50 protein-coding genes and 1 tRNA gene (1 of these 51 running past the window's edge) are annotated in these 57671 nt (G+C 40.8%); 24 read left to right on the forward strand and 27 right to left on the reverse strand.

The window, feature by feature from the left end; translation table 11 throughout:
* Nucleotides 1-3: 3 nt before the first annotated feature.
* From ACOFKR_RS01245 to rsfS, 4 genes are all read right to left on the reverse strand, one after another.
* A complete protein-coding gene (locus ACOFKR_RS01245; RefSeq protein ID WP_419802213.1) occupies nt 4-1068 on the reverse strand; it encodes a PA0069 family radical SAM protein in 1065 nt (354 codons plus the stop codon).
* 290 nt (nt 1069-1358) lie between these two features.
* A complete protein-coding gene (locus ACOFKR_RS01250; protein WP_419802214.1) occupies nt 1359-2003 on the reverse strand; it encodes a LutC/YkgG family protein in 645 nt (214 codons plus the stop codon).
* A 57-nt stretch (nt 2004-2060) separates the two neighbouring features.
* Complete coding sequence (gene ftsH / locus ACOFKR_RS01255) at nt 2061-4175, reverse strand: ATP-dependent zinc metalloprotease FtsH (RefSeq protein ID WP_419802215.1); 2115 nt, start codon at nt 4173-4175, stop codon at nt 2061-2063.
* A gap of 45 nt (nt 4176-4220) precedes the next feature.
* On the reverse strand, nt 4221-4595 hold the full coding sequence (rsfS, locus tag ACOFKR_RS01260) for a ribosome silencing factor (RefSeq protein ID WP_419802216.1): 375 nt from the start codon (nt 4593-4595) through the stop codon (nt 4221-4223).
* A gap of 47 nt (nt 4596-4642) precedes the next feature.
* Here rsfS and ACOFKR_RS01265 point away from each other — a divergent pair, with 47 nt between their 5' ends.
* From ACOFKR_RS01265 to pfkA, 3 genes are read left to right on the forward strand one after another with little or no spacing between them, the layout of a single operon-like run.
* Complete coding sequence (locus ACOFKR_RS01265; RefSeq protein WP_419802217.1) at nt 4643-5419, forward strand: biotin--[acetyl-CoA-carboxylase] ligase; 777 nt, start codon at nt 4643-4645, stop codon at nt 5417-5419.
* Complete coding sequence (locus ACOFKR_RS01270) at nt 5416-5862, forward strand: protein-disulfide reductase DsbD domain-containing protein (protein ID WP_419802218.1); 447 nt, start codon at nt 5416-5418, stop codon at nt 5860-5862. Before ACOFKR_RS01265 ends, ACOFKR_RS01270 begins: the two co-directional genes overlap by 4 nt.
* A 24-nt stretch (nt 5863-5886) precedes the next feature.
* Nucleotides 5887-6870 (forward strand): 6-phosphofructokinase, encoded by a 984-nt coding sequence (pfkA, locus tag ACOFKR_RS01275; RefSeq protein ID WP_419802219.1) that lies wholly within the window; start codon nt 5887-5889, stop codon nt 6868-6870.
* A gap of 77 nt (nt 6871-6947) precedes the next feature.
* Here pfkA and ACOFKR_RS01280 read toward each other — a convergent pair whose 3' ends face one another.
* Complete coding sequence (locus ACOFKR_RS01280; RefSeq protein ID WP_419802220.1) at nt 6948-7475, reverse strand: 5' nucleotidase, NT5C type; 528 nt, start codon at nt 7473-7475, stop codon at nt 6948-6950.
* A 329-nt stretch (nt 7476-7804) separates the two neighbouring features.
* Between ACOFKR_RS01280 and ACOFKR_RS01285 the strand changes: the two genes are divergently transcribed.
* From ACOFKR_RS01285 to ACOFKR_RS01295, 3 genes are all read left to right on the forward strand, one after another.
* On the forward strand, nt 7805-8320 hold the full coding sequence (locus ACOFKR_RS01285) for a 30S ribosomal protein S16 (protein WP_419802221.1): 516 nt from the start codon (nt 7805-7807) through the stop codon (nt 8318-8320).
* Nucleotides 8321-8399: 79 nt separating this feature from the next.
* Complete coding sequence (rimM, locus tag ACOFKR_RS01290; RefSeq protein ID WP_419802222.1) at nt 8400-8924, forward strand: ribosome maturation factor RimM; 525 nt, start codon at nt 8400-8402, stop codon at nt 8922-8924.
* A gap of 234 nt (nt 8925-9158) precedes the next feature.
* A complete protein-coding gene (locus ACOFKR_RS01295; RefSeq protein ID WP_419802223.1) occupies nt 9159-10169 on the forward strand; it encodes a trypsin-like serine peptidase in 1011 nt (336 codons plus the stop codon).
* A 63-nt stretch (nt 10170-10232) separates the two neighbouring features.
* Here ACOFKR_RS01295 and ACOFKR_RS01300 read toward each other — a convergent pair whose 3' ends face one another.
* The 10 genes from ACOFKR_RS01300 to ruvX form a co-directional block, all read right to left on the reverse strand.
* A complete protein-coding gene (locus ACOFKR_RS01300; protein WP_419802224.1) occupies nt 10233-11771 on the reverse strand; it encodes a YifB family Mg chelatase-like AAA ATPase in 1539 nt (512 codons plus the stop codon).
* Between the two features lie 75 nt (nt 11772-11846).
* Entirely contained in the window at nt 11847-14261 is a 2415-nt protein-coding gene (locus tag ACOFKR_RS01305; protein ID WP_419802225.1) for a TonB-dependent receptor, read from the reverse strand.
* A gap of 132 nt (nt 14262-14393) precedes the next feature.
* A complete protein-coding gene (gene ffh / locus ACOFKR_RS01310) occupies nt 14394-15728 on the reverse strand; it encodes a signal recognition particle protein (RefSeq protein WP_419802226.1) in 1335 nt (444 codons plus the stop codon).
* A 111-nt stretch (nt 15729-15839) separates the two neighbouring features.
* Nucleotides 15840-16916 (reverse strand): DUF3078 domain-containing protein, encoded by a 1077-nt coding sequence (locus ACOFKR_RS01315; RefSeq protein ID WP_419802227.1) that lies wholly within the window; start codon nt 16914-16916, stop codon nt 15840-15842.
* 69 nt (nt 16917-16985) lie between these two features.
* The gene (locus tag ACOFKR_RS01320) at nt 16986-17318 is read right to left on the reverse strand and encodes a hypothetical protein (RefSeq protein WP_419802228.1); all 333 of its coding nucleotides are present in this window, start codon (nt 17316-17318) and stop codon (nt 16986-16988) included.
* Entirely contained in the window at nt 17315-18058 is a 744-nt protein-coding gene (locus ACOFKR_RS01325; protein ID WP_419802229.1) for a hypothetical protein, read from the reverse strand. The genes ACOFKR_RS01320 and ACOFKR_RS01325 overlap by 4 nt, the downstream gene beginning before the upstream one ends.
* Nucleotides 18059-18278: 220 nt before the next feature.
* Nucleotides 18279-19154, reverse strand: a complete 876-nt coding sequence (locus ACOFKR_RS01330; RefSeq protein WP_419802230.1) for a glucosaminidase domain-containing protein — start codon at nt 19152-19154, stop codon at nt 18279-18281.
* Between the two features lie 75 nt (nt 19155-19229).
* Nucleotides 19230-19697, reverse strand: a complete 468-nt coding sequence (locus tag ACOFKR_RS01335) for a glucosaminidase domain-containing protein (protein ID WP_419802231.1) — start codon at nt 19695-19697, stop codon at nt 19230-19232.
* The gene (locus tag ACOFKR_RS01340; protein WP_419802232.1) at nt 19694-20341 is read right to left on the reverse strand and encodes an O-methyltransferase; all 648 of its coding nucleotides are present in this window, start codon (nt 20339-20341) and stop codon (nt 19694-19696) included. Before ACOFKR_RS01340 ends, ACOFKR_RS01335 begins: the two co-directional genes overlap by 4 nt.
* Nucleotides 20342-20405: 64 nt before the next feature.
* Nucleotides 20406-20822 carry a Holliday junction resolvase RuvX gene (ruvX, locus tag ACOFKR_RS01345; RefSeq protein WP_419802233.1) on the reverse strand — a complete coding sequence of 139 codons (417 nt, stop codon included), beginning with the start codon at nt 20820-20822 and terminating at the stop codon, nt 20406-20408.
* Nucleotides 20823-20944: 122 nt separating this feature from the next.
* Between ruvX and ACOFKR_RS01350 the strand changes: the two genes are divergently transcribed.
* The 3 genes from ACOFKR_RS01350 to ACOFKR_RS01360 are packed head-to-tail and all read left to right on the forward strand — an operon-like array spanning nt 20945 to nt 23929.
* On the forward strand, nt 20945-22090 hold the full coding sequence (locus ACOFKR_RS01350) for an ATP-binding protein (protein ID WP_419802234.1): 1146 nt from the start codon (nt 20945-20947) through the stop codon (nt 22088-22090).
* 1 nt (nt 22091) lies between these two features.
* Nucleotides 22092-23453, forward strand: a complete 1362-nt coding sequence (locus ACOFKR_RS01355) for a PSP1 domain-containing protein (protein WP_419802235.1) — start codon at nt 22092-22094, stop codon at nt 23451-23453.
* Nucleotides 23450-23929 (forward strand): gliding motility lipoprotein GldH, encoded by a 480-nt coding sequence (locus ACOFKR_RS01360; protein WP_419802236.1) that lies wholly within the window; start codon nt 23450-23452, stop codon nt 23927-23929. The genes ACOFKR_RS01355 and ACOFKR_RS01360 overlap by 4 nt, the downstream gene beginning before the upstream one ends.
* Before the next feature lie 16 nt (nt 23930-23945).
* Here ACOFKR_RS01360 and ACOFKR_RS01365 read toward each other — a convergent pair whose 3' ends face one another.
* Nucleotides 23946-25028, reverse strand: coding sequence for a Fic family protein (locus tag ACOFKR_RS01365; RefSeq protein WP_419802237.1), 1083 nt, complete (start codon nt 25026-25028; stop codon nt 23946-23948).
* Nucleotides 25029-25196: 168 nt separating this feature from the next.
* Here ACOFKR_RS01365 and ACOFKR_RS01370 point away from each other — a divergent pair, with 168 nt between their 5' ends.
* Nucleotides 25197-26573 (forward strand): DNA recombination protein RmuC, encoded by a 1377-nt coding sequence (locus tag ACOFKR_RS01370; protein WP_419802238.1) that lies wholly within the window; start codon nt 25197-25199, stop codon nt 26571-26573.
* Nucleotides 26574-26582: 9 nt separating this feature from the next.
* Here the strand turns inward: ACOFKR_RS01370 and ACOFKR_RS01375 are convergent, their stop codons facing one another.
* The 4 genes from ACOFKR_RS01375 to nadA form a co-directional block, all read right to left on the reverse strand.
* The gene (locus ACOFKR_RS01375; RefSeq protein ID WP_419802239.1) at nt 26583-26912 is read right to left on the reverse strand and encodes a hypothetical protein; all 330 of its coding nucleotides are present in this window, start codon (nt 26910-26912) and stop codon (nt 26583-26585) included.
* Nucleotides 26913-26979: 67 nt separating this feature from the next.
* Complete coding sequence (locus ACOFKR_RS01380; protein ID WP_419802240.1) at nt 26980-27294, reverse strand: hypothetical protein; 315 nt, start codon at nt 27292-27294, stop codon at nt 26980-26982.
* Nucleotides 27295-27328: 34 nt separating this feature from the next.
* Nucleotides 27329-28369 (reverse strand): thiamine-phosphate kinase, encoded by a 1041-nt coding sequence (gene thiL / locus ACOFKR_RS01385; RefSeq protein ID WP_419802241.1) that lies wholly within the window; start codon nt 28367-28369, stop codon nt 27329-27331.
* A gap of 54 nt (nt 28370-28423) precedes the next feature.
* Nucleotides 28424-29416: a quinolinate synthase NadA gene (gene nadA, locus ACOFKR_RS01390; RefSeq protein WP_419802242.1), complete on the reverse strand. Its 993-nt coding sequence runs from the start codon at nt 29414-29416 to the stop codon at nt 28424-28426.
* 406 nt (nt 29417-29822) lie between these two features.
* Between nadA and nadB the strand changes: the two genes are divergently transcribed.
* Entirely contained in the window at nt 29823-31418 is a 1596-nt protein-coding gene (gene nadB, locus ACOFKR_RS01395; RefSeq protein WP_419802243.1) for an L-aspartate oxidase, read from the forward strand.
* 30 nt (nt 31419-31448) lie between these two features.
* Here the strand turns inward: nadB and ACOFKR_RS01400 are convergent.
* A tRNA-Gly gene (locus ACOFKR_RS01400) sits at nt 31449-31521 on the reverse strand.
* 150 nt (nt 31522-31671) lie between these two features.
* Here ACOFKR_RS01400 and ACOFKR_RS01405 point away from each other — a divergent pair.
* Nucleotides 31672-32187 (forward strand): gamma carbonic anhydrase family protein, encoded by a 516-nt coding sequence (locus ACOFKR_RS01405; RefSeq protein WP_419802244.1) that lies wholly within the window; start codon nt 31672-31674, stop codon nt 32185-32187.
* Here the strand turns inward: ACOFKR_RS01405 and ACOFKR_RS01410 are convergent.
* From ACOFKR_RS01410 to dapF, 6 genes are all read right to left on the reverse strand, one after another.
* Nucleotides 32174-33814: an Ig-like domain-containing domain gene (locus ACOFKR_RS01410; RefSeq protein WP_419802245.1), complete on the reverse strand. Its 1641-nt coding sequence runs from the start codon at nt 33812-33814 to the stop codon at nt 32174-32176. The genes ACOFKR_RS01405 and ACOFKR_RS01410 overlap by 14 nt on opposite strands.
* Before the next feature lie 118 nt (nt 33815-33932).
* A complete protein-coding gene (gene mnmG, locus ACOFKR_RS01415; RefSeq protein ID WP_419802246.1) occupies nt 33933-35795 on the reverse strand; it encodes a tRNA uridine-5-carboxymethylaminomethyl(34) synthesis enzyme MnmG in 1863 nt (620 codons plus the stop codon).
* A gap of 38 nt (nt 35796-35833) precedes the next feature.
* Nucleotides 35834-37687, reverse strand: coding sequence for an ABC-F family ATP-binding cassette domain-containing protein (locus tag ACOFKR_RS01420; protein ID WP_419802247.1), 1854 nt, complete (start codon nt 37685-37687; stop codon nt 35834-35836).
* Nucleotides 37684-38340, reverse strand: a complete 657-nt coding sequence (locus tag ACOFKR_RS01425) for an NAD(P)H-binding protein (protein WP_419802248.1) — start codon at nt 38338-38340, stop codon at nt 37684-37686. The genes ACOFKR_RS01420 and ACOFKR_RS01425 overlap by 4 nt, the downstream gene beginning before the upstream one ends.
* A 409-nt stretch (nt 38341-38749) precedes the next feature.
* Entirely contained in the window at nt 38750-41641 is a 2892-nt protein-coding gene (locus ACOFKR_RS01430) for a DEAD/DEAH box helicase (RefSeq protein WP_419802249.1), read from the reverse strand.
* Nucleotides 41642-41812: 171 nt separating this feature from the next.
* The gene (gene dapF, locus ACOFKR_RS01435) at nt 41813-42598 is read right to left on the reverse strand and encodes a diaminopimelate epimerase (protein WP_419802250.1); all 786 of its coding nucleotides are present in this window, start codon (nt 42596-42598) and stop codon (nt 41813-41815) included.
* Between the two features lie 191 nt (nt 42599-42789).
* Between dapF and ACOFKR_RS01440 the strand changes: the two genes are divergently transcribed.
* The 12 genes from ACOFKR_RS01440 to ACOFKR_RS01495 all read left to right on the forward strand — a co-directional run.
* On the forward strand, nt 42790-44346 hold the full coding sequence (locus ACOFKR_RS01440; protein WP_419802251.1) for a Do family serine endopeptidase: 1557 nt from the start codon (nt 42790-42792) through the stop codon (nt 44344-44346).
* A 76-nt stretch (nt 44347-44422) separates the two neighbouring features.
* Nucleotides 44423-45079: a ligase-associated DNA damage response endonuclease PdeM gene (gene pdeM / locus ACOFKR_RS01445; protein ID WP_419802252.1), complete on the forward strand. Its 657-nt coding sequence runs from the start codon at nt 44423-44425 to the stop codon at nt 45077-45079.
* 141 nt (nt 45080-45220) lie between these two features.
* A complete protein-coding gene (locus tag ACOFKR_RS01450; protein WP_419802253.1) occupies nt 45221-46024 on the forward strand; it encodes a succinate dehydrogenase cytochrome b subunit in 804 nt (267 codons plus the stop codon).
* Between the two features lie 41 nt (nt 46025-46065).
* A complete protein-coding gene (locus tag ACOFKR_RS01455; protein ID WP_419802254.1) occupies nt 46066-48003 on the forward strand; it encodes a fumarate reductase/succinate dehydrogenase flavoprotein subunit in 1938 nt (645 codons plus the stop codon).
* Nucleotides 48004-48083: 80 nt separating this feature from the next.
* Entirely contained in the window at nt 48084-48860 is a 777-nt protein-coding gene (locus tag ACOFKR_RS01460) for a succinate dehydrogenase/fumarate reductase iron-sulfur subunit (protein WP_419802255.1), read from the forward strand.
* A 170-nt stretch (nt 48861-49030) separates the two neighbouring features.
* Nucleotides 49031-50710, forward strand: coding sequence for a protein-disulfide reductase DsbD family protein (locus ACOFKR_RS01465; protein ID WP_419802256.1), 1680 nt, complete (start codon nt 49031-49033; stop codon nt 50708-50710).
* Nucleotides 50711-50880: 170 nt separating this feature from the next.
* Nucleotides 50881-51255: a YtxH domain-containing protein gene (locus ACOFKR_RS01470; RefSeq protein ID WP_419802257.1), complete on the forward strand. Its 375-nt coding sequence runs from the start codon at nt 50881-50883 to the stop codon at nt 51253-51255.
* Nucleotides 51256-51736: 481 nt separating this feature from the next.
* Nucleotides 51737-54622 carry a TonB-dependent receptor gene (locus ACOFKR_RS01475; RefSeq protein ID WP_419802258.1) on the forward strand — a complete coding sequence of 962 codons (2886 nt, stop codon included), beginning with the start codon at nt 51737-51739 and terminating at the stop codon, nt 54620-54622.
* 167 nt (nt 54623-54789) lie between these two features.
* Nucleotides 54790-55071, forward strand: a complete 282-nt coding sequence (locus tag ACOFKR_RS01480) for a DUF427 domain-containing protein (RefSeq protein ID WP_419802259.1) — start codon at nt 54790-54792, stop codon at nt 55069-55071.
* Between the two features lie 12 nt (nt 55072-55083).
* Nucleotides 55084-56466 carry a mercuric reductase gene (locus tag ACOFKR_RS01485; RefSeq protein ID WP_419802260.1) on the forward strand — a complete coding sequence of 461 codons (1383 nt, stop codon included), beginning with the start codon at nt 55084-55086 and terminating at the stop codon, nt 56464-56466.
* 9 nt (nt 56467-56475) lie between these two features.
* Nucleotides 56476-57435, forward strand: a complete 960-nt coding sequence (locus tag ACOFKR_RS01490; RefSeq protein WP_419802261.1) for an ABC transporter ATP-binding protein — start codon at nt 56476-56478, stop codon at nt 57433-57435.
* A protein-coding gene (locus tag ACOFKR_RS01495) for an ABC transporter permease/substrate-binding protein (protein ID WP_419802262.1) crosses the window boundary here: on the forward strand, nt 57432-57671 show its beginning. 1329 nt of this gene lie beyond the right edge of the window; only the first 240 of its 1569 coding nucleotides appear in the window; it begins with the start codon at nt 57432-57434; its stop codon lies off the right edge, out of view. Before ACOFKR_RS01490 ends, ACOFKR_RS01495 begins: the two co-directional genes overlap by 4 nt.

Below are 57671 nucleotides of genomic sequence, written 5' to 3' on the forward strand. Positions count from 1 at the left end.
TTTTCAAAATAATTTTGTTTGCCGCCCGTGCTTGTTCACAAAATGGCCGAGGTTATATGCAGGCATTTCCCTGCCTTGCAAATACTTTTTGCGGGCCAGGTTAAAAAATTGTTTGATAAAAGAAGCAACATTGCCATCACCGGTTTTGCGGGTTCCCCAACGCGAATCATTTAGTTTTCCTTCGTGGCAGCTTTCTATCTGATGTAAAACTTTTGCTGCTTCTCCCGGAAAAGCTTTGTAGATCCAATCGGTAAAAAGCAAGGCCAGCGAGCCGTTCAAACGCACAATGGTATAAGCCGCATCGCGCGCTCCGCAACCTGCGGCAGCTTTAATAATATCGGTGATTTCGTGACTATTTAAACCCGGAATGATCGGCGCAACCATCACACGTACAGGAACATTTGCATCTGACAGTTTTTTAATGACGTTTAAACGGCCGGCAGCCGTAACCGTACGCGGCTCTAATTTCTGGCGTAAATCTTCGGACAAAGATGTGATGGAAATATTTACATGGATCAGATCAAGTTTGGCCAGTTCTGCAACCAAATCCAGATCACGCAAAATCAAATTATTTTTTGTAATGATGCTTACCGGATGCTTATATTTCAGGAAAACTTCCAGCAGCGAACGGGTAATTCTCAGCTTTTTTTCAATCGGCTGATAACAATCCGTGTTGCCGGAAAGCACGATGGTTGCCGGTTCATAATTTTTTTTGTTAAGATAGATTTCCAGCAGTTGTGCCGCATTGTGCTTGACAATGATCTTTCGCTCAAAATCCAAACCGGCACTAAAACCATAATATTCGTGCGCATTTCGGGCATAACAATAAATGCAGCCGTGTTCGCAGCCCTGATATGGGTTGATGGAATAATTGAAGGATTGATCCGGACTGTTGGATTCAGTAACGATCTTTTTTGGCGTCTCGTTAAAAAACTGCGTTTTCGAGTTTTCCAGGAAAGGTTCGTCCAAACCTTCTTCAAATTCAGTTACATATTTGTTTTGAAGGAATTTATTGTGCGTATTTAGTTGTGCACCTCTGCCTTTAAAATAATTTTCCTGCTGATCCATTGCGCAAATTTGCTAAAAATAATAGCAATCTGCATTTTTTCAACAAAAAAAAGGTGCTAAAAACAGCATGGATTTTCAACATGATGCTTCTTTTATGCACTAAAAATCAATGAAGAAAACAAACAGGTTTTTTTAAATCAACACCAAAAAAAGATACTAAAAACAGTATGGATTTGCGGAACGATGCTTCTTTTATGCCCTAAAAATCAATAAAAAAACAAACAGGTTTTTTAAATCGACACCAAAAAAAGGTGCTAAAAACAGTATTAATTTGCGGAACGATGCTTCTTTTATGCCTGCAAATCATCCAGCAGAAACACAAAAAGCTCTTTTGGGCCATGAGCCCCTAAAACCAGTGTTTTTTCTATATCCGCGGTTCTGCTTGGGCCGGTTATGGTAGAGATCAGCGAAGGCAAATTGTTTTTGTATTTGTTTTTGAGGAGTTTGAAGCCATCCTTTAAATCCAATACCAATTGCGAAGTATAAGCCAGCACAATATGTTGATGCGGATAAATGCTTAACCTGCGGCCGGCCGCATTGCCGTTGGTTGCTAAGATACTGCCATTTCTGGCGATCAACGCATCGCAAAGGGTTAAGCCTACTTCGGCCTGTTCAAAATCTTTATCAGTTTCAAAATATGGATATTCGTAGGTTTGGAGGATGTTTTGAAGATAGCTTTCCCAGCAATATATTTTATGCCAGTTGCGTTGTTCGGCCAAAGTCAGCAGGTTTTCGATAAACTGAATTTCATCTTCGCAAAAAATAAACTGACCTGCTACAGCTGTAAACTGCTCGGCAAACATCAGTTCCAGTAAATCTTCCTGCGGCGGATAAAGCGGCAAATCTTCCAGTTGCGGATACGGGTTGTCGCGCTTTTCCAGCAAAGCCTTACGGATTTTTTTCAGCAACTGCTCTTTTGGTGTCGTATCTTTCATTTCAACACAAAAGCCACTATGCATGTACATAGTGGCTTAAAAATTATTTAATAACGATTAATCTTTTTTGGCATTGGCTTCTTTTTCTTCAGGATTGCGTTCGAAAGTCCCGGAATGATCGCCAACGCCTTCATGTACTAAGTTTTGCTCTACCGGTGCCAAATTTCCGGATGGGTCATCACCATTTACAAATTCATCATAAGTAGTGCGGTTATCAAACGGACGTTTTCCTAAAATCTCTTCCAAGTCAGATTGAAACAGGATTTCTTTTTCCAGTAATTTGTTGGCCAATTTATCCAAACCTTCGCGTTTATCTGTCAATAACTGCTTGGTACGCTCGTAGATTGACCCGATTAAGTTACGCACTTCGGTATCGATCAATTCGGAGGTTTTATCAGAATAAGGTTTGTTAAACTGATATTCTCCTTGCGTATCGTTAAAAGAAACGTTGCCAACTTTCTCGTTCATCCCATAAATACTCACCATTGCGTAAGCCAGTTTGGTAATACGTTCCAAATCATTTTGTGCACCGGTTGAAATTTTATTAAAAACGATGTCTTCTGCCACGCGGCCGCCCATTGTCATACATAAACCGTCAACCAATTGCTCGGTAGTGTATAAAAACTGTTCTTTAGGCAAATATTGTGCATAACCCAAAGCGGCAACACCACGCGGAACAATCGAAACCTTGACCAACGGATCGGCATGTTCTAAAAACCAACCGGCAATAGCATGGCCAGCTTCGTGGAAAGCAACAATCCGTTTTTCCTCCGGGGAAATGATCTTGTTTTTCTTTTCCAAACCGCCAATTACACGGTCAACTGCGTCCTGAAAATCCTGCATATCAACCGCTTCCTTATTTTTACGGGCGGCAATTAAAGCGGCCTCGTTACAAACATTGGCAATTTCGGCACCGGCAAAACCAGGTGTTTGAGCTGATAGCTTTTTGGCATCAACATCAGCTGCTGTTTTTATCGGCTGTAAATGGACTTTAAAAATCTGCTCACGTCCATTCAAATCCGGTTTATCGATAGAAACCTGCCTGTCAAAACGTCCCGGCCGCATTAATGCAGAATCCAAAACATCCGGACGGTTGGTTGCTGCCAGGATAATAATGCCAGAATCTGTACCGAAACCATCCATTTCCACCAACAACTGGTTTAATGTATTTTCCCGCTCATCATTACCGCCAACAATATTGTTTTTGCCACGGGCACGGCCAATTGCATCAATTTCATCAATAAAAATAATGCAGGGCGCTTTATCTTTTGCCTGTTTAAACAGATCACGTACGCGGGAAGCACCAACACCTACAAACATTTCCACAAAATCAGAACCTGAAAGCGAGAAGAAAGGAACCTGTGCTTCACCGGCTACTGCTTTTGCAAGCAAAGTTTTGCCTGTTCCCGGTGCACCGATCAATAATGCACCCTTTGGGATTTTACCTCCCAGATTAGTGTATTTTTTAGGGTTTTTTAGAAAATCCACGATTTCCATCACCTCTTGTTTGGCTTCTTCCAAACCGGCCACATCATTAAAAGTAACGCTCACCTGTGATTCTTTGTCAAACAAGGTTGCTTTGGATTTCCCGATGTTAAAAATCTGTCCGCCCGGGCCACCGCCTGCACCGCCGCCCATCCGGCGCATAATCAGCATCCACATACCGGCAAATAAGGCTACCATAATAATGGTTTGAACCAGCCAGCTGGAAAAAATACTTTCGTGCTGCTCGTAGGTGGGCTGTACTTTTTCTGCGTCCGGAACATCTTTTTGCGCACCCAGCACAGATTGTTTCAAACTTTCGTAAGAAGCATCAGTAAAGTAGTACTGCGCATTATCATTGGCCATGTTAAACGAGCGTTTTTCGCGCACATTAGCATATTGCGGTTTGCTAAGGCTATCTTTTTTAATATAAACTTCGGCAACCACCAAATCACCATTTTTATAGGCAACAATTTTATCAACATCACCTTTTTTAAGCATGGTACTTTCAAAAGTTTGAAAGTTTACCAGTGTACCGCCACTTCCGCCAAAAAAGTAAGGCACCACCAGCAAACCGATCACGGCGATGGCATAAATCCACATAAAATTAAACTTAGGTGGTTTTGGTGTTGTTTTTTTATTAGGTATCCGACGGATATTTTTCTGATTTTCAGCGTTTTTTTCTTTCATTTCTACAAACACATATTATACACGTACGCAACAGGATCTAACATTTTAAGCACTTTTATAAGATTTAAACTCGGCATCGCCCCACAATTCTTCTATCCCGTAAAACTCGCGTTTATCTGTTTTAAATATGTGTACCACAACGTCAACATAATCTAATAAAATCCACTCACCATATTCAAAGCCTTCTTTCCTCCAGGGATCTTGTTTTAAAGCTTTGTAAACTTCATCTTCCACACTTCCGGCAATTGCCCTCACTTGGGTAGTGGATTCTGCATGGCATATCACAAAATAATCTGACACTGAACTGCGGATATTTCTGAGGTCTAATCTAACAATATCATTGCCTTTTTTCTCTTGTATCCCATTGATAATGATTTCCGATATTAAGGCCGATTCTAATTTATTCTTGTTTATTACCATTAAAAAAACTTAGTTTTGAGCCACATTCACATACGTTTTTTTCTACTTTGCAAAATAACATATTTTCGGGGGCATTTGTTGGACAAAATATTCTAACGTATAAGGAGATAACTTCCACTAATGACCTGATGAAAGAGTTAATGGCAAAATCTACGCCATTGCCTGAAGGTACGGTCATTATGGCAGACCATCAAACCGCCGGCAAAGGGCAGCAGCAAAGTGGCTGGCATGGTCAGGCGGGCAAAAACCTCACCTTTAGTTTGCTTTTGTTTCCTGATTTTTTAATTGCCGACCAGTCTTTTTCTCTTTTGTGTGCAATAAGTTTAGGGGTGATTAAAGCCCTGCAACTTATTTTAGGGGATAAAACCCGCATCAAGTGGCCCAATGATATTTATTATGGTCAAAAAAAATTGGGCGGTATCTTGATAGAAAATTTACTGGCTAAAAGAAGCATTAAACAATCGGTTGTGGGTATCGGCATCAATATCAATCAGGAAAGTTTTCCGGATGATTTGCCCAACCCGATTTCGATCTGGCAGGTTTTATACAAAAAAAGTGTGCTAAAAGAAGTATTGTTACAAATTTGCGCCAGTATAGAATTTTATTATCTGAAGTTAAAAGCTGGAGAATTTGACGATGTAAAGCAGGAATATCTGCAAAATCTGTACGGTTTGGGGCAGGAGATTTGGTTTCAAACTAAAGAAAAAACTTTCATCGGAAAAATATCAACAGTAAACCATTTGGGCAAACTTGGTATCCAACAAGAAAACGAAACTGAATTTTTTGACCTGAAAGAAGTCAAATTTTTATTTAATCAACCATGAAAAAATTAACACTGTTTTTAGCCGTATCTTTTTTGAGCACCGGCTTGTTTGCCCAAATTTTAAAGCCGGTAAAATGGTCATATGCGGCCAAAAGAATCAGTAAAACCGAAGCTGTTTTATTGCTTAAAGCCACTATTGATAACGGCTGGCACATTTACTCAACCCGACAAAAAGAAGGCGGACCGGTAAAAACCGAATTTACGTTTACGCCATCAAAAGATTATGCTTTAATTGGCATAGTGGCCGAACCTAAACCGGTTACCAAATTTGAAAATGCATTTAAAATGAATGTGCTTTATTTTGAAAAAAGTGCCGTTTTTCAGCAAAAAATCAAACTGAATAAAGACCAAACCAACATTAAAGGCAAGATAGAGTTTATGGTTTGTAACGATAAACAATGCCTGCCGCCAGATGATTTTGAATTTAACATTCCGGTTAAGTAAGTAGCTGAGGATCAAGATTTAGCAATGAGTACATCTATAGAAAATATTGGCCTGTTCACCTCTGGCGGTGATGCGCCAGGCATGAATGCAGCCATCAGGGCGGTAGTGCGCACGGCTTTGTATTACAACATCCAGGTTACGGGCATCCGGCGCGGATATGAAGGCATGATCAACGGCGAAATGTCTTTGATGGACCGCCGCTCGGTGGCCAATATTGTGCAGCGCGGCGGTACAATCCTGAAAACCGGCCGGAGCGAGCAGTTTATGACGCCCGAAGGACGGAAATTAGCTTACGAGCAGCTGCAAAAAAATAAAGTGGATGCTTTGGTTGCCGTTGGTGGTGATGGCACTTTTAAAGGTGCACAGCTTTTTGGTAAAGAATTTAACATACCGATTGTTGGCCTTCCGGGCACGATTGACAATGATTTATTCGGGACAGATTTTACCATCGGCTATGATACGGCCATCAATACGGTAGTAAATGCAGTAGATAGAATACGCGATACGGCCGAATCACACGATCGTTTGTTTATTATAGAAGTGATGGGCAAAGATGGCGGCATGATTGCTTTGCGCACGGGCATTGCAACCGGCTCGGAAGCAGTTTTGATCCCGGATTCTACCAGCGATATCAATGCTGTTTTTGCACGGTTAGAGCGGGACCGTCGGCACAAATCTTCTAAAATAATTATTGTGGCCGAAGCAGACGAAGAATCAGGTGCTGCATTTGATATTGGCGATCAGATCAAAGAAAAATACCCTAATTACGATACGCGGGTTTCTGTTTTAGGCCATATCCAGCGTGGCGGTACGCCAACCTGCATGGACCGGGTTTTGGCCAGCCGCGTAGGTGTTGCCGCAGTAGAAGCACTGCTGGATGGCCATCGTAATGAGATGATCGGCGTAATTCATAATGACATCAGTTACATCGATTTTAGCCGTGCCATCAAGCATAATACCGAACTCAACCCCAAACTGTTAAAGATCGTAGAAATTCTTTCTCTATAAATTTCAGGCGATAAAAGAAGTAGCGTCAGCTCTGTCCGAAGGAAAAGGATTTTATACTTCTCTTACCGGCTTAATTTTTAAAGCAACTTGGCGGCTACTTCTTCCCAGGTATCAACACGTTCAAATTCGGTTATTAATTTGTTATGGGGCGAAGTGAACAGCAGCGGCCGGCCATTAAAAGCAGTGAAATTACGGCTGCGGTCATCAATCATGATGTCCACGTTTACAATTTTCAACCCGCAAAAAATAGTGCGCTGCCAGGGGATAAATGGAAAATGATCAGCCAGCCAGTCCACTTTATCTTCCAGCGAGTTACGGAACTCCATTGCGGCAGAAACAATGAAAACGTCATATTTTTCACTCAGTTCTTTCACCACGCGCTGGCTGTCTTTAATTACTTCCAAATCGCGGAAAAAACCTTTTTCATAAATGTGTTTCCTAAAGTCTCCGGAAATATGATCTGGCAAAATGGCATAAAATTCTTCGCCATCCTGCTGCTGCCGTAATGCTTCTTTTGGGTGGTTTTTTTTGTACAGGGCCTCAAATTTAGCAATTACATCGGCCAGCACTTCGTCCATATCAATGGCAATACGTTGTTTTTCCATTTTAATCAGGTTTTTGCAAAATAAATTAATTTTTTCAAGAAGCTGTTCAAAACCGTTGGACTTATTGGCCATACTTCTTTTATCAACTAAAATATGGTGGTTTTTTTAATTATCGGTAAACGGAAAATATCAAATTTACAGGTATAAAAGAAGCTTGTAAATAGCTCACATAAAAATTCAGCCAGCTTCCAAACTCAAAAAAACAAACTTAAAATTGATTTTAAGCTGATTTATTGGTGATTAGATAAAAATTTTAAATATTTTTCCTAATTTTGCAGCCCCGCAACAAAAAGTTCCGGGGAATATGTTGAATACATAAAAACAAAAAAATGGCAACTAAAATCAGATTACAAAGACACGGTAAAAAAGGCAAAGCTTTTTATTACATCGTAGTGGCAGATGCCCGCGCCCCGCGTGATGGCCGTTTCATTGAGCGTTTGGGCTCTTACAACCCAAACACAAACCCGGCAACAATCAATATTGATTTTGATAAAACGCTGGATTGGGTAACCACAGGCGCACAACCAACCGATACCTGCCGTGCAATTTTGGGTTATAAAGGCGTAATGTACAAAAAACACTTGCAGGGCGGTGTTAAAAAAGGTGCTTTAACGCAAGAACAGGCCGATGCAAAATTTGCAGAATGGACTGAACAAAAAGAAAATAAAATAAGCGGTAAAACAACCTCTTTATCAACCGCAAAAAGCGACGCACGCAAAACTGCTTTAGCTGCAGAAGCGAAGAAAAATGCTGACCGTGCCGCTGCAATTGTTGCCAAAAATACTCCGCCAGTTGCAGAACCGGTAGCTGAAGAAACAACGGAAGAAACTACTCCTGCTGAATAATCAGCATAAATAACAACATTGCGTATAGCGAAGCTTTGAAATAAAGCTTCGCTATACTTGTTTTAAGCCCTTTTTTAAGATGACGACAGAGGATTGCTTCCGTTTGGGGACCGTAACCAAAACCCGCGGGTTAAAAGGCGAACTACAGGTTTATATTGATTTTGAAGAACCGGAAAAACTCAAATTTAAAAGCCTTTTTTTAGAAATTGGCGGAAAATTGGTCCCGTACTTTGTCACGCTGTTTAAATTACCGATGAAAAACGTGGCTTATCTGCAACTGGAAGACGTTGATACGATAGAAAAAGCATCTTTATTAATTAAAAAAGACGTTTTCCTGCTCAATAAAATCAAACCTAAAAAGAAAAAAAACGAATTTGGGCTGAAGGATCTGCTGCACTTTATTGCGGTGGACGAAAATGAAGGCGAACTGGGCGAAATCATTGATATTCAGGAATATCCGCAGCAGTTTATCGCTACCGTTCCGTATAAAAACCGGGAAGTGCTTTTTCCGCTCAATCAAAACATCATTAAAAATATTGATGTGGCAAAAGGAGTGGTGCTGGTGGACCTGCCCGAAGGTTTATTGGATATTTATTTGGATTAACCGCTCCTAAAATTAGGCAATACTGTTTTTATCAGTCAAATTTTAGGGTGATAAAAACAGCATCCTAAAAAACGCATTACGTAAAATCACGTTAATATTTGCGTGGAAACGCCAAGCTGATTGCGTACAAGCAACCTTTCTGTACTTTATAACTACCTGTAATTTAGCATTTAAAGAAAAGGTAGTATCCGAAAAACCTGAAACGAGTAGGAAAAACGCTAAAAATTTAAAGCGATGTTAAGTACAGAAACCAAGGATCCGATGACGATCGATGAACTCAAAAAATTATCTCCGGTAAAAGCAACTTCCGCAGAAAACCTGTTGAACACAGGAACAAATTTTGACCAGGAACCGCAAACAGAAGTGATTGACGGCCGCCGCTATCCAAAAGGAATGGTAGCGGTTGGTTTAAAGGCCGGAGATAAGTTTGCGCTGGCCAACGTTACAGAAACCGATCATTTTTACCCTACTTTCAGCGATTTGGATTATTTCCCGAAGCCTGAACCCAAGAAATTGCAGAAACCTCGGTTTATCGGGCAAAATGCTGCATTGCCCGGCGATATTTTGAAAACAATTTTCGGCACGGATGATCGCAAAGTTTATTATTCTACTGCTTACCCGTGGCGTTGTGTAGGCCGTGTAGAAACGGCTTTAGGTTTCGGCAGCGGTGTGATGATTGGCCCGCGCCACCTGCTCACCTGCTCGCATATTATTGATTGGCAGGCAAATAACCAAACCGGCTGGTTAAAATTTACACCGATGTATTACAATGGCAGCGCGCCTTATGGTGTTGCAAACGGCATCCGCACTTATTACATGTTTAAAGTAAGCGGCCCAACCATTGATGGCACCGAAGCAAAATTTGATTATACGGTTGTGGTTTTGGATAAGCCGCTGGGCAATAGTACCGGTTGGATGGGTTCAAAATCTTATACCGATAATTGGGACGGACAACAAGTTTGGACCCACGCCGGCTATCCTGCAGATTTGACCGGCACACAACGGCCAACCTATCAAACCGGTATTGCTTTGGATGGCGATTCAGGAACTTCTGATGACGCCGAATACATGGCCCACAAGGCGGATGTTTATCCCGGACAAAGCGGTGGCCCTTTTTGGGGATATTGGGCAGGCCAGCCGTATGCAGTTGCCACACAAAGTGCACAAAATGCCAATTACAACACGGCAAGCGGCGGCTCGGATTTGGCTGGTTTGGTTAATAAAGCCAGAACAGAGTTTCCGTAAATACCAAATTTAGGTAGATAAAAGAAGCATTGTTACGTTGATGCTTCTTTTATCATATAAAATTTATCCTGCCCAACCTTCGCGGTCCAAACTTCTAAACTGTATCGCTTCTGCCAAATGCTCAATCTGGATGTCTTCTGTTCCGGCCAAATCAGCAATGGTGCGGGCAACTTTTAAAATCCGGTCGTAAGCGCGGGCACTTAAACCTAATTTTTCCATTGCCTTTTTTAGCAGGATTTGTCCTGTTTCGCTGATTTTACAAACCTGGCGCACCATTTTGGATTCCATTTGTGCGTTGCAATGTAAATCAGGCTTTTCAGTAAACCTTTTTTGTTGGATTTCCCGCGCTCTGATCACACGTTCGCGGATGGTTTCGCTTTTTTCCGAAACCCGTTCCGAAGAAAGCTCTGTAAAATTTACCGGCGTTACTTCTACATGCAGATCAATCCGATCTAAAAGCGGTCCCGAAATTTTACTCAAATATTTTTGTACGATGCCCGGCCCGCATACACATTCACGATCTGGATGATTGTAGTAACCGCAGGGGCAAGGGTTCATGGAAGCGACCAGCATAAAACTCGAAGGATAATCTACACTCATTTTCGCGCGGGAAATGGTTACTCGGCGTTCTTCCAGCGGCTGGCGCATCACTTCCAAAACCGTCCGTTTAAATTCCGGCAGTTCATCCAAAAACAAAACACCGTTGTGCGCCAAAGAAATTTCGCCAGGCTGCGGGTTGCCGCCGCCGCCAACCAAAGCCACATCCGAAACCGTATGGTGCGGCGAACGGAACGGCCGTACCGAAACCAGCGCATCCGCTGCAGCCAGTTTCCCGGCAACCGAATGGATTTTGGTGGTTTCCAACGCTTCGGATAAATTTAAAGGCGGCAAAATGGAAGGCAACCGCTTGGCCAGCATGGTTTTACCGGCTCCGGGCGGACCAATTAAAATTGCATTATGACCACCGGCAGCAGCAATTTCCAGCGAACGTTTGATGTTTTCCTGTCCTTTCACATCCGAAAAATCAGCTTCGTACAAACTGATGCTGCGATAAAACTCATCGCGTGTATTTACAATTTCTTCTTCCAGCGGTTTATCTCCGTTTAAAAAATCAACTACTTCAGTAATAGAATTCACTCCAAAAACAGCTAAATTATCTACAATTGCGGCTTCGCGGGCATTTTGTTTGGGCAGGATAAAACCTTTGTAACCTTCTTTTCGTGCCTGAATGGCAATGGGCAGCGCGCCACGAATGGGTTGTAATCCGCCGTCTAACGAAAGTTCGCCCATGATGAGGTACTTATCCAGTTCATCGTGCGAAATTTGCCCGGAAGCCGCCAAAACGCCAATTGCAATCGTCAAATCATACGAAGAACCTTCTTTGCGCACATCGGCCGGAGCCATGTTCACCACGACCTGCTGTTTGGGCATGTGGTAATTGCAGTTTTTTAAAGCAGATTTTACTCGGAAATAACTCTCTTTTATAGCATTATCGGGCAAGCCAACTACATAGTATTTGGTGCCGCCGGTAATGTTTACTTCAACGGTAATTGTGGTGGCTTCGATACCGTAAACAGCACTGCCAAAAGTTTTTACAAGCACAGGAAATGATTTTAAATTTCCTGTAAATTAACTAAAAATTAATATAAGTAGCTTTAGAAGAATTATATTGATAAATCATTCAACCTTATACTCATAAACTGTTCTACCAAGGTTTCCTGAAGCATCAATTCCTTCTATCACTACTCGATAATTTGCTACACTGCCAGCGTTATAGTATTCAAAAAAAGCATTGCCCTCGTTATCAGTAACTACGTTTGGTTTCCAAAAAATTGTCGACCGTAAATCTTCTTTAAAATTTTTTAATTGATTGTAATTGTATTTTGGCGAATAGAATTCTTTTGCTTTATAAAATCCTTTTATAATAATTGGTAATATTCCAGTAGAAGTTTTATTGGTTTTATCTGTTCCAGCAGCTCTTTTAGTTGTTATAATTACCACATCGGCAAATTGTAATTTTTCATCAGAATAAATCGCGCTATTTGCCCCTTTCCGCAGAATTTCAACTGTTTCTACGTCATCGGCAGATAAATCATCCAAGTTACTTTCTCTAACTCCATCAATAATAATAATTGACGGCAAACCTTTTCCGGGTAGATGCGCAAGAATCCTGGTTGACAAAAGTCCACTGATTTTAGAGAACTCTTTAGCATGTATCACAAAATCTGCATTTCCAGCTCCGGCACGGCTTGAAGTATAATAGTGGTTGTCAAACTTTTTTCCAATTATTGTTATTGCTTTCAACTTTATACCATTATTTAACCCAAGTTTTAAATTTTCAATCTGTTGCAGTTTTTTGTTTTCGAGATAGGAAGCCATTAGTTCATTTGTGTTGCTTGGTATCTGATATGTATTATTTACTGTTAAAGGAGGTAAAACTTCTTTATTATATATAAGCCTTGCAAAATTTCTGCCTTTAGCATTTGTAGCGCTCAAAACAAACCGAACACTATCAATAAAATACAAATTGTTGAAACTAAACTCGCCTTTATCATTAGTTAAAGCATTAAGAATTAGTCCGTTTTCTATTGATATCAAAGACACTAAACCTCCTTTCAATGGTTTTCCGGTTAATGTTTTTGCAAACCCGTTTATTTCAAGTCCTGTTTCTGCTGTAAAAGCTAAAGGCGGCAGCTTATCCTCCAACAGTTGCTTCCAAGTGAACCGGCGATAACCATGGGTAAGCATCAATACATCTAAATCTTTTCGGGCCTCTTCTGTATTGCTAAAGTATTGTCCTGGTTTTTCTATATTGCCTTTAAGATCTGAAGTTAGGAGTAAATAGGTTAAGATATTTTGTCCGGTACTATCTGTCAAAGGCACTTTACCCTCATCAGTTACTGAAACTGAAAAATGACCAACTACCGGAATAACTGTTGCGTTTGTTGCTTTTAAGTTTATTAAAACTTTTTCGTGTTTGCCATATACTGTTTTTTGGTTAATTACAGAAAGCTTTAACAGGTCTGGGTTTTGAACGAATACTAAACGTTCACTCAAAGGTTCGCCAGTTTCTGAAAATAATGTGATTTGCATTACGCCAGAATGTAAATACTGTTTTTGCACATCAAATTTAACTGTCGTACTATCCAATCCGCCCTTTACTGTAACCGCTTTGCCCCCTTCAAGGATCAGCAAAAAGAACTTTTTATTTTTGTTGTCCCGATAATAGCTTTTACTGCTGTTGATCGCTACCGTAAACTTCGCCGTGGAATCTATGACTGCAAGGCTTACAGACCTTTCTGGTACTTTAGGAAGATCACTTATATTCCGGCTACCATCAGCATAAACAATATTTGCTTTATAAAAAGTCCCCTCTTCTACATTCATGTTAAAAAAACCCATACCCAAAGGGTTTGATTTGAACGATGTAATCTGCTTGTTCTTATCAGTTATCGTTCCTTTTACTTCAATTCCTTTACCTTCTTTATCCAAAGCCTTAAAAGCTACTTTACAATGAACCCCACTTACCAATTCTCCGCCTTCTGGCAAAAATTGTATGTCGTTTTGGCTATTAACTTTTTTTGTTGAAGTACTTTTTGTCTCATTTGGAACATTTGCTGCACCAATATTGCCTATTGGTATTGTTTGGTCAAAAAATACTTCCTCACCCTCATTTCGCATCCAACGGGTAAAAGCCCTTATACGATAATTTCCCATGGATAAAGAATCAGGCAAGGTAATATCTCCCCAAGTGATACCACCAGTAAGCGGTAGTTTTATGACCTTATTTATTTTATTATTGGCATCAATTAACTCGATATTGATGACACTGCTCTTAGTGCTTAACAAATGTTCTTGCCCAAGAGTAACATAAACTTTAAAATAAATTGTGTCCCCTGCTGCATAATAAGGCTTATCAAATTGTAGATAAGCTTTTTCTGTAGGAAAATTTGTGTTAAAGGATTTTACTTTTGAAAGGATATTTTTTATAACTGAATCTTGCTGACATTGCCCAGTTAAAGGGAACAAAAACACCAATTGTAAAAGGCAAAAAAATATTTTTCCCACAATATTTTTATCAATAGGTTTCAATAGTAAATATATGGATTGCTTTGCTTTTAGTATGGTTTAAAACGCACGATCATGAAAAACAAATACATTGAAAAGCCAATGCTTCTTTTACCACATAAAAAAGCCGGAACTTTCGTCCCGGCTTTCTATTTTTTATCTGCCTTGTCTTGGCATGTTCTTCATCATTTTGGCCATTTGTGCCGGATTGGAAAACTGCTTCATCATTTTCCGCATATCGTCAAACTGTTTGATCAAACGGTTTACTTCTGCCAGTTCGTTGCCCGAACCTTTTGCAATGCGCATTCTTCGACTTTGGTTGATGATGTCCGGGTTTTCTTTTTCTTTCGGCGTCATGGATTGGATAATGGCTTCGATGGATTTAAAAGCATCATCCTGGATATCAATATCTTTCATCGCTTTTCCAACCCCGGGGATCATGCCCATCAGATCTTTCATGTTGCCCATTTTTTTGATCTGCTGTATCTGGCCAAAAAAATCATTAAAATCAAATTTATTTTTGCGGATTTTCTTTTGAAGTTCGGCGGCTTCTTTCTCATCAAATTGTTGCTGCGCACGTTCAACCAGCGAAATTACATCGCCCATTCCTAAAATCCGGGACGACATCCTGTCCGGGTGGAAAACATCCAGTGCTTCCATTTTTTCGCCGGTACCGATAAATTTGATTGGTTTGTTGACTACAGATTTGATGGACAAAGCCGCACCGCCGCGTGTATCACCATCTAATTTCGTTAAAACAGCTCCGGTAAAATCCAAACGGTCATTGAAAACTTTGGCCGTGTTTACCGCATCCTGGCCAGTCATGGCATCTACCACAAACAAAATTTCGTGCGGGTTCAATGCTTTTTTTACCTGCTCAATTTCCACCATCATGGCCTCATCAATAGCCAAACGGCCGGCGGTATCCACAATTAAAATATTATTTCCGTTTTGTTTTGCCTGAGCCAAGCCTTCCAAAGCAATTGCAACCGGATCTTTGGATTCTAAATTAGCGTAAACCGGCACGCCAATCTGCTCGCCCAAAACCTTGAGCTGCTCAATTGCAGCCGGGCGATAAACATCACCGGCAACCAGCAAAGGCTTTTTGTTTTTTTGAGTTTTGAGGAAGTTGGCCAGTTTTCCGGAGAACGTAGTTTTACCGGCACCGTTCAGTCCGGCAATTAAAATAACGGTTGGGTTGCCCTGAAAAGTGAGTTCTTCCGTGGTTCCACCCATTAATTTAGTCAACTCATCGCCCATGATTTTGGTGAGCAGCTGGCCGGGGGAAATTGAAGTCAGCACGTTTTCGCCTAAAGCTTTTTGGCGCACTTCATCGGTAAAAGCTTTGGCCGTTTTATAATTTACGTCGGCATCCAGCAAAGCTTTGCGGATTTCTTTCATGGTTTCGGCCACGTTGATTTCCGTGATCAAACCTTGTCCTTTTAAAACCTTGAATGCGCGGTCGAGTTTATCCGAAAGATTATCAAACATCTTTTTAAATCATTAAAAAACAAAACACAAAGTTATGATTTTGAAGCTAAAAAATTTACCCGCATAGCGTTTTAACGATGCTTCTTTTATCGGGTAAAAACCAGCCAAAAACTATCGGTAATAAGGGAATTTATAGGTGATGCCCAACGCCAAACTCTGGTAAGCCTGTACGCGTTTTGAAGTGTTTGGATCATAAAGCAATGTACCGATTATGCTAACGTTTACCAGCCGGTTTACTTTGGCGGTAAGCGTGCCATCGATACGGTGCGTCATGTTTAACGGTGTATCATAAGGGATAAAAATTAAGTAACGGGCTTTTAAATTGACGTTTTTGGCGATGTCTTTATCAAAGTTGGAAACGATTTGGAAAGCCAGCTGGTTTAACACATGCCTGCCGTATCTAACACCATAAACGGTTGCCGTATCGCTTGGGTAAACAGAATTACTGAGCACAAAGGTTTGCCGCGCCGTACCTGTACCGAAACGCATACTGAAATAGGTTACCGGTTTATACTCAAAACCGATGGACTCGGTAAGGTAACCGGGCGCCATAAACCTGGAAATGAGTACCGGCCGAACGTTTATATCGTTAGAATAAGTAAACCCGTCATCAAACTGAGACTCAAAACTAAGCGAGCCGTAAAAATCCCAGTGCTTTGAAAAATTGATGGAAACTTTATTGTCCCAAAAAATGCGGTCGTTGGTTTTGCGTTGTACCTGGCCCTGGTTTTTTACTTTTCCGTAGAGCAAAATCAGTTCCGAAGTAAAATCCTTGCCATCTTTATTATACTCGGTTTTATAATCAAAATTTGTTCCAACAGCGATAGAACTTACGCCGCCCGCACTCCAGTTGTTGCTAAAGGCAGATTGATTGAGGTTGAAGCCAAAAAGCACGTTGTTGCGCCAGTAACTTACTTTATAATCCAGGCCCGGGACCGGGATATACTCTGGTTGTAAATTTAACGGTTGTAAATGCACCGGCAAAATATTGCGGCCGGGCTCTATCCGGAAACGGTTTAGCAAATTAGTGTCGATTTTTATCGAATCAAGCCGGATCCTTATAGAATCTTTTCTGAGTGAATCTGTTCTTAACGAATCCCGCATGATAGAATCCCTTACCTGCGCATCGGCAGAATGAAAAAACAGTGATAAAAGAAGTATCAGCCAAAAAGCCGTGAGCTTGTGCATATCAGGCAAAGGAAAGCAAAAATGATTTTTATTTGAAGTGATTTTCAATTTTTCAACCCAAAACTAATGCTATTTTTTAAAATATTTTATCCACGAAAACAGCTTTCTGCGCTTTAAATAATCCGCAAAAGACTCATTGGCATACGCCTCCCGCTCAAAAACAATGTTCATATACGCTTCATGATGACCGTAAGTTAACCGATTGTACAAATAATTTATCAGGTAAAAGAAGTAAAAGGGCAGCACCAGCATTTCCAACTGCTGGCGCAGATGGATGATTTCGTGCCTAATCATCGTTTCATCCTGTTTGGATTTTTTTAGTTTCACCAAAATAAACGGGAACAGTGCCATACCGTTTACTTTAAGCGAAGGAACAACCAGAACCGGATAATTTAACTTCATTTTTCGGGCTGTAAAGGTGGCAGGTAATAAGCAGAAGGATTGCGCCGGAAACGGTTGTAACAGGATTTGACATAAGCGATAAAATCATAATCGTTCAGCAACACAACCATGTTATAATCAGGCCGATAACGGTACATAAAGCTGCTTAATAATTCGCCTTTCAAACCGGTGACAGCACCTACGGCGATGCGGTTAAAACGGGCATCTACGATTTGTTCTTTATAATCCCGGTCTATAATTTCGCGCAGTTTAGCAGCGTTGCGGCCGCGGCGGCTCAGCAGATTGTAAATTGCATCGATCCCGATCCCGGCCCCGTTGCTGCCGGTAGTTATCAAATCTTTGTTGGCCAAAGAACCATAAACCTGGTTAAATTCTTTCTTGTTTTCTTCCAGTTTTTTTTGCGCGCTCAAAGCACTGTCCCTGATCGTTACTTCGCGCAAAACAATGCTGGAGCGTTTTAAATAAACCGGAAGTGTTTGCAAGGTGGTTATCTTAACGGTATCATTAAAATAACCTGTTTTTGAAAAAATCAGTAAATCATTTTCGCGGACAGCAATGTTAAACTCGCCCTTTAAATTGTTGTATGTGTTTGCTTTTGTGCGGAAATTGCTGACTAAAACTTTAGCCACGCGTTCTTTTGTCGCTTGATCAAAAACAATTCCCTGGATCGGTTTTTCCTGCGCACGCAAATCCTCAAAAAGTATTAAAAGGCAAAACCCGCACAGCAAATATTTCAGCATTACAACACAAAACTACTTTACAAACACGAGATTTTGCAGTTCCTTAACAATAATTAACCCAACACCTGTTTAAATTTTATACAAAGGTTTTTATATGCTTCTTTTACCACCTAAATTTTGGTGCTTTTGATGAATGTTTCCGTTAGCAACAATTACAAAAACAAACTTTAGCTGGTAAAAGAAGCATGACAAACTTTATCAGTGGCAATTACACAGGCACCTAATGTGCAATGATGAGCTGCTGGCCAATTTTAATATTGTCTTCGCCCATCCTGTTCAACGCTTTCAGTTCATCTACGCTCAAACCAAAACGTTTGGAAACATTGTAGAGGGTATCGCCTTGTTTTACCTGATAAGTTTTGCTGCTGCCGGTTGCAGGAATGGCCGGTGCCACCACTAATTTGGTTGGCGATGGCGCATGTGCCAAAGTATCTTTAGCCGGTTTACCAATATTTTTATTGATTTGCGTGAGTACGCGGTCTTCCCGTTTGATTTTTTGATAATCGGTTTCGCTCATATCGTACTGATCCAGGTTGTAGCGTTTTATCAAACTGATTATCAGTTGCGGATATTGCGGATTGGTGGCATAACCCGCTGATTTTAAACCGTAAGCCCAGCCTTCGTAATCATTTTTGTTGAGCTCGAACAAAGCTGCATAACGTTTCTTTTTCAAGAATTCGGAATGATCGCGGAAAGAGCTTTCCGGATTATCGTAAACGCGAAAGCAATCATTGATCTTATCGTCGTTTTTAAAGTAAGATTTTCCTTTCCAGTCCGAAGTGCATTTGATACCGAAATGATTGTTGGCCACCACGGCCAGTTCGCCGTTGCCATTACCGGATTCGAGCAAACCCTGCGCCAGCGTTATACTTGCCGGGATACCATAAACGTTCATTTCCTGCACGGCAATGCCTTTAAAACGATCTATATATTGTGGCACACCGCCAAACGTAGCATATTGGGCGATGGCATCCTTGTTGGTTTTCTGGATGGATTTATTGTTTTTTGCCGCCTGATGATTGGTAATTCCGTTTTTCCGGGAACTGCAGGAAGCCAAAATGATCAGCGCACAAAAAAATGCCCGTTTTTTATACATAAAAAAAGTATTACGTGGGCAAATATAAATTGTTTCTGAAAAACAGGGGCGAGAGATTGCTGCTGATTAAAAATATTACTGGCTGTCTTCCGGTTTTTCATCCAACTCATTTAAACTGAATTTTTTAATGAGTGAAAGTACCTGAGACGACCATTTGCTGCTGCTGGCATAACCGCCGCGCTGGATGCCTTTTGCCCAGCTTTTATAATCAAAAGAATCAAATTTTTCTGCCAGATGACTGAATTGTTTCCGTTCAGACATCATCCGGGCAAAATCATCAAATGAAGCCAGAACAGAATCATACGTTTTGTAGGAATGGCGACCTTTCATGCCAAACTGATTGTTGGATTTTCTGGCCAAAGCACTGTTTCCGCTGGCAGATTCGTGCATGGCGATGGCCAAAGTTATGCTCGCCGGGATCCCGTAATCGTGCATAATACTTATGGCAGCATCTTTGTACTTGTCGATGTAAGATTTTGAAGTGTTTTGTGCTTTGGCAACAAAGCCGGACAATAAGAGTAACGGTAAAAATACTTTCTTCATAATTGTTTTTTTCGGATGAACATCAGCCCGTCCCGGATTGGGAGGATCAAATTTTCAACACGTGCATCAGCGGTTGTTTTATCATTAAAATCGCGCAGCAACTGCATATCCTTTTCCTGAAAATTGTCGTCTGTTATTTTACCTTTCCGCAAAATATTATCCACAATTATCAATCCTCCGGAACGGATATTATTGAGTATTAACTCGTAATATTTGTAATTATTGCGTTTATCCGCATCTATAAATGCAATATCGTATATTTTATGCGATAATAAGGGAAAAATATCAAATGTTTCCCCGATAAATAAATTGATTTTATCTGCGTAAGCCGATGCCAAAAAGTTGTTTTTCAGCAAATCTTCCAGTTCAGGATTGATTTCGATCGTATCGATTTCGCCGTTTTCTGCCAGTCCTTCGGCCAGACAAAGGGTGGCGTAACCGGTAAAAGTGCCGATCTCCAAAATGGCTTTGGGTTGGATTAATTTACTGAAAAAACTAAGCACCCTGCCCTGATAATGCCCCGAGATCATGTGTGGCCGCAGCACTTTTAAATGCGTTTCGCGGGCAATTTTTTGAAGGGTTTCCGGCTCCGGCCCGCAGTGGTTTTCGAGATAAGTTTGCAGCAGCCGGTCCAAAATTTCCATCTGGCAAAGATATTCTTTTTAAAATACTGGCCAGCCTGTCTGTTTTTTTGGGCAGATGCTGTTTTTACCGACTGTTTTTTTCGAGGTAAGATTGTAAAATTATTGTTGCAGAAATAGTATCGATTAAAGATTTATCTCGGCGGTCCATTTTTTTCAATCCGCTTTGGGCAATTGCTGCGGAGGCCATTTTGGAAGTAAAACGTTCGTCCATCATCTCTATCGGAACCAGGGGAAAATGCTTTTTCAAAATCGTTATAAAACCTTTGATCATTGGTGCAGCTTGCGAAGGCGAACCGTCCATCTGTTTCGGTTCGCCCACCACAAAAAGTTCCACTACTTCTTTTACCAGGTATTTTTTCAAATATTCTACAATATCTTTCGGGTGGATGGTTTCCAGTCCGGTGGCAATAATCTGCAAAGGATCTGTTACGGCAATGCCAATGCGTTTGGTGCCATAATCAAAGGCCATGATGCGGGGCATACTGTTTTTATCGGGTAAATTTTGGTGTTAAAGCGGAGGCAAATGTATAAATCCCGCATCAAACAAATCAGATAAAAAGTTTTGCGAACGGCAATCTCAATACTAATCCTTAATTTGCATCGATGCAGTTTCAAGAAATAATAGGCCAGGAAGCAACCAAGCAACGTTTAATTGCCACCGTAAAAGAAAACCGGGTTAGCCATGCGCAGCTATTTTTGGGGCCGGAAGGTTCGGGAAGTTTGGCGTTGGCGTTGGCTTATGCGCAATACATTTCCTGCGAAAACAAACAGGAAAATGATTCTTGCGGAGAATGCAGTTCCTGCCGAAAATACCAGAAATTGGTGCACCCGGACCTGCATTTTTCTTATCCGTTTTTTGCCAAGCATAAAGACGATACGGCCTTGATTTTTATTGATCAGTGGCGAAAAGCTTTCCTTAAAAACCCGTATTTAAACCTGGACGAATGGCGCAGTTACCTCGATGCGGCCAACAAACAGGCCAATATCAACATTGCCGAATGCCACCAGATTATCCGTAAGCTGAGTTTTAAACCGTTTGAATCAGAATACAAAATCCTGATTATGTGGCTGCCGGAATATCTTGACAAAGAAGGCAATACGCTATTAAAAATCATTGAAGAACCGGCGCAAAAAACGCTTTTTTTATTAGTTGCAGAATCGCAGGACGATATTTTGAACACGATTTTATCGCGCACGCAATTGGTGAAAATCCCTGCCCTAAAAGATGCAGATGTACAGGAGTTTCTGGAAAAAAACCAGCAATCTGGAGCAGCAGCGGCACAAATTGCTTACCTCAGCAATGGTAATTTAACGGCTGCCATTCATCGGATAAGTGCGGATGACGGCAACTACCACGATCGTTTTGCGCAATGGCTCCGGCTGTGTTTTACCAATGATGGTTTAAAACTGATCGAATTTACTGAACAACTGGCCAAACTCGGCCGGGAAAACCAGAAGAACTTTTTAGAATACGGTTTATGTTTTATCCGCGAATGCGGGATGCTGATTTCGGGTGCCGGTGATCTGGTTCATCTCCCCGAAAAAGAAATGATTGTTGCCCAAAATATGGCCGGCAAAGTGCTGACGATGCCAATGGTGGAAGTGATTACCAGTGAACTGGACAAAGCGCATTACCATGTAGAGCGCAATGCCAACCCCAGAATTTTATTTTTAGACGTATCTTTACAACTTGTGAAGATTTTGAAATTTAAAACGTTCCCGCAAGGGACTCAACATATATTATATTAACATGGGATGTGGAAGTTGTTCTTCAGGCGGCGGTTGTGCGCCTGCAGGCTGCAAAAGTAATGGTGCTTGCCTTACAAACGGTTGCAGCAAATTGGATGTTTACGATTGGCTGTCTAACATGGATATGCCTTCCAGCTATAAACCTTTTCAAATTGTAGAAGTAAAATTTAAAGGATCACGCAAGGATTTTTACCTCAATATTGATAATATTTATTTAGAAAACGGCGAATTGGTGGTTACCGAAACCACTACCGGCGGTTTTGATGTTGGCCACGTATCCATCACCGGCGAACTGGTTCGGATGCAGCTCGTAAAAAAGCATGTAAAAGAAGCAGACGTCACCAAAAAAATCTTTCGGAAAGCTTCGCCGAGTGATGTGGAAAAATGGAAAGCCGCCAAGGAGCAGGAGTGGGAAACGATGCACAAAGCACGAAAATTAGCTTTGGATTTGAACCTTTCCATGAAAATTAGCGATGTGGACTATCAGGGCGATAAAACAAAAGCCACATTTTATTATACGGCGGAGGGAAGGGTGGATTTCAGGGAACTGATCAAAAAAATGGCCGAATCTTTTCGTATCCGGATTGAGATGCGCCAGATTGGGATGCGTCAGGAGGCGAGCCGTTTAGGTGGAATCGGTTCCTGCGGAAGAGAACTTTGCTGTTCTACGTGGCTTACTGATTTTAAAACCGTTTCTACCGCTGCGGCACGTTATCAAAATCTGTCTTTAAACACCTTAAAACTGGCCGGCCAATGCGGCAAATTGAAATGCTGTTTGAACTATGAGTTAGATAGTTACATGGATGCTTTAAAGGATATCCCGGATGATGTGCACATTCTGCGTACCGAAAAAGGCGATGCCCGGCTGCAAAAAACGGATATTTTTAAAAAGCTGATGTGGTTCAGTTATCCGAAGGAAGAAAACTGGGTTGCAGTGCCGATTAAACATGTTAGGGAAATACAAGCCATTAACAAAAGCGGCGAAACTGTGCCGGATTTAGGTGAGAGCAAAGAACCGGAAATAGCCGTAAAAGCGTTTGATTATGAAAACGTTGTTGGCCAGGACAGTTTAACACGTTTAGATGAACGCGCCACCCGCAATAAACGCAATAACAACAACCGTAACCGGACAAAACCTTCCGCAGAAAACGGACAAAAACCGATTGTTCAAAATACAAAAGTTGCCCAAAATATACCGGTAAAAACAGCATCACCAAACCAGGAAGTTTCCGCTGACGCTGCAGTTCCGAGAGAAAGCAGTAACTCAAACCGAAGGAACCACCATCGAAGAAACCGGCCAAACCGCAATCCAAACAATCAAAACAACCCGAATCAGCAAAACAACAACCCTAAGCCAGAATGATCCGCGGGAAGCTTCTTTTAGCAGCTATTTTTATCGGAATGATCTCAATGTTTTCGGCTTGCAATGAGCCGGGCACATTGGTTGATCAGCGTACGGCAATTAACAGTCAAAACTGGTCATATTCCAACAAAATCAAAACGGAGGTTAAGGTAGAAGATACTTCCGTGCCCTATAATGTCTATTTTATTTTGCGCCATTCGGCGGAGTACAAATATTCCAATATCTTTATTTTGATGCACCAAACCTCGCCGGATCATCACACCAAAACTATTCGATACGAATTTAAATTGGCAAATCCTGATGGAGAATGGCTGGGCAACGGTTCGGGCAATTTGTATAGCTACGTGCTTCCTTTATACACTAATTTTCAGTTTCCGGCCAAAGGAAATTATACGTTTACCATTGAGCAAAACATGCGGGACAATCCGTTGCGCGGCGTTTCTGATGTGGGTTTTCGGGCGGAAAGGGCAAAATAGATGCTGTTTTTATCACCTATTTTTTCAATATTTTCATCAACTCAAAATTCAAATACAACTTCTCTTTACCAACCAATTCGCTTTTCAAAAAACCTGCTTTTTCTAAATCATTCAGGTAATTTCCAACCGTTTTTAAGTTTCCCAAACCTGCTTTTTCTAAAAAAAAACGTTTGGTATAAGGCAGTTTAAAAAGCACTTCCATCAAATCTTTTGAATAAACTCTGGGCAATTCTTTGTGTATTTCAGAACCCATTTTAGACATTAGCAACTCTATTTTTGTAATTTGCTGTCTTCCTTTTATCGCCGTTTGTTCTACCATGTCCAGCATGTACATAATCCAGGTTTGCCAGTCGCCTTTTTCAGTAACCATTCTAAGCTTCAAATAATAATCGTTTTTATGATCGATAATGTAATTACTCAAATAAAGTGCAGGCAGTTCCAGCAAACCAACTTGCTTTAAATACAATAACAAAATAATCCTTCCGGTCCTGCCATTTCCATCAGAAAACGGATGTATGGCTTCAAACTGATAGTGGATCAAAGCTAATTTGATGAGCGGATCAATGTTATCTTCTGCATGTATAAAATCTTCTAAATCTTTCAGTTTCCCACGGATAATTTCTTCTCCTTCCGGTGGTGTATAAACTGATTGTCCGTTTGCCGGGTTGGTTAATTTTGTTCCGGGTGTATTTCTTATGCCCGACTGGTTCTTTTTAATTAGCTGCATAATAGAAATAAAGAGATTGGTAGTCAATACCGGCCGCTTTTCCAATTGCTCAAAACCAAACCACAAAGCATCTTTATAATGAATTACTTCTTTTACCGCTGTATTTTCGATATTTCTATCCGTTATGGTTGCTTTAAAAAGTTCATCCTGTGTAGTGATAATGTTTTCTATGGCCGAGCTTGCCTGCGCTTCCTGCAAATAAATTGTATCTATAAATAATGTTGGGTTAGGTAAATTGGTAATCGCACCTTTCAACTCTGACAATGCCCTGCTTGCAGCAATTGTTTTTTTGAGGATTGCAACGGTTTCTATCTCGATAATTGGCGGCAAAGCAGGCAATTCATTGTAAGGTTTTTCGGGATGATAAGCCATTTTGATTATTTACAGACAAGGGCAATTTTTGCCCTTGTTTAATTTTCGAGAGTAAAAATAATACTTTTTTACTCTCGTTGGATTTTGAAAGGTAAATATTACCCTCGTTTATTTTCACCAATTTCTCATACCCTTTCAATTTACTACTTTTGATAAAATTTTTAGTAAATGAACACCATTCTCCTCGTTGCCGTTCTCGTTATTTTGCTGGTTGCTGTTTTTATGCTGATAAAAAGAGCATCGCCCAAAACCAGTTTTTCTGCGGAGGATTTTACGCATTTGCAAGATGAGAATGTTCAGCTAAAAATCAGTTTAGGAAAAGCAGAAGAACGCGCCGCAAACCTGCATCAGGAAAAAGAAAATACCACTTTAATGCTGCGTGAAGAACAAGACCGCTTAATTGCTGATCTGGCTGAAGAACGTGAAAGCCACAACCAAACGAAGCAACAATTGGAAAGAACGAATGCTTTTTTTACCGCACAAAAAGAGCAATTGGAAAATCAAAAAATAGAAGTAGAGCAAACACGCCAGCATTTTCAGCGGGAATTTGAAAACGTGGCGAACAAAATCCTCGACGAAAAAACACAGAAATTTACCGAATCCAACCGCAGCAATATGGATTTGCTGTTGCATCCGCTAAAGGAAAATATCAAAGCTTTTGAAGAAAAAGTGGACAAGGTTTACAAAGATGAATCCAACGAACGTTTTACACTGAAAGGAACAATTGATGAGCTGATCAAGCAGACAAAAATCATCCAGGACGATGCCACAAACCTCACCAAAGCGTTAAAAGGCGATACCAAAATGCAGGGAAACTGGGGCGAAGTAATTTTAGACCGTGTGCTGGAAGCTTCGGGCTTGAAAGAAGGCGAAAGCTATACTAAACAAGGCAAAAACATGAACCTTTTTGATAAAGACGGCAACCGTTTTATGCCGGATGTGATCGTTCATCTGCCGGAAAATAAACATTTGGTTATCGATTCAAAAGTTTCTTTGATTGCTTACGAAAGACTTGTTAATTCAACTTCCGATGAAGAAAAAGCCAGACATATAAAAGCGCATATCGATTCTGTAAAAAGCCATATAACTGGTTTAAGTGCCAAAAGCTACCAGAATTTGTCGGGCTTATCTTCGCCAGAGTTTGTGCTGCTTTTTGTGCCGATAGAATCCTCTTTTTCTATCGCCATTCAGCATGATCTGGAGCTGTTTGATTTCGCCTGGAAAAAACGCGTGGTTTTGGTTACGCCTTCTACTTTGCTGGCCACTTTAAAAACTATTGCTTCCGTGTGGAAACAGGAACAGCAAACCCGAAATGCCATGGACATCGCCACAAAAGCTGGTGCTTTGTACGATAAATTTGTAGGTTTTACAGAAGATATGAAGAAAATTGGCCAAAATATTGATCGAAGCAAAGATGCTTATAATGAAGCTTTTAGCAAACTATCTACCGGAAGCGGAAACTTGGCCAGCCGCGCCGAAACTTTAAGAAAATTAGGTGCTAAAAACAGTAAGCAGCTGGATCAGAAATTGTTGGAAGAGGAATAGGACAAAAAATCAATCAGGCCGTATGGCACCTTTTTTACGAATGGAATTGATTTTGATTTGCGTGAAATTATTGCCGGTACTACAATTAAATTTTGTGTTTAGTAAGTTATAACTAACCGTTACTTGTAAACTGTCCGTTTTTAACAAATTCGGCAAATTTAAAGGGCTAAAAACAGCATTGCTATTATCGATTTTTAACAGCCAGCCGCAACCGTCCGAAGCAACATTTCCTGCATAAAGTACCATTGCAGTAGTTTCTGTGTAGGTAACCGTATCTTGTTTTTTACAACTATTGATGCTGCAGATCAACATCAAAAACCCAATAAAATGCTTTTTCATAAATACCAATCTGTACTTACGTTAAACGCAAAAGCATATTTTTAGATACTTCTTTTATCGGTATATTTTACTGCTGTACATGGATGGCATCAATATAAATTTGCAGATAAGTACCTGAAATACACTGATATTTTGTGTTGAGCAGATGATAGCTCAACCTAATTTTTAAGCTGTCTTTTTTATATAAATCAGGAAGGTTGACGGCATTGTAACTTGTTTTTGAAGTGTTTATTTTCACCACAAAACCACAAAGCCCTGTACTGTCGATCCTGGCGTTGATGTTTTTCTCTGTGCTGACATCACTTTTCCGGCAGCTCAATAGGATAAATATTGGCAGTAAAATCAGCCAGAATACAATTTTGTAATTGGTTTTTATCAGCATTTTGCAATCAAAACAGAAAACAAATTAATTGAAATTATCCTTTAAAAGCATTCCAGCCCTGCGCCGTCAACTGGTGCACATTGCCCGATTTGGAAACCAGATTACAGCCCGCGGCAGCTTCCGTAATGTGGCCGATAACGGTAACATCCGCATTAAATTTGATCTTGTCGTAATCGCTTTGTTTGATGGTAAAAAGGAGTTCGTAATCTTCGCCGCCGCTCAATGCACAAACCGTTGGGTCGAGGCCAAATTCGCGGGCGGTTTCATAAGTCATCGGGTCGATCGGGATTTTTTCTTCATACAAAGAGCAGCCTTTATTGCTTTGTGTGCAAATGTGCAAAATTTCGGAAGCCAAACCGTCGGAAACATCGATCATAGCAGTTGGCTTGATTTTCAAATCTTTTAAAATGGAAATAATATCGCCGCGCGCTTCGGGTTTTAACTGGCGTTCTACAATGTAATCTTTGCCTTCCAAATCCGGCTGGATGTTTGGGTTAGAAAGATAAACCTGTTTCTCGCGTTCCAGCAGTTGCAAACCCACGTAAGCACCGCCCAGATCCCCGGAAACACAAATTAAATCGCCTTCTTCGGCCGTGTTGCGGTAAACCACATCAGCTTCATCGGCATAACCAATACTTGTTACGCTAATCACTAAACCTTGCTTGGAAGCGGAAGTATCGCCGCCGATCAAATCTACTTTGTATTGATCGCAGGCCAGCAAAACGCCCTGATATAATTCTTCTACAGCTTCCAGCGGAAATTTGCTTGAAATCCCCAGCGAAAAAGTGATCTGGCTGGCTGTGCCGTTCATGGCATAAATATCACTCAAATTAACTTGTACTGCTTTAAAACCCAGATGTTTAAGCGGAACATATGCCAGATCAAAATGTACGCCTTCCAGCAATAAATCGGTAGAGATCAGCGTTTTTTTTCCGGCAAAATCCATCACCGCAGCGTCGTCTCCAATTCCTTTTACAGACGTATTATCGAGTAATTTTATATTTTTGGTGAGATGGCTGATCAGGCCAAATTCTCCTAAACTCGCTATCTCTGTTTTTTCTTTGTTATCAAACATTTTTATTTTTTGGTTGATTTAAATGCTTCTTTTATCGCATAAAAATCAGTGAAACTATAATCCTAAACGGGCCGAAATTTCCAACATTCTTTCTATCGGTTTCACTGCTTTTACAATGATGTGTTGCGGAACAAAAATTTCCGGCAACTCGTTTTTCATACATAAATAAAGTTTTTCCAGCGTGTTGCGTTTCATATGCGGACAATCGTTGCAGGCACAGGCATTAGTTGGTGGTGCCGGAATAAATGTTTTTGCCGGATTATCGCGCTGCATCTGGTGCAAAATGCCCGATTCTGTGGCTACAATAAACGCTTGCGCCGGGTTTTTGGTAACATAATTCAGCAATCCGGTGGTCGAACCAATGTAATCCGCCATCTCCAGAATGCTTTCCTCACATTCCGGGTGCGCAATAAATTTTGCGGCTGGATAACGCTCTTTTAATTTAGTGATTTTTTCCCTCGAAAATATTTCGTGCACCATACAGGCACCATTCCATAAAACTAAATTACGGCCGGTTTTTTTAGCTACATATTTGCCTAAATTTCTATCTGGTCCAAAAATAATTCCCTGTTCCGGCGGCAAACTTTCTACAATCTGGATCGCGTTGCTGGAGGTGCAAACAATATCGCTCATCGCCTTCAGTTCTGCTGTACAATTTACATAAGTAATCACCAAATGATCCGGATATTGCGCTTTAAACTTCTTGAACAAATGCGGCGGGCAACTATCTGCCAGCGAACATCCGGCTTTGCTGTCCGGCAATAAAACTTTTTTCTGCGGAGACAAAATTTTAGCCGTTTCGGCCATAAAATGCACGCCCGCAAAAACGATTACGTCGGCATCGGTTTTAGCTGCCTGCTGTGAAAGACCCAAACTATCTCCAATATAATCTGCAATATCCTGAATATCAGCTTCTTGATAATAATGGGCCAGAATAATTGCATTTTTTTCTTTTTTTAATTTTTCTATTTCCGCAAAAAGATCGAGCGACGGATCAATGTATTCGTCTGCAAAACCTTTCACTCGTATTTCTTCAAAAGTATCCATTTTTAACATTTCAATAAAAACAACTTATTCTTTAAAAAATAAAACTATGATTTGTTAGTGTGTTAGTTTCGTTTAAAAATCAGCCTTAAAATATTTGCAAAAGTAGTTGAACAATTGTTATCCACATCGTTTTGAACAAAATGTTTATTTATCGTGCTGATTATGTGCTGTTTTTATCGGCCTAGATTTTTCCTGAAACTTTTTGATGTGCATTTTTTGTGTTATCCACGATGTTGATAGCAATGCCTGAAACGGTGGATAATTGCGTAAGAATAATTCGCGCCAACGAGGTTATCCACAGCTATCCCCACAAAAAAATATTTGTTACATTTCTATCACCGCTAAATTAACATCTTTGCGGCTGTTATAAACAATGTGTTGATTAAGCTGGTTTTAGCCTGAAAATATGATAGGTAAAAATGTTGATTACTTGGTTATCGGATCCGGGATTGCAGGATTGAGTTTTGCACTAAAAGCGGCGCAATATGGTAAGGTTCTGATTGTTACAAAATCCAACGAAGACGAATCTAACACCAAATATGCGCAAGGCGGTGTGGCCGTGGTTGTGGATAAGCAGGAAGATTCGTTTGAAAAACACATTGATGACACGCTGATTGCCGGCGATGGTTTGTGCGATGTGGAAGTGGTTAAGATTGTGGTAGAAGAAGGACCGCCCAGGATTAAAGAAATTATTGATTACGGAACTAACTTTGACAAAACTAACCAGGGCATTTTTGATCTGGCAAAAGAAGGCGGACATTCTGAAAGCCGCGTGCTGCATTATAAAGATATCACCGGTTTTGAGATTGAGCGCGCCCTGCTGGAGCAAATCCACCGGAATGAAAATATCGAAATTTTGACGCATTATTTTGCCATCGATTTGATCACGCAGCATCATTTAGGTGAGTTTGTGGACCGTTCAAGCACGGATATTAAATGTTTTGGTATTTATGCGCTCAACCATTTAACAAACCAAGTTGAAAAAATCCTGTCGAAAATAACCGTTATGGCTTCCGGCGGTGCTGGCCATATTTATTCCATCACCACAAACCCGACCATTGCAACCGGCGACGGCGTGGCGATGGTTTACCGGGCAAAAGGCAAGGTGCGCGATATGGAATTTATCCAGTTTCACCCAACGGCTTTGTACAATCCGGGCGATTATCCTTCATTTTTGATTTCGGAAGCCGTTCGTGGTTTTGGCGGGATTTTGAAACGGCGGAACGGGGAGGAGTTTATGCAGGAATACGATCCGCGGAAATCCCTGGCACCGCGTGATATTGTGGCCCGCGCCATTGATGCGGAAATGAAAAAATCCGGAGATGATTTTGTTTATTTAGATATCCGCCACCGAAGCAAGGATGATTTGCTAGCACATTTCCCGAATATTTATGCCAAATGTTTGTCCATCGGTATTGATATGACGAAGGATCTGATCCCGGTTTCGCCGGCCAGCCATTATATGTGCGGCGGCATAATGGTTGATCATCACGGGCAATCTTCTATACAAAATCTGTATGCCTGCGGCGAATGTTCGTCCACGGGTTTGCATGGTGCCAATCGGCTGGCTTCCAATTCTTTGCTTGAAGCTTTGGTTTTTGCGCACCGGATTTTTGAAGATGCCGTACCAAAAGTCAATACTGTTTTTATCCCGCAAAATGTGCCGGATTGGAATGAGTTTGGCGTTGCGCAACAAAACGAAGATATTTTGGTAACGCACAACATCCGCGAAATGCAAAAAATAATGAACGATTATGTAGGGATTGTGCGCTCGGATTTCCGGTCGGAGCGGGCTTTGCGCCGTTTGCGTTTGCTTTATGAAGAGACGGAAGATTTCTACAAAAAAACCAAGCTTTCGGTCAAGCTTTGCGAGCTGCGGAATTTGATCCAGGTTTCGTATCTCGTTGTAAAATCGGCCATGATTCGTAAAGAAAGCCGCGGTTTGCATTTTACCACGGATTATCCAAATCACGCAAAAGAATTGTACAATACGATTTTATAAAATTTAGGTGGTAAAAGAAGCATTTACAAGAGCGGAAAACGGGATTCGAACCCGCGGCCTTCAGTTTGGGAAACTGATACTCTACCAGCTGAGCTATTTCCGCAGATAAAAATAAATGTCAGCAAAGTTGATGCTTCTTTTACCACTATAAAATTAGTGTTTGTATCTTGTTTTGCAAAATTTTTAAATGCTTCACCATTTTTAGTATGATAAAAGAAGCATCACAATTTGCTGAACTTTAAAGAATAGATTTATGCCGCTAATCCTTCCTGTAAAAGATAAAACCCCTGTAATCGGTAATGATTGTTTTATTGCCGAAAATGCCACAATTGTAGGCGATGTAATTATCGGAAACCAATGTTCTGTGTGGTTTAATACGGTTGTTCGGGGCGATGTCAATTCAATCAGAATCGGCGACCAAACCAATATCCAGGACGGCGTTGTTGTTCATTGTACTTATCAAAAAGCAGCTACCGTTATTGGTCACCATGTTTCTGTTGGCCACAACGCTATTGTGCATGGTTGCACGCTGCACAATTATATTTTGGTTGGCATGGGCGCAATTATTATGGATCATGCCGTTGTAGAGGATTTTTGCATCATTGCGGCCGGTGCCGTTGTTTTAGAGAACACAAAATGCGAGTCCGGGTTTATTTATGCCGGAACGCCCGCCAGAAAAATAAAAGCTGTTTCCGATGCACAAATGCAGCAACTCAAGCAGCTTCCTTTAAATTATATTTTGTATTCGGGCTGGTTTACGGACTTGTAACCAGCTTCGGAACGTCTATCGTTTCGTTCATTTCCCAATTTGCGCGCAGGCTCAGCTCTTTGTTAAAATACCAAATCGGTTCTGGCTGCGTCCGTGTTTTCAAATCGCCGGTGTCCCATTTTCCGTTTTTGTTGAGGTCGTAAATTACGCGCACACGGTATTTCCCTATGGCATAATTACTAAAGGTAATTTTGCCGCTTTTTTGGATCGGTACTGTTTTTATCACGTTTTTTTCGGCAGAAAGCAGTTCTAACAAATAGTTTTTTGTTGGGTCGGGGATATTGACCGCAAACACCATCGAGCCATAATTTTCGTCTGTGTTCAGTTGAAAAGCAACTGTGGTTTTTTTGTTTTTATTTCCGAAAATATCAATAAATGCACCTTCATTTAAAACAACATCATAATGTTTTCCGGTTTTCCAGGGATATTTTAACGTGTAACTGTTCAGTTTTGCGGTATCTTTTTCTAAACTGAACCCATATTTCGGTATCGAGTCTTCATTCAAAACAATCTGCGCTTCATTGGTAGATTCTATGGGGAAGTTAGCCGTTAAAGTCAAACCGGTTTTTGGTTTCAGCAATCCGCCGGCATTGTTGGTAATGCTCAAACTCCGCTTGTAAGTATCGCGTTTTCCCCGTCGCAAAGTCAAAGTGTCCAATGGTTTTCCGGCTGATAAAATGGCTACTTTTACCGAATCAAAACTCATATCACGTAAATAAACCCGGGCAGAATCATCGGTTTTGTTAAATTCTACCACTTTTTGTTTGTCTAAGTTTTCGTTTTGCAAGATGCGGATTTCAGGCTGCGGAATCCCTTTGTTAAAAGAAAAAAACAGCTTTCCGTCCGCATCAATCTTCCGTTCAGCCACCCGAAATTTTTGCGGGACCGCTTTAAACAGTTCCAGCTGAATGCCCGAAGTATCTTTTTTTAAGTTGATGTTTTTAGACAAAATTCCGATCAGTTCGTTGTCATTATCAAATATCCGGTTCGGGCTTGCTTCTTTTAAAGCATAAATTTTATAATTGTTAGCGTGCAGGTTGCTGATCTTGAAATTTCCGGCCGTATCGGTAACGCTATAATAAGAAGGTTTTTTTTTACCAAACAACAGCGAATCTTCTTTTGCCGTGAAAATAAAAACGGTTGCTTCTTTTTCAGGTTCCTGCGTTTCCGAGTTGATCACTTTGCCCGAAATGCTAAGCGAATCAATCTCATTTCCGGTTGTAAAAACATATGTGAAATTTTGAAGGATGTTATTTTCGTTCACATCGCCAATTGCTTTACCAAAACTAAAAACGTAGGTTGTGTTTTTCCGTAATGAATCTTTCAGGCTGATCACCAAACTTTTTTGTTTGATGCGATATTCCGGCTGCTTTTCCTGTGCCGGCGAAACACTGATTTCCTGATACTGATTGTTCAGTTTAAAATATTCATCAAAATTCAGCACAATCTCTTTGGCATCAAAATGCCTGGTTTTATTGGCCGGTGTTGCCGTTAATAATTTAGGCGGAGTTTTATCGCGCGGGCCTCCTTGCGGTTTTTGTATGCTTGCACAACCAAAAGCCAAAATTATAGTGGTAAAAACAGCACTCAGGTGTAAGCAGGGCAGGAGGTTCTTTTTAAAAGCCATTTAAATGCGCTATAATCAAATATTTTTTTGGGGCGAAGATTATCATTCATAAAAATAAATCTCCTTTTATAGCAGATTTATTTTGGGGCAAAAATTGATCAAAAATCCAAAAAATCCGTTATCTGCTGATGTGTACCATCAACACAGAAACATCTGAAGGCGAAACACCGGAAATTCGTGAAGCCTGCCCTAACGTTTTTGGTTTTATTTTGATCAGTTTTTCGCGTGCTTCTTTTGACAGGGAAATTATATCGTTATAGTTGAATGCAGGATTGATTTCGCGGTCTTCCATCTTTTTCATTTTATTTACTATTTCCAGTTCTTTCTCAAAATAAGATTCGTACTTAATTTTGATTTCAGCCTGCTCAATGGTTTCCTTGTCAAACTCAGCCAGAAAATTTTTCAAAACAGGCGATGCTTCTTTTAGCCGGTAAAAATCCATTTGCGGCCTGCCGATAATCGTCGCCATTTTTACATTCTGGCTGATGCTGCTTGTTCCGGCCTCTTCCAAAATTGTATTAACTTCCTCGGGTTTGATCGAGTTGCTTTTAACAAAATTTACAATAGCTGCCGTATTTTGTACTTTATCATCTACCGTTTTCATTCTTTCTGCATCAATCAGGCCTAACTGATAACCAATAGGGGTAAGGCGGATATCTGCATTATCCTGCCGCAACAACAAGCGGTGTTCTGCGCGCGAAGTAAACATGCGGTAAGGTTCTTCCGTTCCTTTCGTAACCAGATCATCAATCAAAACGCCAATATATGATTCTGACCGTTTCATAATCAATGCTTCTTTTGCCACTATATTTTGATGCGCATTGATGCCTGCAATAAAACCCTGGCAGGCGGCTTCTTCGTAGCCTGTTGTGCCATTAATTTGTCCGGCAAAAAACAGGTTGCTAATTATTTTAGTTTCGAGTGTTAATTTTAACTGAGTCGGTGGGAAATAATCGTACTCAATTGCATAACCAGGCCGGAACATTTTTACGTTTTCAAAGCCGGCAATTTGCTTTAATGCTTTGTATTGAACATCTTCTGGTAATGAAGTAGAAAAGCCGTTTACGTAGATCTCTACTGTATTCCAACCTTCGGGTTCAACAAAAATCTGATGCCGGTCGCGTTCAGCAAAACGATTGATTTTGTCTTCAATCGATGGACAATAACGCGGCCCTAAACCTTTAATCCTTCCTGAAAACATCGGTGATTTTTCAAACCCTTCTTTCAAAGTTTCATGAACGTTAGTGTTGGTGTAAGTTATCCAGCAGCAGCGTTGCTCCTGATTTTTTTTAATATTGGTATATGAAAACTCACCGCGGCTTTCATCGCCCCACTGTTCCTCCATTTTAGTATAATCCAAACTTCTGCCATCAACCCGCGGAGGCGTACCGGTTTTCATTCTTCCTGATTCAAAACCTAATCCAACCAATTGTTCGGTAATTCCATGAGCGGCTTTTTCGGCTGTACGGCCGCCGCCAAACTTCTTTTCACCGATATGGATCAATCCATTTAAAAAAGTCCCGTTGGTCAGCACAACTGCTTTGGCTTCAACTTCAATACCGAGAGAAGTTGCCACACCGCATATCTTTTCATTCTTGACAATTAATGCGTTAACCGTGTCCTGCCAAAAATCTACATTCATGTTTTTTTCAAGCATCAAACGCCATTCTTCTGCAAACCGCATTCGGTCAACCTGTGCTCGCGGACTCCACATTGCAGGCCCTTTAGAGCGGTTTAGCATTCGAAACTGAATTGTAGATTTGTCGGTAACAATCCCTGAGCCGCCGCCCATTGCATCAATTTCCCGAACAATCTGTCCTTTTGCCACTCCACCCATAGCCGGGTTGCAGCTCATTTGTGCGATAGTGGCCATGTTCATTGTAATCAGCAAAACCGAGGATCCAAGCTTTCCTGCTGCTGCTGCTGCTTCACAACCTGCATGTCCGCCGCCTACAACAATTAAATCATATTTTTTAAACATAGCGTTTAAATGGTTTCACGTGAAACATTGATTTTATTTTATAAATCTGATAGAGTAAGCCATTTTTCTGTAAGCTGATCTAACTCTTTTTGCAGAGATTGAATATTATTAGATGCAGAGATCAAATCTTCCGTTTTAGTTTCCTTATGGTTCAAAACCAAATTCAAATCACTAATAGATTTTTCCAAAGTGGCAATGTTGGCTTCAAGATCGGTTAGTTCTTTATCCTGCTTAAAGCTGTTTTTACTTGAGTTATTTATACTGACCGCTTTTTCCGGTTTATTTGAGTTTTTAACAATCTGTTTGTTGTTTGCATCTTCTAACCTAAAATCGGTATAGTTTCCGTTGTAAATTTGCAAATGGCCGTTTTGGGTAAAGATAAAAAGCTGCTCGGTCAATTTATCAATCAAATAACGATCGTGTGAAACAAGAATTATAACGCCGGAAAAATTTACCAAGAAATCCTCTAAAACATTTAAAGTATCTGTGTCCAAATCATTCGTTGGCTCATCCAGAATCAAAAAATTTGGGTTTTTGATCAAAATCATCAGCAACTGCAAGCGCTTTTTTTCGCCACCGCTTAAATTACTGATAAAGCCATGCTGCTTTTTTGGCGGAAACAAAAATTGCGTTAAAAGCTGGGAGGCAGAAAGCAGTTTTCCATCAGCCATTGTAATAAATTCTGCTACATTTTTTATGGTATCTATTACTCTTTCCGCATCATTAAAAATTAGGCCAGATTGCCGGTAATAACCGATAGAAGTTGTTTCGCCAGCGATAACAGCACCAGAATCCGGTTTGATTTCCCCGGTCAGCAGATTTAACAATGTTGATTTTCCGGTGCCGTTTTTGCCAGCCAAACCAATCCGGTCGCCTTTTTTAAATACGTAGTTAAAATTGTTAATAATAATTCGGTCGTTGAAAGATTTTGTAAGATGATCAATCTCCAAAATCTTGTTTCCTTGCCGGGCAGATTTGATACTTAGTTCCAACTGCTCCTTCGGGCCGTTATTTTGTGTTTTGCTTTGCAGATCATAAAAAGCATCAATCCGTGATTTTGATTTTGTGCTGCGCGCCTGCGGCATCCGGCGCATCCATTCTAATTCCTTCTTTAAAAGGTTGGAATTTTTTTGGTACCGGGCCTGATCTGCAGCTTCACGTTCAGCACGTTTCTCTAAGTAATAACTGTAATTTCCCTGATAAGGAAATATCTTTTGCTGATCGATTTCCAAAATTTCGTTACAAACATTATCCAAAAAATAACGATCATGCGTAACCAGCAAAATCGTTTTATTGCCCGAAGTCAAAAAGCTTTCCAGCCATTCAATCGTTTCAATATCCAAATGATTGGTTGGCTCATCCAAAACAAAAAGCTCCGGATCGCTGATCAGTAATTCAGCCAAAGCCAAACGCTTTTTTTGTCCGCCGGAAAGTGTTTTGATCTGCTGATCCAGGTGATGAACGTCCAATCGATCCAGGATATTTTTGATCTTATATTCGTATTCCCAGGCTTCAAGTTCAGTGATTTTAGTGGTTACAATTTCAATCTGCTCATAATTTTCAGGATCATTTTCGAGTAGCAATTCATATTCTTTAATTAATTGCTGCTGTTCGTTATCCGATTTAAAAATGAAATCATTGATCGTTTCTTCCGGGTTAAATTGCGGATCTTGCTCTAAATAGCCCATAGAAAGAAACTTGCTTTTCACTACTTTGCCTTCTGTCGGCTTGAGTTTTTCGGCCAGAATTTTTAATAAAGTGGATTTGCCCGCACCATTTGCGCCTACCAAAGCGATGCGCCGGCCTGTATTAATGCCAAAAGTTTGCTGTTTAAAAAGCCAGTTATCATGAAAAGAATGGCCAAGGTTTTCTGCGGAAATTAATGTACTCACGCTAATTTTTTAATTTGATCTGATGGATAAGTATAAATGCCTGCGTTGTTTTTTAAGGATTGATTGAGCATTGCTTTTGCAACCACAGCGGCCGAAATGCTTCTGTATTTTCTTAATCTTCCGATCAAAAACGGATTAATCAACTTTGCTAATCTAATGCCAAAACGTTCGCCAAAACGCTTTTCTTTTCTGTTGCCAACCAAAAAAGACGGCTGATAAATATATATGGAAGGGATTTGCAAGGTTTTTAAGTCGCGTTCCGTTTCGCCTTTTAGCCGGGTATAAAAAGCAAAAGATTTAGTGTTTGCACCGAGCGATGAAATATAATGAAACTGCCGGATGCTGTTTTTAGCACCTATTTTTGCCAGTTCAAGCGGATAATCATGGTCGATTTTTCGGTATAATTTCAAATCCGGTGTTTTTTTGCGGGTGGTTCCCAGGCAACAGAAAATAGCATCGCCGTTAATTTCGGCCTGATAATCTTCCAACCGGTCAAAATCAATAACTAATTGTTTTAACTTTTTATGCTGAATGGAAAGCTGTTTCCTGACCAAAACCAGCACTTCAGCAATAGCAGGATCAGGCAATAATTGCGCTACCAACAAGCTGCCAACCAAACCGGTTGCGCCTGCAACAATAACTTTGTACGGCATAGATTTTTACAAAATACAAAAGTACGTATTATGATTTTGGAAAGATAACCGGCCAAGGCGATACAGCTTTTAAAAATCAATTTTTACATTCATCAACTTTTATAGATTGTTGCTGATGAAAGCATTGATTCAGTCATCCGCTAAAAAAAGTAACCAAACTACAATGCTGTTTTTATATTACTTTTTTCCGGAAACCAAGTGCTGTTTAATTTTTAAAGAAGTTGCAATGCTTCTTTTATGCCAGTAAATTTATTTTTGCTGATGATAAATAATCCAAAAACCCATCAATTTTTAGGTGATAAAAGAAGCATCAGGCTTTTTTGTGATGAAATTTAAAAAGCCCCTGATTTAGTTGAGTTGATTGCCGATCCGGTTTTATAAAACCCCAACAAAATCAAATAAAAATCAGTTACAGCAGCAAATCCCGAATATCTTCCGGTGTTAAAGATTTGATAAAATTACTTTCTGTAGTAATCAGTGCGTTGGCAACATGCTGTTTTTGTTGTTGTAAAAGAAGTATCTTTTCTTCAATTGTATTTTTGGTGATAAACTTATAAATAATCACTTTTTTAGTTTGGCCGATGCGGTGCGTACGGTCGATAGCTTGTTGCTCTACCGCAGGGTTCCACCAAGGATCTAAAATAAAAACATAATCTGCTTCTGTTAAATTTAAGCCAACGCCGCCCGCTTTTATCGAAATCAAAAAAATGCGCAAATCGTTGTTTTCCTGAAACTGACGGATGGTTTCTTCCCTGTTTTTGGTTTTGCCGTCTAAGTAAGCATAAGCAATTTCCTGCCGGTCCAATTCCTTTCTGAAAATCGTTAGCTGTCGTACAAACTGCGAAAATACCAGCACTTTGTGGCCACCTTCCAGCGCATTGAGCAGCATGTGCCAAACATCATCAAACTTGCCCGAACTGCCTTCGTAATCTTCATTGATCAAACGCGGATGATTGGCGATTTGCCTCAGCTTGATCAACCCTTGTAAAACATGAAGTTTGGCTTGTGCAAAAGTACCTTCTTCAATGCTTTTTAAAAGTTCATTTCGATATTCTGATTTTACTTTTTCGTATTCATCTGCCTGATCTTCAGTCATTTCAGAATAAAACAAGTTTTCTGTTTTAGATGGAAGTTCTGTTGCAACCTGTTCTTTGGTCCTTCTTAAAATAAAAGGTTTGATCAGGATTTGCAGGCGTTGGGCTTTTTCTTCGTCCTTTTTTTTCTCGATCGGAATCACAAAATTGTTCTGGAAATAAGCCTGGTTGCCCAACAGTCCGGGATTGATAAAAGACATTTGCGTCCACAAATCATTGACTGAATTTTCTACCGGCGTACCGCTTAAAATCAATTTAAAACGTGATTTCAGCTCGGTTACAGCTTGAAAAGATTTGGAGGAAGCATTTTTGATGTTCTGGCTTTCGTCCAGAATAATGTATTCAAAAAAGAAATCTTTCAGTAACGAAACATCAATCCGCGTAATGCCATAAGTGGTTATCACCAGATCATAATTGCTGAAAACGGAAATATCGCGCTGCCGGAAACTGCCGGTGTGAATTAAGATTTCTATCCCAGGAGCAAAATTTTTAGCTTCGTTGACCCAGTTGTGCACCAGTGAAGTCGGCATAATTATCAGCGAAGTAACCTTGCCCGAAAGCTGATGTTCTTCCTTTGTTTTTTGCAGCAAAGCCAGCGTTTGTACAGTTTTGCCCAAGCCCATATCATCCGCCAGGCAACCGCCAAAATGATATTTTTTAAGGAAATGAAACCAATCATAACCTGCTTTTTGGTACGAACGCAACTCGCCGTTAAAATGCTGAGGCAAAGGCACTTCCTCCAAGCTTTCAAAGTTATTGAGCTGCTGCAGTTTGCGGTTCATGGTAACTTCTGCAAAATCGCTCGTGGCCAGCTCATTGATCAGGCCGATGTGGTGCTTTTTAAGCTGCAATTTATCGGTATGATTACTGAAATAAAGCAGATTGCCATATTGCGAAAACCATTTTTCGGGAATCACCGCAATCTCGCCGGAAGGCAAAACAAACTCGCGCCGCCGGTTTAAAATATGTTGTTTCAGTTCGATAAACGGGATTTGGTAGCTGCCAAAGTAAACGATGGCATAAATATCAAACCAATCATTTCCTTCGCGGATTTCGAGGTTGATTTTCGGACTGGCATAAAAAAACTTTTTATCACCTTCCGGTTGTTCAATTTCAAAACCGTTTTCAACAAGCAGGTCGTGGTGCTCGTTCAGCCAGTTAAAAACCGAAAGCGAAGCATCTTCTTCCTCTTCCGGGTGCGCCACTTCCAAATTTTGGAAAAGGCCGGATGCTGTTTTTAGCCCTAAATTTTCAAGCTCCAGAAACTTCTTTTTTTCCCAGGCGAGGCTTCTTTTAATGCGGTAAAAACAGTATTGATCGTTGGTGTTTTCAATTCTGACGGAAACCTGCCGCCCATCGCCATAAGGAAAAACCGCCTGCCCGTAACGAAACAACAACTGAATTTGCGAAACGCCGCCTTCTGTGTAAACCGGCTTTAAAACTGGTTCGGCGTTAAACCGTTCGCTGATGATTTCAAAACCCTGCGCGTAAACCGGATATTTTTCAATCAGTGGTGCCACAAATTTTTCGTAATAAGTTTTTTCGGATGATTTTGGGATCGAAATATAACGCCGTTCTAAAAATGGCAGCAGTTTTTTGCCTTCAATATCTTTCTCAAAATAATAAAGCACATCCTCCAAAAGCAAATACGCCGGCTGATTGCAGATGATATCTGCGCCTTTGTACATAAACTCGATACGCTGGCCTTTGTATTTAATAGTTGGATAATAGCGCGTTCCGGTTTCGTTTCTGCGGAAATGGAACAAAACCGTTGCCGCTTCATCGGCCAGTTTTACAATGCGTTCTGCCGGATAACCTTCACGGCTCATCACGCACAGTTCTTTTCCGGGGAGCAAAGCCAAGGCTTCGGCCAGTTTTTTTTCAATTTTCGGGCGGATGGTTTCGTACAGGTCTTCGGTATAAATTTTGGAGAAAAACTCTACCGGCCGGATCGGTTTTTTGTAGTATTTAACAATGATGTGGCTTTGCTCGGTTTCCTGCAAAATTTTGATCAATTTGCGGTCGGTATCATCCAAACAATCCGCAAATTCTTCGGCCGTGTTGGTAAACAAGCGTTGGTGCGTAAGCGAATATTCGCCGTTTGGGTTGAGTTGGACAACGTGCGGCTCAATCATAAACGAAAAATACTCATGCCTGCAAATGGCATAAATAATTTTACAAGGCTTTGTGCTGTCAACTCTCAACATGGTCGGTAAAATAGCTGGTCAATTGCTTTTACGATCAGGCAAAGTTTCAAACGTAATCAGAATTAGCTTAAAAGAAAAATTCTTTTTGCAGAAAATGAACGGAAAAGCGCATAAAAACAAAAGAGTAGAAAACGGGAAAATAAATAAAGAAGAATGGACGGTAAAATCAATTCAAATCTCAATTTCCCCGGAGAAAACCTGCACTGCCGGGCCTTCCAAAAAAACATCGGTAAAAACAGTACCGTTGTAATTAAATTTTACGCTTAAATCTCCGCCCAACACTTTTATAGGGGTAAAAACAGCACCAGTTTTATGCTGATGTTGGGCCATCGCCAGGGCAACTGCCGTAACTCCGGTTCCGCAGGCATACGTTTCATCTTCCACGCCGCGCTCAAAAGTGCGCACAAAAAAACCGTCGTTTAAAGGTTCAGTAAAATTAATGTTGATGCCTTCTTTTCGATACGTTTCATTGTTACGGATGGCAAAACCGTCCTGATAAACGTTTTTCTGTTCCAGATTTTGCACTAACTGTACAAAATGCGGCGAACCGGTATTCAGCACAAAAGCTTCTCCGTCCCGGTTAATCCCCGCAACATCAATCATTTGCAAACTTATCCAGTCGCCGGTTTCGGTAATTTTGGCATAATGCGGCCCGTCAACTGCCAAAAAGTTCGTTTCCTGATCAATCAGACCCAGAAACCGGGCAAAAGCTACAATACAGCGGCCGCCGTTTCCGCACATGCTGCTTGGTTTGCCATCTGCATTGTAATAGACCATCTCAAAATCAAATGCTTCTTTTAGCTGCAAAAACAGGATACCATCGCCGCCAATGCCAAAACGGCGATCGCAAATCCTGGCAATTAATGTCGGATTTTGATGATTGAATTGCTGTAACCTATTGTCTATCAGTATAAAATCATTTCCGGCACCCTGATATTTATAAAAAACCTGCTTCACGTTTAAGATTATTTTTAAATCAGCACAAAGTTGGCTTTATTGGGTTTTAAAACCAAGCCAAATACAAAAATCAGTATAGATTAAGCTATTTAACATTATTTAACACTGTTTTTGGCTGCTTTGGGTTGATTATAAAGGTAGTAAGGCATTAAATTTGAACATAGATTATCCATACAAGTAAAATATTTAACATGAAAAGAATAGGTTTATCATTAATGACAGCTGTTTTGGGAGGTGCGATTGCCGTAGGTGCCTACAAAATGGTTGAAACAAAAACAGCAAACAACGGCACATTTGAAGACCGGCAAAAAGTTTATTTTGCAAGCAACCATATTGCCCCATTGGTTTCTTCGGCCGGCACGGTAGATTTTACACAGGCGGCAGCAGCGGTAACACCGGCTGTGGTTTACATCCGCACCACTTATTCTGCCAAGCAAAATAGCGGCGGACAGCAAGACCAGATGGAACAAATGTTTGGCGATATGTTTGGCATGGGCCGCCGTCGTCAGCAATCCAACATGCCGCAGCGGGCTTCAGGTTCCGGGGTAATAATTTCTACCGATGGTTATATTGTTACCAATAATCACGTGGTAGAAAACGCGGACAAAATTGAAGTAACCACTAATGATCACCGCCAGTTTAGCGCAAAAGTGATCGGGACGGACCCAAACACAGATTTGGCTTTGATTAAAGTAAGTGCCACAAATTTGCCGATCATTAAATTTGGCAATTCTGATGAGGCAAAAGTAGGCGAGTGGGTTTTGGCCGTTGGCAATCCGTTCAACCTTACTTCTACCGTTACTGCCGGCATTGTAAGTGCAAAAGGACGAAATGTTAATATTATTGGCAGAGGTGAAAATGATGACGAACAAAGTCCTTTTTCTAACCCAAACCAGGATCAGGCACAAACTCCGGCTTTAAGAAAAGGCATTGAATCTTTCATTCAAACTGATGCTGTAATCAACCCCGGAAATAGCGGCGGTGCTTTGGTAAATACAAAAGGCGAACTGATTGGTATAAACTCTGCAATTCTGTCTCACACCGGTTCTTATGAAGGTTATGGTTTTGCAATCCCGATTAACTTAGCCAAAAAAGTGTTGAATGATATTGAGAAGTTTGGTAAAGTAAAACGTGGTTTCGTTGGTGTACAGTTTGTTACACTTGATCCTGATGAGGCAGAAAAATTGAACATTAAAACTACAAATGGTTTATATGTTAACGAATTAGTTCAAGGTGGTGGCGCGCAACAAGCTGGTATCAAAAAAGGTGATATAATTACAAAAGTTGATGGTAATACTGCTTATGAATCATCTGATCTGCAGGAAAAAGTTGGCCGTTTGCAACCTGGCGATAAAATCAACTTAACGGTTTTGCGCGACGGACAAGAGAAAACTTTTGCCGTAACGTTAAAGGCAGACAATACTGGTACTTTAGCATCAACCAGAACAAAATCCGCAGAAGAAATTTATAATAAATTAGGTGCCAGCTTTGCTCCGCTAACGCCTGCCCAGAAACAAAAATACCACATGAACAGCGGTGTTTTAGTTACGCAAGTGCGCCAGGGACGGATGTTTGACGAACTGGAAATCGAAGAAGGTTCTGTTATTACAAGCATTAACAAAGTGCCTGTAAATTCTCCGGCCGATATTGATAAAGCATTGTCTAATGTACAAGGCGGTTCTTTATTTATCGCTGGTATCCGGCCAGACGGAAGCCGTTTTAACAATGGTTATCAAATGGGAAACTAAAAAATAGTCGGTAAAAACAGTATCAAAAACCTGCAAGCAATTGCAGGTTTTTTTGTTTATAGTTAATTTTGTGCCGATGACTTGTGGGATCGAATTCTTTTTTAAAAACCAGACACTTCTTTTACTGCCTCAAAAAGCAATCCTGTGGAAAGAGCAGAAAACGCTGATCCTGGCCGATGTGCATCTCGGTAAAACGGCTCATTTCAGAAAGGCCGGAATTGCCGTTCCGCCGCAGCTGGCCGCAAAAGATCTGGAAGTGCTTTCTGGATTGATCGACGAGCATCAGCCTGAAACCGTCATTTTTTTGGGTGATTTGTTTCATAGTGATAAAAACAGCGACTGGCACGAATTTGCCTTATGGCGAAAAAAGTATGCTAAAAGAAGCATGGTCCTGATTAAAGGCAACCATGATATTATTAAAGAAGAAAACTTTTTGAACCTGGATATTACCGTTCAGGAAGAAATGCTGATGGGGCCTTTCCGGCTGGCACATCATCCGCTCAAATCCGAAGAAATAGAAAAGCATAAAGCTTACACACTTTGCGGCCACATTCATCCGGGCGTGCATTTGCGGGGCAAAGGCCGGGATTCGGTTACGTTGTCTTGCTTTTCCTTCGGGGCTTTCCAGGCGATTTTACCTTCTTTTGGCAAATTTACAGGCCGGGTTGCCATTCAGCATCAGGAAACAGACCGTGTTTTTGGCATTTTGAATGATAAAGTGATTGCATTTTGAATAAAAATTGAAAACTAAATACCTAAAAATTTAGATTGTTTCTAAATAAACATTGTATGGTATATTGGCCTCATGCTTGAATATCTTTTCCGGCATTAATAAATACTTTTGCATAATCATAACCTAAAAAACTATTAATCAATGAGTGCTACCAATACACTTTCTTCTTCGATAGGGAAAAAACTCATCATGTCATTAACCGGTTTGTTTTTAAGCCTTTTTTTGATTGTGCATTTAAGTGGTAATTTTCAGTTGTTTAAAAACGATGGCGGTTTGGCTTTTAACGATTACTCCCATTTTATGACGCATTTTCCGCCGATAAAAGTAGTGTCTTATTTGCTTTACCTGTCAATTATTGTCCACTCCGTTTACGCTTTAATATTAACCATCAATAACCGCAAAGCACGGCCGGTAAATTATGTTCAGGCACCAAAATCGCCCAGCATCTGGTCATCACGTAATATGGGGATTTTAGGTTCTTTCCTGTTGTTGTTTATCGTGATCCATATGGGAAACTTCTGGTTTAGCTATCACAAAGATGAATGGTTTAAAAATCATGAAGGGCCGAAAATGCCTTTTAAAGAATACCGTACCGATTTAAAAACCGGCAAACTGGTTTCTGCAAAACAATTGCCGCAAGGGGAATATGAATACGCAAAATATGTAGATGTAAACGCACAACAGGAAATTACGATTGCCAAAGATTTGCAGGCACAAGTGATTTTCTCTTTTGCCTCGCCGTTGTATGTTATTTTTTATGTGATTGCAATGGCTGCCTTATCATTTCACTTGTTGCACGGTTTTCAAAGCAGCTGGCAAACGATCGGTATGAACCACCGAAAATATAAACCGATTGTTAACCAAATTGGCATCTGGCTTTTTGCCGTGATCATCCCAATCGGTTTTGCGCTGATGCCGATCATTTATTATTTCACCAAAAGATAAACCCAGCAGCAATGCTTCTTTTATAAGCTAAAATTTGTAAAATGGAATTAAATGCAAAATTGCCCGAAGGGCCATTAGCCGAAAAATGGAACAAACAAAAGTTCAATTTAAAGCTGGTCAACCCTTCCAATAAACGGAAATACAACGTAATTATCGTTGGTACAGGTCTGGCCGGTGCTTCTGCTGCAGCTTCTCTTGCCGAGTTGGGTTATAATGTAACGGCTTTTTGTTTTCAGGATAGTCCGCGACGTGCCCACTCGATTGCGGCACAAGGCGGCATCAATGCAGCAAAAAATTATCAAAACGATGGCGACAGTGTTTACCGGTTGTTTTATGATACGATAAAAGGTGGCGATTATCGCTCCCGCGAAGCCAATGTTTATCGTTTGGCCGAAGTTTCTGTTAATATTATTGATCAATGTGTGGCGCAAGGTGTTCCTTTTGCACGTGATTATGGCGGCTTGCTGGACAACCGTTCATTTGGCGGTGCGCAGGTTTCCAGAACGTTTTATGCCCGCGGACAAACCGGACAACAGCTTCTTTTAGGGGCATATTCTGCCTTAAACCGTCAGATCAATTTAGGAAAAGTAAAAATGTACACACGTACAGAAATGCTTGACCTGGTTGTGGTTGATGGTAAAGCGCAAGGTATTGTTACCCGCAATTTACGCACAGGTTCTATCGAAACACATGCCGGCCATGCAGTATTACTGTGTACCGGCGGATACAGTAACGTATTTTATTTGTCAACAAATGCCATTGGCTCCAACGTAACGGCCGCATGGCGTGCACATAAACGGGGTGCTTACTTTGCAAATCCGTGTTTCACGCAAATCCATCCAACTTGTATCCCGGTTTCCGGAGACCATCAATCCAAATTGACCTTAATGTCGGAATCTTTGCGGAACGATGGCCGCGTTTGGGCACCAAAAACAGTAGAAACTGCTGAGAAATTGCGCAAAGGCGAAATTAAAGTAGTTGATATTAAGGAAGAAGACCGCGACTACTTTTTGGAACGTAAATATCCGTCTTTTGGCAACCTAGTTCCGCGGGACGTGGCTTCCCGAAATGCAAAAGAAGTTTCTGATGAAGGTAAAGGTGTTGGTGCTTCGGGCAAAGCGGTTTTTCTGGATTTTGCAGATGCCATCAAACGTTTGGGCGAAGATACGGTGAGGGCAAAATATGGTAACCTGTTTGATATGTATTATCAGATTACAGATGAAAACCCGTACAAGCAACCGATGCGGATTTATCCTGCTGTGCATTACACCATGGGCGGCCTTTGGGTTGATTATAATCTGATGACATCCATTCCAGGCTGTTATGCTTTAGGTGAAGCCAATTTCTCTGATCACGGGGCCAACCGTTTGGGAGCATCTGCTTTGATGCAAGGCTTGGCTGATGGTTATTTTGTGATTCCTTATACTTTGGGCGATTATCTGGCTACAATCGGCCCGAAACCAATCGACCCAAACCATCCGGCTTTTGCGCAAACCAAAAAAGATGTAGAAGCTAATGTAAGCAGGTTTTTATCCATGAAAAATGGTAATAAAACAGTAAACGAATATCACCGTGAACTGGGCCATATTATGTGGGAATACTGCGGAATGGCGCGTAATGAAACCGGTTTGACCAAAGCAAAAGGTTTGATCCAGGCATTAAAAGCCGATTTCTGGAAAAATGTCATTGTAATGGGCGAAAATGAAGAGATCAATTTTTCTTTAGAACGTGCCGGCCGGGTTGCAGATTTTATTGAGTTGGGCGAATTAATGATTGATGATGCTTTAATGCGCCGTGAATCATGCGGCGGCCATTTCCGCGAAGAATCCCAAACAGAAGAAGGCGAAGCAAAACGTGATGATGAGAACTTTTCTTTCGTAGCTGCCTGGGAATTTATGGGCCAAAATCAGCCGGAAAAATTAAACCGTGAAGAATTGGTTTTTGAAAACGTAAAATTAACACAAAGAAGTTATAAATAAGTAGCAGGTATAAAGTATCAGGTAGCAAGAAATTGCAACAGTGCTTGATACTTGATACCTGATACTCAATACTTAGCATTATGAGTAATGGAAATATGAACCTGACGCTGAAAGTTTGGCGCCAGAAAGATGCAAAAACCCCCGGAAAAGTGGTTACTTATCCGGCCAATAATATTTCTCCGGACATGTCTTTTTTGGAGATGCTGGATGTAGTTAACGAAGATCTGATCCACAAAAAAGAGGAACCAATTTATTTTGACCACGATTGCCGTGAAGGTATCTGTGGGATGTGTTCTTTATACATTAATGGCCGTCCGCACGGCCCAAAACAAGGAATTACTTCTTGTCAGCTGCACATGCGCAGTTTTTACGATGGGCAAACGATCACAATTGAACCTTGGAGGGCGGGTGCTTTTCCGGTGGTAAAAGATTTGGCAACCGATCGTTCGGCCTTTGACCGTATCCAGCATGCTGGTGGTTTTGTGTCGATCAATACCGGCGGCGTGCCGGACGCAAACGAAATACCGATCCCGAAACCAATTGCAGATGAGGCGTTTAACTCGGCAACCTGTATCCAATGCGGTGCTTGCGTAGCGGCTTGCAAAAATGCTTCGGCCATGCTGTTTGTATCGGCTAAAATTTCGCAATTAGCATTGTTGCCGCAAGGGCAGCCGGAACGCTATACCCGCGTACAAAACATGGTTGCACAGATGGACGCAGAAGGTTTTGGTAATTGCACCAATACCGCAGCTTGCGAGGCCGAATGCCCGAAAGAGATCAAGCTGACCAATATTGCCCGCATGAACGGCGATTTCCTGACTGCCAAACTTTTCAAATCAGAAGAAGTGCACGCATAAGCAAACGAAACTATTCATAAAAAGCCCTGCCTAAACCGGCAGGGCTTTTTTTTATGCCGATGCTTTTTTTATCGGCCTAAATTTGGTATCAACAGTTCTGGCCGGTAAAATGACAAAAGTCAAACTTGATTTTTGCTACTTTTAGCCGATAAATTTAATTAAAGTCTTCAATGCAATCTGTTATCAAGCACAAATATTTATTTTCCCTGCTGCTGGTTTTCTGTTTACTATTTGGTTTCAATCAGAAAAGTAACGCGTTACAAACTTCAACCGACACCATTTCAACCGCTGATGTCCAATTTTCAGATTTGCCGGCCGATACACAAACTGCAAAAGCAACTCCGGTCAAAAAAGAGGCGGTAAAAGAAGCATCGCACAAAATAGAAGTTAAGGAAGCGCAGCAATCGTTATGGGCCATATTTTTAGCCGGACTGCTGGGCGGTTTTGCTGCGCTGATTATGCCCTGTATCTTCCCGATGCTGCCCTTAACCGTCAGTTATTTTACCAAAACGGCACAATCACGAGGAAGTGCCATAACCAAAGCGATTATTTACGGCTTGTCCATCATTGTTATTTACGTAGCATTTGGGTTGATCATCACCGTTATTTTTGGTGCCGATGCTTTGAACGATCTGGCCACAAATGGTGTTTTTAACCTGGTTTTTTTCCTGTTGCTCATCGTTTTTGCCATTTCGTTTTTTGGTGCTTTCGAAATTACATTGCCATCTGCCTGGGCCAACAAAATGGACGAACAATCCGACAAGGGTGGTTTCTTAGGTCTGTTTTTTATGGCGGCAACGCTGGCTTTGGTTTCATTTTCGTGCACCGGGCCAATTATTGGTACGCTGTTGGTGCAGGCAGCTACATCCGGTGCCTTGCTTGGGCCTGCGGTTGGTATGTTTGGCTTTTCGCTGGCCTTGGCCATTCCGTTTGCGTTATTTGCCATGTTTCCTTCCTGGTTAAATTCGCTGCCAAAATCTGGCGGCTGGCTAAACAGTGTAAAAGTGGTTTTGGGCTTTTTAGAGCTGGCTTTAGCATTAAAATTCCTGTCGAACGTAGATTTGGCTTACCATTGGGAATGGTTCGACCGCGAGATTTTCCTCGTTTTGTGGATCGTAATTTTTGGGTTGATGGGCATTTATCTGTTGGGAAAACTCAAATTTTCACATGATTCCCCGGTAGAATTTGTAACGATACCAAGATTGTTTTTATCAATTATCGTACTTGCTTTTACGGTTTATATGGTTCCGGGCTTGTGGGGGGCGCCTTTAAAATCCATTTCCGCATTTTTACCTCCGTTGCAAACGCAGGATTTTGATTTATATACGCCAAGTATCAGCGGAAATCAAACTGTATCAACACAAAACAAAAGTGCCACAACCCATAAATATGCCGATATTTTTAAAGCACCATTAGGCTTGAACGCTTTTTTTGATTATGAGGAAGCACTGGCGTACGCAAAAACAAACCATAAGCCAATAATGATTGATTTTACCGGCCATGCGTGTGTAAACTGCCGGAAAATGGAAGCCAGTGTTTGGACTGATAAAGCTGTTTACAACATCATCAGCAATGATTATGTATTGCTGCAGCTTTATGTGGATGATAAAACTGATTTGCAGCCAGGCGAGCAAACCGTTTCTGCCCAGGGCAAAAAAATAACAACCATTGGCAAAAAATGGAGCGATTTTCAAGCATCGCGTTTTAAAGCCAACTCGCAGCCATTTTATGTTTTGCTGGATGACAGTGGCAACTTGTTAGTGCCGCCGCAAGGGGCAGATTATAATGCCGACAGTTACAAAGCATATCTGCAAACTGGTTTGGATGCGTTTAAAAAAGCGGCCAACTGATAGCTTTTAAAAATCAACTATCAGTAAATGAACTATTGGCTGATAATTTTTGGCCAACATGCTTCTTTTATCGGCATAAATTTAGTTTTCAATTAGAAAATATAATTTGTTGAAAACTATTAAGTTAGAAAACGGTTACTTATCAACATAAATCCTTAAAAATATCAATCATGAAAAATTCTGTAGAAACCTTAGGCGTATTTCTGTTAGGAACAGCAGTTGGTGCTGCTTTAGGTATATTATTTGCCCCGGATGCAGGCGAGGAAACCCGTAACGCACTTGCAGAAACAGCTACGAACAGTTGGGACACAATTAAAGAAAAAGTAAAAACCGGCGAAGATGAGCTGAACCAATATAAAGATCAGGCGGTTGATTATAAAAACCAGGTTGCTGATCAGGCCAAAGCAAAAGTGAGCGAGTATAAAGACAAAGCCGCAGATTTGAAAGACAAAGCCGTTGATTACAAAGATCAGGCGGTTGATGATGCCAAATCAAAAGCGAAAGAAAAATCTAACGATATCAACAACGATATTCAGCAGGCATAAGTACAGAGCTTTTTAAATTGAAAAGATCCCGGGTTCGACAACAATTGTTGTCCGAACCCGGGATTTCTGGTTTTATGATTTTTTTCTGCAAAATTTATATTGATAAAAGAAGCATTGCTATCAGACTTATTTTAATTTGTACCGAAAAAATCATCGTGCTTCTTTTACGGCCATAAATCTTGTTTTTCCAATTTTATGCCGATAAAAGAAGCATTGAAAATAAATTGGATAAAAGTTAAACAGGCACTGAATCCGGTCAAAGTAATTTGATAATTAAATTGTTACAAAATTTTGAAAGTGGTTTTCGGCCTTGTTTATTGTGTGCAGGCCGGATTAATCAGCATCGCATAAATGTTACAGCACCTGGTTCCGCACTTATGAAACTTTTACGATTTTGCAGCGTCATAAGGCAAATTGACATCAAGACATCTTCACGGACCAAAATCACATGAAACGAACCTTACTCTTATTTTTATTTTTTTTGATTACATCAGTTGCTTTACATGCACAAACCCATGAAGTGCGCGGCAGCGTTCAGGACTCAACCGGTGCAACTTTGCCCGGAACAGTTATAAAACTGTTTTCTGCCTCCGATACCTTAACCACAGCTGCTGGTTCAGATGGGTCTTTTTTATTTCCGAGGGTAAAATCTACAGAATTCAGGCTGACAATTAATTTAATCGGATTTCAAACTGTTAACAGAAGGTTCCTGCCACAACCCCACAACCCTAATACCATCAATGTTGGTGTTATTAAGATGAAGGTTGCCGCCACGCAGTTAAAAGGCGTAACTATTGTGGGCACTAATCCGGTTCGGATTAAAGAAGATACAGTAGAATACAACGCCGGATCATACAAAGTGCGGGAAAACGCGCCAACAGAGGATATGATCAAAAAGCTGCCGGGCGTAGATGTGGACAAAGACGGAAATATTACCGATCGTGGAAAATCTGTAACAAAAGTCCGTATCAATGGTAAGGATTTTATGGGCGGCGATGTGAAATCGGTAACGAAAAACCTGCCCGCAGATGTGATTGAAAATATCCAGATGATTGATGATTATGGCGATCAGGCAAACCTGACGGGCGTAAAAACCGGAGAACCAGACCGTATTATGAACATTACGATCAGGAAAGACCGGAACGTAGGTTATTCTTTGCAGGCTACAGCGGGCGATGGGCGCGATGCGTTACCAACTTCAAATAATTCAAGTGTTGACCCAACAAATCCTGCAGCAATAAATAATAACGAAAACCACAATCGTTACTTAGGGACAGTTAACTACTTTAGCTTTAAAGGTGACAGGCAGATTTCTGTATTAGGCAACATCAACAATACAAACATCAACACTTTTACTTACGGCGGTGGCGGCGGACGTGGTGGTGGCGGCGGTTTTGGCGGCGGCGGCGGCCGGGGAAATGCACTCAGGGGCGCAAGCACTACAACTAATCAAAACGGGATAACTGATGCCCATGCCATAGGTTTAAACTTTCGGGACCAATGGGGCAAAAAGCTGTCTGTGTACGGCAGCTACAGCTTTTCTGATAATTTGACCAGCACAATCAGTAACAGTTATCAGCAAGGGATAAACGCCGGTCAAACAAATAGTGTATTGCAAAACAGTATCCAAAGCACCCGTAATGTTAACCACAGGCTTACCTGGAATATGGAATACAAGCCCGATACGGTAAACTACTTTAAATTTACACCAACTTATTCCTTTAACAGTGCCAATACAAATGCTGATGGTACATTCAGCAGTTTTCGTGAGGAAATAGCTAACGTTGCTTACCGTCAGTTCAGCACAGATATAACAAAATCTCCAAATTTTGGGGCTACGTTGCTTTACAATCATAAATTTCCTGGCCGGCGTAATTTAAGTATCAACTTAAATGCTAATTCTTCAAAAACGAATGAATCTGACAACCCTACAACACTTTATTCACAAGGCAGCCCGATGGCATCACCCCAATTTCAGTTAATTAATACCAACAGCAGAACCAATAGCTTTGGTACAAATGTTTCGTTTTTGCAACCGATAGGAAAGGTATCATATTTAGAGCTTAATTATAACTTCAACCACTCTTATACAACCAGCGATAAGCGGACAGACACACTTACGGCAAATAACCAGGAAGTTTTTTATCAAAGGTTTAGTAACAATTATAATTATACATTTACTACAAATAAAATTGGCTTAAACTACAGGGTTGTAGAAAAGAAGTACAATTTTACAGTAGGTTTGGGCTTACAACCGGCAGTTTTGGATGGATTTTCCCCTACAACCAATCAATCCACCCATGTTTCAACGCTTAATTTTGCGCCGGTGGCACATTTTAATTATAATTTTTCAAGAACGCAGGCAATCAACTTAAACTATAACGGATCAAGCAGTCAGCCAAACTTCAATTACTTACAGCCAGTAATTGATTTTTCCAACGCGTTGTATCCGGTTCAGGGAAATCCAAACCTAATCCCCGAATTCAACAATAATGTTAATTTAAGATATAACCGCTTTAGTTTTGCCACCGGGGATATACTGTTCACTAATTTAAGCTTTAATCAAACCAGTAACAAAATTGTAGCCAACTCTATTCAATATCCAACAGTTGATCCGTTAAGCCCAACGTTGGCCGGTACTTATCTAACTAAGTATCAGAATGCAGACGGCTATTATAGTTCTTCGCTTTTTGGGGCATATTCTAAACCCTGGGCAAACCGCAAATACACTTTAACATTTAACGCAAATGCAAATTATACAAACAATATTGGTTACAGCAGCCGGGTTACCTATAGTGCAGCGTCTAATTCAGAAACGTTGATCTCAGAAAGAAATGTGGCAAAATCTTTAGTTGTAACGCCGGGCCTGCGGTTCAGGACAGATATAACAGATATTATTGATGCAGAATTAAACACCAATTATAGTATCAGCACAATTAACAACTCGATTATCTCTTCAACGTTTCAAAACACAGTGGCCAGGACACTTTCGCTTGGTTTGAACGGTAAAAATTACTTGTGGAAAAACTATACCGTAAGTTATGATTATACTAAACTTATTTACAGCGGTTATACGGGTGTGGCGCAAAAAAACCCTAATATTTTAAATGCTTATGTAGAGCGTCGTTTTTTGAAAGGAAATGCCGCAACGATACGCATTGCCGCTTACGATTTGTTTAACCAAAATACAGGCTATACGTTTACGCCTAACAACGGGGCTGCCGGTTATACGGTATCGAACGTAAACAGATTAGGCCGTTATTATTTATTAAGTTTTAGTTTGAGGTTACAAAAATTTGCCGGAAAAGCACCACAGCAAGATTACCGTGAGGGACGGGGCGGGCGCGAAGGCCGGGGACGTGAGTAGTTCTAACAAAAAAACAGGTATAAAAACAGCATCAGAGAATTTTTTCTGGTGCTTTTTTTATGCCGGTAAAAGAAGCATTTCATCCCGCATAAAAAACTAAATCTGTTAAATAAGGTTGATGCAAGGGAAGTCTGGAAATCAGCACAAACAAATCAAAAACCCAAACTATGAAAGCCGAATGGAACAACCAAATTATAGCCGAAAGCGATGCGACTATTGTAGTAGAAAACAATCAATATTTTCCGTTGGAAGCTGTTAAAAAAGAATTTTTAAAACCGTCTTCCACACATTCTACCTGCCCCTGGAAAGGTTTAGCTTCTTATTATACTTTGGAGGTGGACGGCAAACAAAACCCGGATGCGGCCTGGTTTTATCCCGAACCAAAAGATGCCGCGGCCAATATCAAAAATTACGTTGCCTTTTGGAAGGGCGTGAAAATTACCCGATAAAAACAGTATCGAATGAAAACTTATGATGCCATAATCATTGGCTCCGGCCAGGCAGGCACGCCTTTGGCAAAAAAACTGGCCAAAGCAGGCAAAAAAACGGCCATTATTGAAAAGCGTTTTGTAGGCGGAACCTGCGTAAACGATGGCTGCACGCCAACCAAAGCATTGATCGGTTCTGCCCGAAATGCTTTTATGGCCACGCGAACAGATTTGGGCGTGATCACAACGGAATTCAAGGTTGATTTTCCGGCCATAATGAAACGTAAAGACGAAATTGTAGAAAAATCGCGCAGCGGCGGACAAAAAAATTTAGAAGAAACCGAAAACCTGGATTTGATTTTTGGCGATGCTTCTTTTATCGATAAAAAAACCCTGAAAATTAAATTAAACGCTGGCGGCGAAGAAGAACTGACAGCCGGTTTGATTTTTATTGATACCGGTGCAACGGCAACAATACCAAAAATTGATGGTCTGGATCAGGTTGATTATCTCACAAACACCAGTATTTTAGAACTGAAGGAATTGCCCGAAAGCCTGATCATCATCGGCGGAAATTACATCGGTTTAGAGTTTGGACAGATGTTTTCGCGCTTTGGCAGCAAGGTTACGCTGATTGAAAGGAGCGAACGCATTATGTCCCGAGAAGATGAAGACGTAAGTAAATCCGTAACCGGTTTTTTAACGGAAGAAGGCATCAATATCTTCACCTCCGCAGAAACCAAAAAAATTGAAAAAGCTGCCGATGGCGTTATTTTAACCATTAAAACCAAACAAGGCGAACAAAAAATTACGGCTTCACAGGTTTTAATTGCCGTTGGCCGTACGCCGCAAACCAAAACGCTTGGTCTGGAAAACACCGATATTGAAGTGGATGAAAAAGGCCACATCAAGGTAAATGACAAGTTGGAAACCACTGCAAAAGGGATTTTTGCTTTAGGCGATGTAAAACCCGGACCGGCGTTTACGCATATTGCTTACAATGATCATTTGATTGTGCTTAAAAACCTGCTGGAAGGCGCGGATGCAACGATCAAAGGTCGTCCGGTTCCGTATTGTATGTTTACGGATCCGCAATTGGGCAGGATTGGATTATCAGAAAGCGAAGCACGTAAACAAGGGTTGGATATTAAAGTTGCCAAGCTAACAATGGAACATGTTGCCCGTGCCAACGAAATCGGAGAAACCAAAGGCTTTATGAAAGCAATTGTAGATACCAAAACCGACCAGATCCTGGGCGCAACGGTTTTAGGTTATGAAGGCGGCGAAGTAATGGCCGTGTTTCAAATGGCCATGCAAGGGAAAATAACGGCACACAAATTACGGGAAAACATTTTTGCGCACCCCACAATGGCAGAATCCATCAATAACCTTTTTATGTCGATAGAAGAAGCTTAACTTGCTTCCATGATTGTTGCCGAACATTTAAGCAAGCGTTTTGGTAAAACTACAGCGGTTGATGATATTTCTTTTGAAGTGAAAGAAGGCGAAACGCTGGTGCTTTTGGGCACCAGCGGATGCGGCAAAACCACTACTTTAAAAATGATCAACCTGCTAACGGAACCTTCCGGCGGCCGGGTTTGGGTTAATGGCAAAGATATTTTAGATCAAAACCCCGATCAATTACGGCGGAGCATCGGTTATGTATTGCAGAACAACGGTTTGTTTCCGCATTATTCTGTTGCTGAAAATATGGCTATTGTTCCCAAATTATTAAAATGGGATCAGCAGAAAATCAACCAGCGCACACAAGTTTTACTGGAAAAACTGCATCTGCCCGAAAATTATTTACAACTTCTTCCAAATGAACTGAGCGGAGGCCAGCAGCAGCGCGTTGGTTTGGCGCGAGCTTTGATGGCCGATCCGCCGGTTTTGCTGATGGACGAAGCTTTTGGTGCTTTGGATCCGATTACAAGAATTTCCATCCGAAAAGAATTTAAAAACCTGGACGAACTGAAGCGAAAAACCATTGTAATGGTAACGCACGATGTGCAGGAAGCTTTTGAAATGGCCGACAGGATTTGCCTGATGGATGCCGGAAAAATCAAGCAAATTGGCACACCGGCAGAGTTGTTGTTTAAACCTGCGGATGAATTTGTAGCTACATTTTTGGATGATCAGCGGCTGCAATTAGAACTCAAAGCCGTTTCACTGGATGATTTGTGGGATCATCATGCTGTTTTTACCGGTATAAAATCAGAACCGGAAATTACTTCGGAAATTAGTGTTTGGGAAACAATTTCTCTCCTACAAAAAAATAATTTGCAACAAATCAGTATTCATCAGCCCAAAACCAACGAGCGGAAACAAACCAATTTCCGGAACTTGATGGATGCTTTTTTTAGCCATAAAAATTTGATGACATGAACAATCAGCAAAGTTTATGGCAATTTATGCAGCAGGAACATGAAAAATTGTTACAGCAAACGGTGCAGCATTTAGGCTTAACGTTTATTTCGCTGTTTCTGGCTATTTTAATTGCTTTGCCGTTAGGCATTTGGATCGCCCGAAAAAAGCAATTTGCCGGAAGTGTTTTGGGTTTTGCAGGCGTTTTGCAAACGGTCCCGAGCCTGGCTTTACTCGGTTTTATGATTCCCCTGTTC

The sequence above is a fragment of the Mucilaginibacter sp. genome (genome assembly GCF_965201005.1).
Lineage (GTDB): Bacteria > Bacteroidota > Bacteroidia > Sphingobacteriales > Sphingobacteriaceae > Mucilaginibacter_A.

Excerpts from the sequence above, each read along its gene's own strand:
- ACOFKR_RS01245 (WP_419802213.1), bottom strand. The coding sequence starts at position 1,068 with ATGGATCAGCAGGAAAATTATTTTAAAGGCAGAGGTGCACAACTAAAT.
- ACOFKR_RS01250 (WP_419802214.1), bottom strand. The coding sequence starts at position 2,003 with ATGAAAGATACGACACCAAAAGAGCAGTTGCTGAAAAAAATCCGTAAG.
- ftsH (WP_419802215.1), bottom strand. The coding sequence starts at position 4,175 with ATGAAAGAAAAAAACGCTGAAAATCAGAAAAATATCCGTCGGATACCT.
- rsfS (WP_419802216.1), bottom strand. The coding sequence starts at position 4,595 with ATGGTAATAAACAAGAATAAATTAGAATCGGCCTTAATATCGGAAATC.
- ACOFKR_RS01270 (WP_419802218.1), top strand. The coding sequence starts at position 5,416 with ATGAAAAAATTAACACTGTTTTTAGCCGTATCTTTTTTGAGCACCGGC.
- pfkA (WP_419802219.1), top strand. The coding sequence starts at position 5,887 with ATGAGTACATCTATAGAAAATATTGGCCTGTTCACCTCTGGCGGTGAT.
- ACOFKR_RS01280 (WP_419802220.1), bottom strand. The coding sequence starts at position 7,475 with ATGGAAAAACAACGTATTGCCATTGATATGGACGAAGTGCTGGCCGAT.
- ACOFKR_RS01285 (WP_419802221.1), top strand. The coding sequence starts at position 7,805 with ATGGCAACTAAAATCAGATTACAAAGACACGGTAAAAAAGGCAAAGCT.
- rimM (WP_419802222.1), top strand. The coding sequence starts at position 8,400 with ATGACGACAGAGGATTGCTTCCGTTTGGGGACCGTAACCAAAACCCGC.
- ACOFKR_RS01295 (WP_419802223.1), top strand. The coding sequence starts at position 9,159 with ATGTTAAGTACAGAAACCAAGGATCCGATGACGATCGATGAACTCAAA.
- ffh (WP_419802226.1), bottom strand. The coding sequence starts at position 15,728 with ATGTTTGATAATCTTTCGGATAAACTCGACCGCGCATTCAAGGTTTTA.
- ACOFKR_RS01315 (WP_419802227.1), bottom strand. The coding sequence starts at position 16,916 with ATGCACAAGCTCACGGCTTTTTGGCTGATACTTCTTTTATCACTGTTT.
- ACOFKR_RS01320 (WP_419802228.1), bottom strand. The coding sequence starts at position 17,318 with ATGAAGTTAAATTATCCGGTTCTGGTTGTTCCTTCGCTTAAAGTAAAC.
- ACOFKR_RS01325 (WP_419802229.1), bottom strand. The coding sequence starts at position 18,058 with ATGCTGAAATATTTGCTGTGCGGGTTTTGCCTTTTAATACTTTTTGAG.
- ACOFKR_RS01330 (WP_419802230.1), bottom strand. The coding sequence starts at position 19,154 with ATGTATAAAAAACGGGCATTTTTTTGTGCGCTGATCATTTTGGCTTCC.
- ACOFKR_RS01335 (WP_419802231.1), bottom strand. The coding sequence starts at position 19,697 with ATGAAGAAAGTATTTTTACCGTTACTCTTATTGTCCGGCTTTGTTGCC.
- ACOFKR_RS01340 (WP_419802232.1), bottom strand. The coding sequence starts at position 20,341 with ATGGAAATTTTGGACCGGCTGCTGCAAACTTATCTCGAAAACCACTGC.
- ruvX (WP_419802233.1), bottom strand. The coding sequence starts at position 20,822 with ATGCCCCGCATCATGGCCTTTGATTATGGCACCAAACGCATTGGCATT.
- ACOFKR_RS01350 (WP_419802234.1), top strand. The coding sequence starts at position 20,945 with ATGCAGTTTCAAGAAATAATAGGCCAGGAAGCAACCAAGCAACGTTTA.
- ACOFKR_RS01355 (WP_419802235.1), top strand. The coding sequence starts at position 22,092 with ATGGGATGTGGAAGTTGTTCTTCAGGCGGCGGTTGTGCGCCTGCAGGC.
- ACOFKR_RS01360 (WP_419802236.1), top strand. The coding sequence starts at position 23,450 with ATGATCCGCGGGAAGCTTCTTTTAGCAGCTATTTTTATCGGAATGATC.
- ACOFKR_RS01365 (WP_419802237.1), bottom strand. The coding sequence starts at position 25,028 with ATGGCTTATCATCCCGAAAAACCTTACAATGAATTGCCTGCTTTGCCG.
- ACOFKR_RS01370 (WP_419802238.1), top strand. The coding sequence starts at position 25,197 with ATGAACACCATTCTCCTCGTTGCCGTTCTCGTTATTTTGCTGGTTGCT.
- ACOFKR_RS01375 (WP_419802239.1), bottom strand. The coding sequence starts at position 26,912 with ATGAAAAAGCATTTTATTGGGTTTTTGATGTTGATCTGCAGCATCAAT.
- ACOFKR_RS01380 (WP_419802240.1), bottom strand. The coding sequence starts at position 27,294 with ATGCTGATAAAAACCAATTACAAAATTGTATTCTGGCTGATTTTACTG.
- thiL (WP_419802241.1), bottom strand. The coding sequence starts at position 28,369 with ATGTTTGATAACAAAGAAAAAACAGAGATAGCGAGTTTAGGAGAATTT.
- nadA (WP_419802242.1), bottom strand. The coding sequence starts at position 29,416 with ATGGATACTTTTGAAGAAATACGAGTGAAAGGTTTTGCAGACGAATAC.
- nadB (WP_419802243.1), top strand. The coding sequence starts at position 29,823 with ATGATAGGTAAAAATGTTGATTACTTGGTTATCGGATCCGGGATTGCA.
- ACOFKR_RS01405 (WP_419802244.1), top strand. The coding sequence starts at position 31,672 with ATGCCGCTAATCCTTCCTGTAAAAGATAAAACCCCTGTAATCGGTAAT.
- ACOFKR_RS01410 (WP_419802245.1), bottom strand. The coding sequence starts at position 33,814 with ATGGCTTTTAAAAAGAACCTCCTGCCCTGCTTACACCTGAGTGCTGTT.
- mnmG (WP_419802246.1), bottom strand. The coding sequence starts at position 35,795 with ATGTTTAAAAAATATGATTTAATTGTTGTAGGCGGCGGACATGCAGGT.
- ACOFKR_RS01425 (WP_419802248.1), bottom strand. The coding sequence starts at position 38,340 with ATGCCGTACAAAGTTATTGTTGCAGGCGCAACCGGTTTGGTTGGCAGC.
- ACOFKR_RS01430 (WP_419802249.1), bottom strand. The coding sequence starts at position 41,641 with ATGTTGAGAGTTGACAGCACAAAGCCTTGTAAAATTATTTATGCCATT.
- ACOFKR_RS01440 (WP_419802251.1), top strand. The coding sequence starts at position 42,790 with ATGAAAAGAATAGGTTTATCATTAATGACAGCTGTTTTGGGAGGTGCG.
- pdeM (WP_419802252.1), top strand. The coding sequence starts at position 44,423 with ATGACTTGTGGGATCGAATTCTTTTTTAAAAACCAGACACTTCTTTTA.
- ACOFKR_RS01450 (WP_419802253.1), top strand. The coding sequence starts at position 45,221 with ATGAGTGCTACCAATACACTTTCTTCTTCGATAGGGAAAAAACTCATC.
- ACOFKR_RS01455 (WP_419802254.1), top strand. The coding sequence starts at position 46,066 with ATGGAATTAAATGCAAAATTGCCCGAAGGGCCATTAGCCGAAAAATGG.
- ACOFKR_RS01460 (WP_419802255.1), top strand. The coding sequence starts at position 48,084 with ATGAGTAATGGAAATATGAACCTGACGCTGAAAGTTTGGCGCCAGAAA.
- ACOFKR_RS01465 (WP_419802256.1), top strand. The coding sequence starts at position 49,031 with ATGCAATCTGTTATCAAGCACAAATATTTATTTTCCCTGCTGCTGGTT.
- ACOFKR_RS01470 (WP_419802257.1), top strand. The coding sequence starts at position 50,881 with ATGAAAAATTCTGTAGAAACCTTAGGCGTATTTCTGTTAGGAACAGCA.
- ACOFKR_RS01480 (WP_419802259.1), top strand. The coding sequence starts at position 54,790 with ATGAAAGCCGAATGGAACAACCAAATTATAGCCGAAAGCGATGCGACT.
- ACOFKR_RS01485 (WP_419802260.1), top strand. The coding sequence starts at position 55,084 with ATGAAAACTTATGATGCCATAATCATTGGCTCCGGCCAGGCAGGCACG.
- ACOFKR_RS01490 (WP_419802261.1), top strand. The coding sequence starts at position 56,476 with ATGATTGTTGCCGAACATTTAAGCAAGCGTTTTGGTAAAACTACAGCG.